Origin of the sequence: Desulfovibrio piger (assembly GCF_900116045.1) — a bacterium.
GTDB classification, from domain to species: domain Bacteria; phylum Desulfobacterota; class Desulfovibrionia; order Desulfovibrionales; family Desulfovibrionaceae; genus Desulfovibrio; species Desulfovibrio piger_A.
Genome location: NZ_LT630450.1, coordinates 2394876 through 2452546, shown reverse-complemented (window position 1 = coordinate 2452546; position 57671 = coordinate 2394876). Strand labels below are relative to the sequence as shown.

Here is a 57671-nt window from a genome sequence, read left to right as displayed (position 1 = left end):
GGTGCCCCAAGCCTGGCGGATCTTTTCACCGTTCATCTTGTGCAGGCCGATGGTGATGATGGACACCAGGATGAAGGGGATGGTGCCGGGCAGGTTGAGCAGGGCGATCTTGGAGGTCACGCCCTCGTAGCCCAGGATGTTGGCCCAGCCCACACTGAACATGGGATCGGTGACGATGGGCTTCAGGTGGAAGGCGGGCACGCGGGTCAGCACCAGCAGCAGGCCGCACAGCACATAGGGCAGCCAGGCCATGGTCTGGCTCATGTGTTCCTTGTACTCGGTGGCGGAGCTGGCTTCGATGGAGCCGGTCCATTCAGCATCCCAGGCATCCTTGTGGTCGAAGTCCCACACGCCGTCGGTCGGCACGCAGAAACCCTTCTGCGTCAGCCAGACCAGGGCGCCGAGGCCCAGCAGGCCGCCGACCATGGAAGGCAGTTCGGGGCCCACCAGCCAGGCCAGGATCAGGTACGGCACCAGGAAGCAGGCAGACGCCATGAGGCAGTACTTCCACGCGCGGAAGCCTTCCATCCAGGACTTGTTCTTGCCGAAGAAGCGGGTCATGAAGCCCAGCATGAAGATGGGCAGGATGATGCCCATGGGGAAATGCATGAGGGTGACATATTCGCCGATGGTCTTGTAGGCCATGGCAGGGTCGGAAAAGTTCATGGCCTGCATGGCCACGGCTTCAATGGATTTGAAGCCCTGCAGCACGGGGGTGCCCACAGCGCCGAAGGTCACGGGCACGCTGTTGAAGGCCAGGCAGATGACGGCCGCACACAGGGGCGGGAAGCCAAGGCCCAGCAGCAGGGGCGCCGCCAGGGCGGCAGGCGTGCCGAAGCCGGCGGCGCCTTCGATGAAGGCGGCGAACATGAAGCCGATGATGATGGCCTGCAGGCGTTTGTCGGGGCTGATCTTCTTCATGCCGGCCTGGATGGTCTCCATGGCGCCGCTGTACTGCAGGGTATAGTAGATCAGCAGCGCGCCGAACACGATGATCAGCACGCCCACAGCCGTGATGGTGCCTTCGATGGAAAGGGCCACCAGGCGCAGCGGATCCTGACCCCAGAAGGCACAGGCCAGCACCACACCGGCGAGCCAGGCGATGGGCATGGCCCGGGTGGAGGGCCAGCGCAGGCCGGCCATGAGGATCAGGGCAATCAGGATCGGGATGAAGGCAAGAAATGCCAGAAGACCGATGGACATGAGACCTCCTCTGCAAGTGTCCATGTTGAACATGACCGGCCGCATATTTTCGCACCACACGCAGCCGTGACCTTCCCAAAACCGGCGGCATGAGACATGCCGCATGACGGTCGTGACCTTGCCGCACGGCCGCGGGCCCACCGGCGCTCCGTCAGGTTCGCCAGGAAAAGGCCGCGACATGCGGCGTTTTCGGACAGACGGCGGCCTTCCTCAAAACCGCCCGGAGACCCGGTGTCTGCCCAAAAATCCCTCCTGTCCCCTGCTGCCGGGGCGCCCTGGGCAGCACCCGGCCCGGCACGAGGCCGGCCCTTCATGCCGGGCCCGGACAGGTCAGGCCCGCATGGAAGGCGGCGGCGCGCCGCAAGGCACGCCGCCGCTCGTTTTTCGTTAGTTTTTCAGGTTTTCGGCCACCAGTTCCGCGATGTGCGAGACCTTGACCTTCATGCCCTGCTTTTCCACACCACCACGCAGCTGCATGACGCAGCCGGGGCAGTCCATGACCACGCGGGAGGCACCGGTCGCTTCGATGTTCTTCAGCTTCTTGGCCAGCAGCGTGCCGGAGATTTCCGGGAACTTCATGGAGTAGGTGCCACCGAAACCGCAGCACACGTCTTCTTCGGCGCACGGCACATAGGTGGCCGCATCGGCGATGAGGTCACGCGGGGCCTTGGTCACGCCCAGGCCGCGGCAGATGTGGCAGGAGGCGTGGTAGGTCACCTTTTCACCGCTGTTGTTGAAGTCCTTCTCGGTCAGGCCGAGGACGTCATGCACGAAGGAGCTGTAGTCCGTCACCTTGTCGGCGAAGAGCTGCACGCGGGCGGCGTCGGCCTTGCCTTCCAGGATCTGGGGGTACGAATGCTTCAGATGGGAAGCGCAGCTGGCGCACAGGGTGATGATGGCGTCATACTTGCTGGCGTCGAAGGCGTCCAGGTTCTGCTTGGCCACGTCCACGGAGGTCTTGCGCTGGCCCATCATTTCCAGGGGCAGGCCGCAGCAGGTCTGGGACATGGGATATTCCACGGCCACGCCGCGGGCGCCCAGCACCTTGACGCAGGCTTCCAGCTGTTCGGGGTAGACGAAGTCCTGGGCGCAGCCGCCGAAGATGGCCACGCGGTAGCGCGGGGTGGCCACGCGCGGAGCGATCTTGGCCCAGCGGTCACGGAAGGCCTCGTTGGCGATGGCGGGCAGGGCCTTGAAGCCGTGCTTGCCAAGGAACATGGCCGGCAGGTGGCGCTGGAACTGGGTGCCGCCGGTGAAGGGCTTCTGGGCGTACTTGGCGAACTTGAGCAGGCTGTGGAACATCTTGCGGTTCTTCATCACGGCGGCCAGCAGGGTGCCTTCCACACCACCGCCCTGCTCTTCGGTCAGGCGGGAGCGGATCTCGCGGATCAGGCGGGGCAGGTCGATGCCGCCGGCGCAGACGTTCTTGCAGGATTCGCAGCCCACGCAGTTCTGGCACAGCACCTTGGCCTTGTCCTTGCCGTGGAAGAAGTAGGTCAGGATCAGGCCGATGGCGCCGATGTAGATGTAGCCCATCTTGTGGCCGCCCACCAGGCGGAACACGGGACAGACGTTGGCGCAGGCGCCGCAGCGCACGCAGCGGAAGATCTGGGAGAACAGCGGATCGCGGGCGATCTCGGTACGGCCGTTGTCCAGGAAGACCACATGCATGATCTTCTTGTTGTCCTCACAGACGCGGCATTCGCCGGCACCGGCCATGAAGGTGACGTACGCGGTCAGGCGCTGGGCCGTGGCGTTACGGGGCAGCACCTGCAGGGCGGTCAGGGCCACTTCCAGGTTGGGGATCAGCTTGTCCAGGCCGGCGATGGCCACATGGACGCGCGGCAGGGTGGTGACCATGCGGGCGTTGCCTTCGTTGGTCACGGTGCTGACGGCGCCCATCTCGGCCACGGCGAAGTTGCAGCCGGAGATGCCCATGTCACCGTTGATGAACTTGCGGCGCAGCTGCACGCGGGCCACTTTCACCAGGCGCTGGATGTCTTCGGCATCCTGCTTGACGCCGGTCTCCTTGGTGAAGTCGTCGGCCACCTGATAGCGGGACAGGTGGATGGCGGGCATGACCATGTGCGAGGGACCTTCGTGGCGCAGCTGGATGATCCATTCGCCAAGGTCGGTCTCGTCCACGATGAACCCTTCCTTTTCCAGGTAGGGGTTCAGCTGGATTTCTTCAGCGGTCATGGACTTGGACTTGATGATGCGCTTGACGTTGTTCTCGCGGGCGATGCTGGCGATGATGCGGTTGGCATCCTCGGCGGTGGCGGCGCGATGCACGTGCACGCCGCGTTCCTCGGCCACACGGCGGAACTGTTCGTACAGTTCTTCCATGTGCTTGCAGGCATCGTCCTTGGCATCGGCGATCTGCTTGATCAGGCCGCGTTCGTCCACTTCCTTGAACACAGCTTCACGGTTGGCGCGGTAGGCCACGGCGAAGGTGTCGAGGGTACGGCGCAGGAAGCTGTCCTCAAGGGCGGAATCAATATCCTTGCGGTAATCCGAAAGGCTTTTGGGTGCAGTGTGGCTCATGGCTTAGTCCTCCAGAAGAATGATATGCAATTCCAGCGGGCCATGAACGCCCACGGCGGCCACGCGCTCGATATCGGCGGTACGGCTGGGGCCGCTGATCAGGGTCGTGTAGTTGCCGCCCTTGGGGTTGGCCATGAGCAGCTCGCGCATGCGGTCGGCGATCTCGGGCAGGGTGCGCACCAGCTTGGACTTGGCCAGCAGCAGCACATGGATCTCGCTGATCATGCCGGCCAGACGGGCATCTTCGTTATCGGTGTTCACCAGACAGGTGGCACTGGAAGACACGCCCATCTCGGCGGCGGTCAGACCCACGTCGATACCGGCCAGATGGTTGCGCAGACCGTCACGGATGCACAGGAAGCCCTTTTCGTTGCAGGCGGCTTCCAGGGTGGCAAAGTCTTCGTCGTTCAGGACAGGGGCGGCCACGATGCGCTGCACGCGGGTGGGCACGCCGTTGGGGCCGTTGGGGCCTTTTTCCACGTCCTCGTCCGCCATCAGTTCGCACGGGGCTTTGTTTTCACACACGTCCACCACGTACTGCAGCGCGGCGGCCATGTTGGGCAGCTCCTGCACCACGGCGTTGACGGCCGTGGCCTTGGCGGTGAAGTCCTGAACAAGATCCTGCATTTCTTCAGGGGCCATTGATGTCTCCTTATAATGAATGCCGTCCCCTATTTGAGGGTCTCGGCATAGATCTGGATAGTGTGTTTGACCTGCACGGGGTCATTGTTGTGCGAAAGCACGTCCTCCAGCTGCATCATGCAGGCAGGGCAGCCGGCGGCCACCACATGGGCGCCCGTGGCCACCACGTTGTCACGCTTGCGCTGGCCGATGACACGCGACAGGTCATAGTGGAAGAGGTTGAAGGAACCGCCGCAGCCGCAGCAACGGTCGGCTTCCTTCATCTCCACCAGCTTGTAGTTGGGGTTGGCCTTGATGATGGTGCGCGGTTCCTCGGAAAGGCCCAGGGCCTTCTTGAGGTGGCAGGAATCGTGGTAGGTCACGGTCTTGGCGCCGGGCAGGCTTTCCACGGCTTCGACCTTGAGCACCTTCACCAGGAATTCGTTGATGTCCATGGTGATGGCGGCCAGGGCCTCGGCCTGGTGCTGTTCCACGCTGCCCAGGCGGGCGGCGTAACGGGGCCACAGTTCCTTGATGGTGGAGGTACAGGAGGAACAGGCCGTCAGCACATAGTCGAAGCTGCTCTCGCCAAAGGCGGCCAGGCTCTTGGCCATCTGCTTCACCATGCCTTCGGCGTCGCCGGAGGACAGGGCCGGGATGCCGCAGCAGGCGAAGCTGCTGGGCATGTAGATGGCCACGTTATGGTGGTGCAGCACCTTGATGCAGGCTTCGGACACATCCACATACAGCTTGTCCCCCATGCAGCCGGGGAAGAAGGCCACCTTCAGACCGCCCATGACGCGGGGCTCGTCCAGGTTGCCGTAGATGGCGTGCAGGGGCTTGAGGGCCAGGGAACGGATGTGGCGGTCGCCCAGCATGAAGTTGAGCATGGGGGCGCAGGCCGTGTTCTGGGTGTCCTTGTTGCTGCGGAAGATGACGCGCTGCATGGGCGCGCCCACCCGCATGGCAAAATTGAACAGGCCGGGATACGGCAGCAGGGCACGGAACACCATCTTTTTGACCGGATGCAGGCCAATATAGGTGTTCACGATCTCGCGGGCCTCCATGAAGATGTCCATGATCTTCACGCCGGAGGGGCAGTTGGCCTCGCAGGAGCCGCACAGCAGGCAGCGGCCCAGCTTGTCGGCCACGGCCTCGGGGTCGGCGATCATCTCATGGGCAAGATTGTCCACCAGGGCCAGCTTGCCGCGGGCCACGTCGGCTTCCATCATGGTGGCGCCGAACATGGGGCAGACAGCCTGGCACATGCCGCACTTCATGCAGGCGATGATGCGGTCGTCAAGCGTCATCAGACGCTTTGCCAGTTTTTTCAGGTCGCTCATGGCGTGTCTCCCTAAATGCCCACCAGCTTGGTGGGATTGAGCAGACCCTTGGGATCCAGAGCGCGGCGCAGGCGCTGCGAGAAGAGGATGGTGCCGCGGGAGGTTTCCTTTTCCAGCCACCGGGCCTTGGCGGTGCCGATGCCGTGTTCGCCGGACAGGGTGCCGTGCAGGCTGATGGCCACGTCGAACATTTCGTCGACGGCGGCTTCCACGCGGGCGAATTCTTCCTTGTCGCGCTTGTCGCACAGGAAGGTGGGATGCAGGTTGCCGTCACCGGCATGACCGAAGGTGCCCACTTCGACATTGTACTTCTTGGCGATGTCGTTGACGGCCTTCATCATGGCAGGGATCTGGGAGCGCGGCACGGTGGCGTCTTCCAGCACGGTGGTGGGCTTGCAGCGGGCCAGCACGGGCAGGGCCTGGCGGCGGGCTTCCCACAGCTTGAACTTTTCGGCAGCGTCCTTGGCCACATGCACGGCCACGGCGCCGGTCTGCTGCAGCACGCGTTCCACCACCACGGCTTCGTCAGCCACCTGAGCGGGATGGCCGTCCACCTCGATGAGCAGGATGGCCGCAGCGTCACGGGGCAGGCCGGCCTTGGTGTAGTCGTCCACGCGCACGATGGTGTTGTTGTCCAGGAATTCCAGCGTACAGGGCACCACGTGGGCGGCGATGATGCCGGCCACGGCTTCGGCGGCCTTCTGCATGTCGTCGAACACGGCCATCAGGGCCTTGGAGGCCTTCGGCGGGGGCACCAGCTTGAGCACGGCCTGGGAGATGACGCCCAGGGTGCCTTCGGACTGCAGCATCATGCCGGCCAGGTTGTAGCCGGTGACGCATTTGACGGTGCGGGAACCGGTCTTGACCAGTTCGCCGGTGGCGTCAAAGAATTCCAGGCCCATCAGATAGTCCTTGGTGACGCCGTATTTCAGGCCGCGCAGACCGCCGGCGTTCTCGGCGATGTTGCCGGCCAGGGTGGATACGGCCTGAGACCCCGGATCCGGGGGGTAGAAAAGGTTCTTCTGGGCAACAGCGGCGGCGAAGTCGGCCGTGACCACGCCGGGTTCCACCACGGCGTACAGGTCGTCGGAGTTGATCTCAAGGATGCGGTTCAGACCGTTGGTCAGGATGACCACGCTTTCCTTGCTGTCAGGGATGGTGCCGCCGGACAGGTTGGTGCCGGCGCCGCGCACGGTCATGGGGATGCCGTAATCATAGAGTTTCTTCACGCAGATGCCGAGCTGCTCGGTGGTGGTGGGACGCAGCGCGAAAGCGGGCACCACGGGGGGCAGCACCGCGGAATCATAGGAATAACTCTGGCGGTCAGCTTCGGAGCTGAACACGTTTTCCTTGCCGAGGAGATCTTCAAATTCTTTGATAAGCGCCTGGCTTGCCATAAGGGCCTCCTGTTACTCATGAAATATGCTCATCAACCCGGGCTCCCGACCGGGCCTGCACCCAATCTACCCGGAACACGAAAAAAAGAGCACGCAGCAAGGCCTGCTCCGACGGACAGGTTGATCCGGGCCGAATGAATTTTTTTAGCAAGAATTTCTTTTTTTGAAAAGGTAAAACTGCTCCCCAATCTGATGTTGCAAAGAAAAAAAGGGATCTCCCTCTTCTTGTATTTTTAAAAATATTTTATAAAATATATTTTTCGACTATCAGGCTCCTTTTACTAAGGAAAAATGTACAAAAAAGAAGGCAACACAGATGATACAATCAAATTTTTCCAAAGAAAAAACACACAAGAGAGAAAGAAACCATATGCAACAGTCTCTGCATTGTACACATTACGGCAGTTGTTTTCCTGTCCACCTATCTTCAAGATAAGGAATCAAAACAAAAAAAATTTTTTTATATCCTGTCCAGAGGCTCCCGGCAACACTTTTTCAGCGCCCCCTGTGGCCGCCGGGATTGTCTATTTTTTCTCATCCGCCAGATGCATAATATATTCAAAGGCTTCCGCGCTTACCGGCTGGACGGAGAGCCGACTGCCCCGGCGCATGAGTTCCATGCCTGCCAGGGCGGCGTGCCCGGCCAGCTCCTTGCGGCTCAGGGCGGGCAGGGCTTTGTGCAGGCGCACGTCCACCATCTCCCAGATGGGCTTTTCCGGCGTGGCCCGGGGGTCGAAATGATTGTTCTCGGGGTCCTGCGCCGTATGGTCGGGATAGGCCTCGCGCACCACCTCCACCACGCCCACGATGGAGGGGTCCGCACCGCTGTGGTAGAAAAAGCCCAGGTCGCCCTTTTTCATGGCTTTCATGAAATTGCGGGCCTGATAATTGCGCACGCCGTCCCAGGACGTGGTCTGTCCGGGCGCGGCTTCCAGATCCTGCCAGGAATAGCAGCCCGGCTCGCTCTTGAACAACCAGTAGTTCATGATGCCTCCTTTTTTATCAGGATATATTCTTAAAAAGAAAGTGGCAAGGGCAGCGGCGGAAGGCATCCTGCCTGCGATGCACTCCATGCGCCGATCTGCCGGCCCCCTGCCCTCCCGTCCCCCTGCTCCCCCAAAAACAACGGCGGCCCCGAAGGACCGCCGTGACAGGGGCATGGCAGGCGGGACGCCGCTCCGTGCCGGAGGACGGGGGCGCCCTGCCCGCTATGCCATATCTTCCGTAAGGATCATGTGGCGCGCGGCCGCGGTCTCGTCCAGGCGGCGCACGGGCATCTTCACCGGGGCATCCAGCAGCTGCTGGGGATCGGACTTGCCCAGGGCCACGATCTCGCGCAGGGCCTCGATGTAGGCATCCAGGGTCTGCTTGCTCTCGGTCTCCGTGGGCTCGGCCATGAGGCATTCATGGACGATGAGCGGGAAGTAGACCGTGGGCGCGTGGAAGCCGCGGTCCAGCAGGGCCTTGGCGATGTCCAGGGCGCGCAGGCCTTCGGGCGCGGAGGCCACGAACTCGTGGGCGCAGATGCGGTCGAAGGGCACGTCCAGCACGCCTTCCAGCTTTTTGCGCAGATAGTTGGCATTGAGGCTGGCGAACTCGGCCGCGCGGGTCAGGCCCTCGGCGCCCAGGCGCATCATGTAGGCCAGGGCCTTCAGCACCACGCCGAAGCTGCCATAGAAGGGGCCGATATGGCCGATGCTCTGCGGCAGGTCGTAGTCCAGCGCATAGCTGCCGTCCTCGGCCTTGCGCACACGCGGCGCGGGCAGGAAGGGCAGCAGGCGCTCGCCCACGCCCACGGGACCGCAGCCGGGGCCGCCGCCGCCGTGGGGCGTGCCCAGGGTCTTGTGGACGTTGAGGTGCACCACGTCGAAGCCCACGTCGCCCACGCGCATCTTGCCCAGGATGGCGTTCATGTTGGCGCCGTCGTAATACAGCAGGGCGTCCTCGCGGCGCAGCACTTCCACGATGCGGGGCAGGTGCAGCTCCAGCAGGCCCAGGGTGTTGGGGTTGGTCATCATCAGACCGGCCACCTGGTCGGGATATTTGGCCAGGGCCTCTTCGAGGGCGGCGGGGTCCACCATGCCGTCACGCGAGGGCACGTTGACGATCTCGAAGCCCGCCAGCACGGCCGAGGCGGGGTTGGTGCCGTGGGCCGAGTCGGGGATGAGCATCTTGGTGCGCTTGCGGCCCCTGGCCTTGTGGTAGGCGGCGATGAGCTTGACGCCGGTGTATTCGCCGTTGGCCCCGGCCATGGGCTGGAAGGTGAAGGCCTTCATGCCCGTGACCTCGCACAGCCACTGTTCGGCGTCATACAGGCATTGCAGGGCGCCCTGGGCCAGCTCGCCGGAAAGCTGGGCCAGCAGGGGATGCATGCGGGCAAAGCCCGGCAGGGAGGCCACGTATTCCGTGAACTTGGGGTTGTACTTCATGGTGCAGGAGCCAAGGGGATAGAAATTGGCATCCACACTGTAGTTGAGCTTGGACAGGTTGGTGAAGTGGCGCACCACGTCCAGTTCGGAGCATTGGGGCAGGCGCGGCGCGCTCTTGCGCAGCAGGGCTTCGGGCAGCATCTGCACGGCGCGGGGCGCGTCATCGTCCACAGGCAGGGCCAGACCGGGAGCGCGGCGGCCTTCTACGGATTCGGCAAAAATGGTTTTCACAGCAGACCTCCCAGCTTTTCGACCATGGCATCCACCTGAGCGCGCGTGTTGCATTCGGTGCAGGCCAGCAAGAGCACATCATCCATGCCCGCATAGGCACGGCCCACAGGATACCCGGCGGCCACGCCCTGGCGCAGCAGGGCCTGCACCACCTCCTCGGCGGGACGCGGCAGGCGCAGGGCCACTTCGTTGCCGAAGGGCGCGTCATTGAGCCGGGAAACACCGGGCAGGGCCGTGAGCTTTTCCACCGCGTAGCGGGCCAGGGCCATGCCGTGCTCGGCCACGCGGGCCAGGCCGTCCGGGCCCACCAGCGAAAGATACATGAGCGCGCGCAGGGCGCACAGGGACTGGTTGGAGCAGATGTTGGACGTGGCCTTGGCGCGGCGGATGTGCTGTTCGCGGGCCTGCAGGGTGAGCACGTAACCGGTGCGGCCTTCCAGATCCGTGGTGCGGCCCACGATACGGCCGGGGAACTGGCGGATATGCTCCTTGCGGCAGGTCATGATGCCCAGATAGGGGCCGCCGAAGCTCAGGGGCTGGCCCAGGCTCTGGCCTTCGGCCACGGCGATGTCGGCCCCCATCTCGCCGGGGGTCTTGAGCACGGACTGCATGACCGGATAGACGGAGATGACGCCCAGGGCCTTGCAGGCGCGGGCATGGGCGAAGAGCTCGCTGAAGTCGGCCACGGCGCCGAAGAAATTGGGGTTCTGCACCAGCACGGCGGCGCAGGTGGCGTCCACGGCGGCCTTGAGGCCCTCCATGTCGCTCAGGCCGTCCTTGTGGGGCACGGTCACCAGGCTGACGTCCAGGCTGGAGGAATAGGTCTCCAGCATGGCCCGCCAGGCGGGATTGATGCACTGGTCCACCACCAGCTTTTTGCGGCGGGTGGTGCGCACGGCCATCATGCAGGCTTCGAACAGGGCCGTGCCGCCGTCATAGACGGAGGCATTGGCGCAGTCCATGTCCAGCAGGCGGCTCACCGCGGTCTGGTATTCGAAGATGGCCTGCAGGGTGCCCTGCGAGCATTCGGCCTGGTAGGGCGTGTAGGAGGTGTAGAACTCGCTGCGGCCGGAAAGGGCATCCACGGCGCGGGGCACGTAATGGGCATAGAAGCCCGCGCCCAGGAAGGAGACGGCGGGCGAGACGTTGGCGGCGGCCAGGTCCTCGAAGTGGCGGCACACGGCAAATTCGCTCTGCCCCTTGGGCAAATCGAAATGTTTGGGACGCATGTCAGGCGGGATGTCCGCAAAAAGGTCATCAAGGCTGCGCACACCCACGACGGAGAGCATTTCCTGCACTTCGTCCGGCGTATGGGGAATGAATGGCATAGGGGAGCTCCTTGCAGCGAAGGCTGCCGTGCTGGTGGAAAAAAGGCGGCAGGACGCAGGGCCCTGCCGCTCCACGGACTAGTGCTGCTCGTTCTTGCAGTGTTCTTCGTAGGCCGCGGCGTCCATCAGGCCTTCGGGCTGGGCGGACAGCTTCACGCGCACGATCCAGCCGGCGCCGTAAGGATCGCTGTTCATGACTTCGGGAGTGTTCTCCAGCTCGGTGTTCACGGCCACCACCGTGCCGCTGACGGGCGAGATCAGGTCGCTGGCCGCCTTCACGGATTCCACGGCGCCGAACTCGCTGCCGGCGGTCAGTTCGTCACCTTCGGCGGGCATGTCCACATAGGTGATGTCCCCCAGGGATTCCTGGGCGAAATGGGTGATGCCGAGGACAGCTTCGTCACCGCTGACTTTGGCCCATTCGTGGGACGCACTGTACAGGAGGTCTTCGGGATTGCTCATGGTCTTCTCCTTGGTCCGGGGCGATGCGCTGTCCCGGAAGTTGATGTCAGCCTCTGTGGCGGGGAAGGGGACCCCGGCCCCGCCCTCCGCGCGGCGGCACCGGGAGCTCTCCTGCCCTGCCGGGATCTTTCCTTGAAATATGGTTCCGGGGGACCGCCCCCGCCTGTCCGGCCGCCGGGGCAGCCCCGGCCAGACCGCCGTCCGCCCTCTCGCGGAAGGGGCGGGGACGATGTCCGCAGCGGCCGCCGGACGTCGCGGGGCAGGGTCCCGCGCCGGCCCTAGGCCAGCTTCTTGCGGGCCGTGCCGTCCTTGTAGAAGGGCGCCTCGGTGGGCGTGGCCCTGAGCCGGCTGCGCGAGGCCTGCACCAGATAGGCGGCGGCATCGGCCTTGTCGGCATCGGCCCAGGCAAAGGCCACCACATGGCCCAGCGAGGGCGCGAACGAACCGCTGGTGACCACGCCCGCCGGGGTGCCGTCTTCCAGCAGGAGGGCGTCGCCGTTGCGGGCGGCGCGGCGGCCTTCGATGCTCAGGGCCAGCAGTTTCTGGCGTACTTCCTGCGCGCCCTCACGGCCCACATACGGGGCGGTGCTGGTCAGCATGCGGCCCATGCCCGCCTCGGCCGGGGTGTGGTTCTCGTCCAGCTCGTGGCCGTACAGGGGCAAACCGGCTTCCAGGCGCAGGGTGTCGCGCGCGCCGAGGCCCACGGGCTTGACCCGCTCGTCGGCCAGCAGGGCTTCCCACAGGGCCTGGGTCCGGCCGGCGGGCACATAGAGCTCGAAGCCCAGCTCACCGGTATAACCGGTGCGGCTCACCAGCAGCTCGCAGTCCTGCCAGGCTTCGCTGCGGAAGCCGAAATAGGGCATGTCGCGCAGGCTGCGGCCCAGCAGTTTCTCCAGCACATCCACGGCTTCGGGGCCCTGCAGGTCGATCTTGCCGGTCTGTTCCGAGATGTCGGTCAGGGCCACGCTTTCGGGCAGGCGGGCACGCAGGGTGGCAAAGTCCCCGGCGGCGCAGGCGGCGTTGACCACCACCATGAAGTCGTCCGGCCCGAAGCGGTAGACGATGCAGTCATCCAGCACGGTCCCCTTTTCCGTCAGCAGGAAGCCATAGCGGCAGCGGCCCGGGGCCAGCGTGGCCAGGTTGTGGCTCACGGCGGCGGCCAGCGCGGCGTCGGCACCGGCGCCCCGGATGCGGAACTCGCCCATATGGCAGATATCGAACAGGCCGGCATGCTGGCGGGTATGCTGGTGTTCCACGAGGATGCCCTCATACTGGATGGGCATCAGCCAGCCCGCGAAAGGCGCCATCTTGGCGCCGTGGGCCACATGCCAGTCCGTGAGCGGGGTCTTGAGTTCGGCCACGGTTCCTTCCTCCTTTCCGGCGCGGCTCCGCCGGATGACGGGCGGCACGGCCGGGACAGGACCCGGCCGGCCTGATGTTGCAGCAGAGGCCCCGGCCCTCCCCGGATCGTGCGGGACCCGGTCCCGGGACGCCGGAGGACGGGGCCTACAATGTCGTGAAAAAATGCTCCATGCGCTGCGGCTCGCACTGGGAAAAATATTCCTGCCAGGGCACCCCCTTCAGGGCCCCCGCCAGCGCGGCGCTCCGGCAGGGCACCCCGCGCAGGCGCCCTTCCAGCCCGGAGAGGTCCGCGGCGGCGAAGAAATCCCCGCAGATGCGGCAGTCCCGGACGATGCCGTCCCGCACGTCCAGGCGCCAGTCCACCAGCCCCCAGGGAAAGCGCTCGCGCCGCTGCAGGGTGAAGGGCGGCGAGGCGCCGTAATTCCAGTCCCAGCTGCGGTACTTGCGTTCCGCCAGTTCTTCCGCGGCCTGCAGCACCTCCGGCTCCAGCTGCCCTGCCCCGTCGGCGCAGCGGCGCAGCAGGGCGGCCCGCAGGCCTTCCATGCTGCTGCCCGGCGTCCAGAACTCGGAGATGTTGGCCACCCGCGAACGCACCGAGGCGATGCCCTTGGAGCGGATCTTGTCCGGGTCCACATGCAGGGCCTGCACCAGCTCGCCAAAATCCAGCGATACCAGCAGCGTGCCGTGGTGCAGGATGCGCCCCTGCCGCAGGGACTGCGCGCTGCCCGAGATCTTGCGGCCCCCGGCCTCCAGATCGTTGCGCCCGGAAAGGGAGGCCCGCACGCCGAGCTCGGCCAGGGCCTCGCAGACAGGGCGCAGATAACGCGCGAAGTCCACGGTCTTGCGGCCGTGCGCGTTCTCCATGAACGAAAAATTGAGGTTGCCCAGGTCATGGTAGACCGCGCCGCCGCCGGTCATGCGCCGTACCACGGGCAGGCCGCGCCGCCGGACGAAGTCGCTGTCGATCTCGTCCAGCGTCACCTGATGGCGCCCCACGATGACGCTGGGGGCGTTCTGCCAGAGCAGGAACAGGCCGGGATGGTCCGCGGGCAGCCATTGCAGCAGGCATTCTTCAAGAGCGAGGTTGAACGCAGGATCCGTGGACGTGAGGGAAAGGGACTGCATGGGACGCTCCTGAAAAAAGACCGCCGGCGATGCCGGGTCCGGTAGGCAAAATAGCACAGCCACCGGGGGCGAACAAGAAATATCTCAAAAAATGGTTTGTGAAATACGGCATGAATGCGCCCGGGCGCGGCACGGGCGGGCGCAGCCGCCGGCCGTCCCTCCTCCTGCCGGGACACTGCAGGAGCATAGCCTGCTGCGGCAAAAAAGGGAACGCCACCTCCCCCCGCGCCCGGAAGAAAACGGACATTCCAGAAGGCGGCCCGCATGACAGGCGGCAAGGCCGGCGCTGCTGCGCCACGTGCCGGAGCAAGGGAGGAAAAAAGGGCGCACTCCCCCGGCAGGGGAGGCATGGAACGCAGTCGCCGTTTCCGGCGCCGTGCACTGCATCCATTTTTTCTGTTCATGTCATGCGATACCAATGCCGGAATAACGATACAGGATACGGAAAGGCCATTTCATATCATTCTGTACTGTCATAAAAAATTGTTCCATCAATCATGTGAAATGATTTTTTTATGAAATTTTTTTTGTTATTTCGCAATTTTCATCTACCGATTACAGAAATTCATCTGTATTGACGGACGTACCTCCCCCATCATCCCTGTCCTTCCCGCTGTCCGGCCCCGCTTCTTCCGTCCATGCAGGACCTGGCCTGCGTCTTCCGCAGGCAGGAGACGGATTGCGCCGGCGAAGGGATCGACGAGGCGTCGTACTGGCCTTCCGCAGGCAGGGGGACGGCGCCGGGCGCAAAAAAAGCGGGGAAGAGGACAGCGTCCCCTCCCCCGCCGTGGCGGCGATCAGCTCCTGCGGCCTAATGACAGCGGATGCCCGTCAGCAGATGGGCCATCTTTTCCTTCTTGGTACGCAGGTAGGATTCGTTCTCGGGGCAGGCTTCGATCTCGATGGGCACACGTTCCACGATCTCCATGCCGTAACCGGACAGGCCCACGATCTTCTTGGGGTTGTTGGTCAGCAGGCGGATCTTGGTGATGCCGAGGTCCACGAGGATCTGGGCGCCGGTGCCGTAGTCGCGCAGATCGTCGGGGAAGCCCAGCTTGCGGTTGGCTTCCACGGTGTCGTAGCCCTGATCCTGCAGGGCATAGGCGCGGATCTTGTTGGCCAGGCCGATGCCGCGGCCTTCCTGGCGCATGTAGAGCAGCACGCCGCGGCCTTCCTTTTCGATCTGGCGCAGGGCGGCGGCCAGCTGGCCGCGGCAGTCGCAGCGCAGGGAGCCCAGGGCGTCACCGGTGAGGCACTGGCTGTGCACGCGCACCAGCACGGGCTCGGGCGTGGTGATGTCGCCCTTGACCAGGGCCAGGTGGGTGCCGGGCTCGCGGTCGCTCTCGTAGGCGTAGACCGTGAAGTCGCCGTACAGGCTGGGCAGGTGGGCCTTGGCATCGCACCGGACGGACACCTGGCCGCGACGCATGCGGTAGCAGATGAGGTCGCGCACGGAGGCGATCTTCAGGCCGTGTTCGGCGGCAAAGACCTCCAGGTCGGGCATGCGGGCCATGGTGCCGTCGTCCTTCATGATCTCGCAGATGACGGCGGCGGGCTTGAGACCGGCCAGGCGGGCCAGGTCCACGCTGCCTTCGGTCTGGCCGGCGCGGGCCAGCACGCCGTCGGTGCGGGCACGCAGGGGGAAGACATGGCCGGGGGACACCAGGTCGTCGGGACGGGCGCCGTCGGCCACGGCGGCCTTGATGGTGGTGGCGCGGTCGGCGGCGGAGATGCCGGTGCTGATGCCTTCGCGGGCCTCGATGGACACCGTGAAGTTGGTGCCGAAACGGGAGCCGTTATGCTTGGCCATGAGGGGCAGTTGCAGCTTGTCGGCCATTTCGCCGGACATGGGCAGGCAGATGAGGCCACGGCCGAACTTGGCCATGAAATTGATGGCTTCAGGGGTCACGAATTCGGCGGCCATGGTGAGGTCGCCTTCGTTCTCCCTGTCCTCATCGTCCACAAGAATGATCATTTTGCCCTGCCGGATCTCGGCAATGGCTTCTTCAGTGCTGCACAGAGGCATGTCAATTCCTTGGCTTGTGCCGTACGGGACGGCGTTATGTTCAGTTGTGCCTAAAGGTAGGGCCGCTCCGCCATCCTGTCAACGGGGGCGCGCTTCCGGGCCGGGCATCGCCACCGCACGGCGGGCGCGCGGTCAGGGCCCCGGCGGCCCCGTGCCCGCGGCCGTCGGCTAGGCCCCGTCGCGGGGCAGGTCGCGCAGGGGCTGGCCCAGCAAAAAGGGCAGCTGGGCCTCCGCCAGCGCGCCGCGCTCCACACAGAGGCGGCGGAAGGCGGCGTCGTAACGTTCCATGGCCGCGGCGGCCTCGCGGTCGCCCGTATCCAGCAGGACGAAATACCGGCGCACGTCGCAGGCCTCCTCATGGGCCTGCGCCAGCTCCTCCCACAGACGGCGCCGCGCTTCGGGCAGGGGCAGCAGGGCGATGGCCGCCCGGCGGTCCAGGGCCGGAACCTCCCGCAGCAGGGCCTCCAGCGGCCGGGTATCCGCGCAGAACAGCACGCCGCACTGCACGGGACGCCGGTCATAGATGGTGCAGCCCGTGCCGGGCGCATAGGCCAGGCATTGCCAGGGGTGCGGGGCGCGTCCCGTCCCGGCCAGCTTGAGCATCTCGTTCCCCAGCTGGGCCAGGCCGCCGCCCATGCCGTCCTGGCGGGCCCACTGGCCGCGGCGCAGGCAGACCAGCATCTCCGGTCTCAGGGCGCCCGAGGACAGCAAGGGGGCATCGTCCCGCAGCAGGCCGGGCCCGCCCAGTTCACAGCAGCGGCCGCAACGGCGGCAGACAGGCGTGCTATCCGGCATGGCTGCCCTCCTCCTTCTCATGCCGGGCGCGGGCGGCGCGGTTGTCCTCGAAGCGCTGCCCGAAGCGGCGGGTGAGCCAGCGCGAGAAGTCTTCCATATAGGCGTAATACACGGGCGTGATGTACAGGGTCACCAGCTGGGAGAAGCACAGGCCGCCCACCACAGCCAGGCCCAGGGGTCGGCGGGCCTCGGCGCCGGCCCCCATGCCGATAGCGATGGGCAGGGCGCCCATGAGGGCCGCCATGGTGGTCATCATGATGGGACGGAAACGCACATGGCAGCCTTCGGTGATGGCATCCAGCGGCGTGCGCGAGGGGTCATGGCGCTGGGCTTCCAGAGCGAAGTCCAGCATCATGATGGCGTTCTTCTTCACGATGCCCAGCAGCATGATGACGCCCACGAAGCCGTAAAGGTCCAGCGGCTGGCCGAATATCCAGAGGGTGAACAGGGCCCCGAAGCCCGCCGACGGCAGACCGGAAAGGATGGTCAGCGGATGGATGAAGCTCTCGTAGAGGATGCCCAGCACCAGATAGATGACCACGATGGCCAGCAGGAGCAGCCAGCCCATGCCCTTGAGCGAATCCTGGAAGGCCTGGGCCGTGCCCTGGGACTTGGCGCTCACCGAGTCGGGCAACAGCGGCAGGCTGACGCGCTCCACGGCGGCCACGCCCTCGCTCAGGGCCACGCCGGGACGCAGGTTGTAGGAGATGGTCACGGCCGGGAACTGGCCGTCGTGGTTCACGGCGATGGGGCCCACGCCGGGGCTCATCCTGGCCACGGTGGACAGGGGCACCAGCTCGCCGCCGGACGAACGCACATAGAGGCGCGTCAGGGCATCGGGGTTGCGCTGGAAGTCCTTGCGCACCTCCACGAAGACCGTGTAGTCGTTGGTGGGCGCGTAGATGGTGGAGACCTCGCGCGAGCCGTAGGCCGTCTGCAGGGCCAGCTCGATCTGTCCGGCGCTGATGCCCAGGGCCGAGGCGCGGTTGCGGTCGATGGTCACGCGGATCTCGGGGTTCTTGAGCTGGAGGTCGCTGTTGACGTCCTGGATCTCGGGCATCTGGCGCAGGGCGGCCTCCACCTTCTGGGCGCAGTCGAACAGCTCCTGCATGTTGGTGCCGGTGAGGGTGTACTGGTACAGGGCCTTGGTGGAGCGCCCGCCGATATTGATGGCCGGCGGCACGCGCAGGAAGACCTGCATGGCCGGCGAAGTATTGAGCTCGCGGCGCAGGCGCTGCACCACGGTCCCGATGTCCGGCCGCTCGCCGTGGGGCTTGAGGTGGATCATGAGCGTGCCGTTGTTCATGCTCTGGCTGCTGCCCACGATGCCCACCACGGAATTGAAGCGGTCCACGTGCGGATTGTCGCGCAGCACCTCGTCCAGCTTGTGCTGCGCTTCCACCATGCCCTCGAAGGAGATGCCCTGCTCCGCCTCGGTGGTGGCCACCACAAAGCCCATGTCCTCGCTGGGCAAAAAGCCCTTGGGCACGATGACGCCCAGCCAGACGGTGGCCAGCAGCAGCAGGAGCGAACAGACCAGCGTGGTGCGGCGATGCCGCAGCACCACATCCAGGGAGCGGGCGTATTTGTCGGCCAGCCATTCAAAGGCGCGCTCCAGCTTGCCGTAGATGCCCTCATAGCCCACGCGGTGCTTGCTGCCCGAATGGCGCAGGAAATAGGCGCAGAGCATGGGCGTCAGGGTCAGGGAGACCACGCCCGAGAACAGGATGGCCGTGATGATGACCACGGCGAACTCGTAGAACAGGCGGCCCACGATGCCGCCCATGAACAGCACCGGGATGAAGACCGCCGCCAGGGAGATGGTCATGGAAAGGATGGTGAAGCCGATCTCGCCCGAACCGTCATAGGCCGCCGTGAGCGGGTCCTTGCCCATCTCCTGGTGGCGGACGATGTTCTCCAGCATGACGATGGCGTCGTCCACCACGAAGCCCACGGCCAGGGTGAGGGCCATGAGCGAAAGGTTGTCCAGGCTGAAGCCCATGGCCAGCATCACCGAGAAGGTGGAGATGACCGACATGGGCAGGGCCAGGCTGGGGATGATGGTGGCCGGCAGGTTGCGCAGAAACAGGAAGATGACCAGCACCACCAGGAAGACCGTCAGCACCAGGGTGAACTTCACCTCGGCCACGGACTCGCGGATGGATTCCGAGCGGTCATAGAAGATCTCCAGATTGACCGAAGGCGGCAGCTGGCGGACAAGGCCGGGCAGCAGGGCCTTGATGTCGTCCACCACCTGCACGGTATTGGCGCCGGGCTGGCGTTCCACGGCCAGCATGATGCAGGGCTTGCCGTTATCGGCCCAGGAAAGCTGCTTGTCCTGCTCCACGCTGTCCACCACTTCGCCGATGTCCGAAAGGCGCACCGGCGCGCCGTTGCGATAGGCCGCCACCACGTCCCGGAAGGCCTCGGCGTTCTCCAGCTGGCCCGAGGCCTTGATGGCGCTGGCGCGCCGCTCCCCTTCCAGCGAGCCCGTGGGCAGCTTGCTGTTGGCGCCGCTCACGGCATCGGCCACCTCGTCGATGCCCAGCCCGCGGCTGGCCAGGGCGTCGGGGTCCACGCGCACGCGCACGGCGTATTTCTTCTGCCCGTAGATGACCACCTGGGCCACACCCCTGACCATGGAAAGCCGCTGCCCCACCAGGGTATCGGCATATTCGTTGAGCTCGTACAGCGGCAGGGTGGGAGAGCCCACGCGCAGGTAGAGGATGGGATAGTCCGCCGGGTTGACCTTGCGGAAGCTGGGGTCGTTGGTCATGTTGGTGGGCAGACGGCGCTGGGCCAGGCCGATGGCGGCCTGCACGTCCAGGGCCGCGGCGTCGATATCGCGGTCCAGGGCGAACTGGATGGTGATGCGTGTCCGGCCCGTGGCATTGACGGACGAGATGGAGTCGATGCCCGCGATGGTGAAGAATTCCTTTTCCAGCGGCGTGGCCACGGAAGCGGCCATGGTCTCCGGGTCGGCGCCGGAAAGGTCGGCACTCACCTGGATGGTGGGAAAGTCCACGTTGGGCAACTGGTTGACCGGCAGGTTCACATAGCTGGCAGCCCCGAAAAAGAGCATGCCCAGCATGATGAGCGCCGTGGCCACGGGTCGGCGGATGAAGAGGGCAGCGATATTCATGCCTTGCAGCATACCTGCCCGTCCCGCAGGACACAAGCGGGCGGGCCCGGGGCCAGCCCCCCGCCCTGTTGCGCCTGCAACGGTATTTTATCCGCGATTCAAGGGGATTACCCCCGGAAACAGCCCGGAAATTTTTTCCGCTAAAAACAGCCCGTCTGGCGCAGGAAGAGAAAGGCCCCCAGCCCGATGCACAGCGCCCCGATGACCGTGCGCAAAAACGGGGCCGAAACCCGCCGGGCCATGGCGATGCCGCCCAGCAGGCCCGCCACCTGCACGGCGCACAGGGCGGGCAGCAGCAGCCAGTCCACATGGCCGCCCAGCATGTTGCCCACGCTGCCGGAAAACGAGGTGGCGATCTGGTAGGGCATGGACAGGGCCACGGCATGGATGGGGGAATACCCCACCAGCACCATCCAGGGGATGGAGGCCACAGGCCCCCCCGCACCGGTGAGCCCGGCCATGAAGCCCGTGGCGCCGCCGATGACCGCCCGGCCCTTCCAGCCCAGCCAGAAGGGGCTGCCCGCGCGTCCCGCCCTGGGCGGGCGCAGGGTGCAGGCACCGGCGAAGATGATGATGACCGCCAGGATCATGACCAGCGGCCCGGCATCGATACGGGCATTGACCAGCGCACCGGGCGCGGCGCAGACGAGGCTGCCCAGGGCGAAGGGCACGGCCTCGCGGAAACGGTAGTGCCCGCTCCTGTGATAGAGCCATGTGCCCACGAAACCCGTGCCGATGAAGGAGGCCAGCGCCGTCCCCATGGCCGTATGCGGCTCCAGGCCGCTCATGAGGATGAGCACCGGCGGCACCAGGATGCCGCCCACTCCGGCCAGCCCCACAAGAAAGCCCACCAGCAGGCATACCAGCAAAACAACGATCATCATGACCCCCGGATGTGGAAAAGCCGGTGCGGCACCCTGGCCGCACCAGATATGCCTTATCCCCCTTTTGGGCCCTGCTGGCAAGGCGCCGTGCCGATGTTGCGCGGATGCGTCCCCGGCCTTCCCAAAAGGCAAAAACATGTTGCATCGGCGCATCATAGAGACCTAACAGATTATTTTTACCGATAAAGCCCCTTCATCTCCTCCGGCCGGCGCCATATCCCGGCCCACGCTCTCGCGGCAGGGCACGCCGCTCCCGGCGATCCGGCCAGGGCCATGAAAAAAGGCAGGGCCGCGCCCTGCCTGCATGGCTGCGGGAAAGACCGTCCTCCGCCCCGCGGGGCTGGGGCCCGGGCAGCCGGATCACCGCCATTCCGGGCCCTCCATGAGCCCGCAGGAACTCATGGCCGTGAACAGCACGATGCCCGCGGCCGTGGAAAGGTTGATGCTGCGCACGCTGTCCTTGCGCATGGGGATGCGCACCCTGTACGGGGAGCGCTTCAGGATCTCCGGCGGCAGGCCGCGCGTCTCGGGCCCGAAGACCAGGCAGTCGTCCGGCGCGAAGGCGAAATGCTGCAAGGGCTCCCCGCCCCGGGCCGAGGTCAGCACGCAGCGCGGCGGGGTGCCGCCGTTCTCCGCCGTGGCGGCGGCCAGCCAGCTGTCCCAGTCCGGCCAGACATCCATGCGCACATGCGGCCAGTAGTCCAGCCCGGCGCGCTTGAGGTAGCGGTCCTCCAGCTTGAAGCCCAGCGGCTCGATGAGGTTGAGATGGATGCCCGCAGAGGCGCACAGGCGCGCGATGTTGCCGGTATTGGGCGGGATCTCCGGCTCGAACAAGACGATTTTCATAGGATGGCGTCCCTTGTTGATGGCGACGGTAAACAACCGGGGATGAGGAAGAGCATTGCGGGGAAGGCCCCTGGCCCACCGCAGCGACCGGATGGCGTTCCTCCGGCCGTGCCCGCTGGCAGCGCAGGAGCGTCACGGACACCGGCAGCGGGGATGCGGGGCCCCTGAAAAAACGCAGGGCCGTGCCCGCTGGCGCTCCCCCCGGGACATCAGCACGCGGAGGCCCCTCCCCCCGGACAAGCGGCGGCCCCGGGGGGCCGGACAGACCGCCTAGCTGGCTGCCGCCACCTGCCCGGCAATGCCCGGCACGGCCTGGCAGCGCACGCGCATGTCGCGCGAGGCCCGGCCGCTGTCGTCCAGCACGGCGAAAAGGTCGGCCTCCACCACCTCCACCCGGGCACCGGCCGCATCGTGGGCGGCCAGACGCTCTTCCAGCAGAGCCACGGCGCGCTCCTTCACGGTCTCCAGCGTGGCCGCACGCGGCAATTTCTCTTCCAGGTCCAGCGAGGGCACGCGCAGCAGGGCCCGGCCGCTGTCGGCGTAGACTTCCAGACCGGCGGTGGGCAGGGTCAGGGCCGCGCCCACGGCATTGGCCACCGGCGCATGGGGCGGGCAGTCCACGGGCAGGGCCAGCCGCCCGGCCAGGCGCTCGCGCAGGCGTCCCGCAGGGCCGCCCACCAGCCAGACCCGTTGCGGCGCGATGTCGCGCAGCCCGCGCAGGGCCGCCAGCGTATAGACAGGACGGGCGTTGACGCCGTCCACCAGCTCGCGCACGGCCGCCGCCACCTGATCGAGGGCATCGGCCACGGCCCGGGCCGCCAGGTCCCCGGGCGCCATGCCGTGTTCCCGGGCCAGGGCCGCCACCGCGCGCAGGGAGGCCGCCGCATCCCCGGAAAGACTGCGGGGACGCTCCCGGTCACAGACGTTGAGGGCATCCAGCAGCGTGGGGAGCGTGCCGCCGAAAGCCACGGCCGGGCCTTCGCGCAGGGGGCCCGTATGCACGCGGGCCTCCGCGCCCTGCCCGTCCACGCGCAGCAAGGAATCCCCGCCCACACCGATGGACAGGGAGGCCAGCGAGCGCACCAGCGTCCGGCGGCCGCGCACGCTCATGCCGTCGCGGTCCACCACCGGCGAGCCCTGGGCGAACAGGGCCACGTCCGTGGTGGTGCCGCCCACGTCCAGCAGCACGGAACAGGCATCCTCCGCCACGGCGGGGCACAGGGCCAGGATGCCCATGACGCTGGCCGCCGGGCCGGACAGCACCGACTGCACAGGTTCCTGCCGGGCCAGGGCCGCCGGGACGGCGCCGCCGTCGGCCTTGAGCAGGCGCAGGGGGGCCCGGATGCCCGCCTCCCGCAGGCTCTGCTCCACGGCGGTCAGAAAGCCGTCCACGATGCGGGCCACGGCGGCATTGTAATAGGCCGTGGCGATGCGGCGCGGGAAATTGAGCTCGCCGGACAGGCTGTGCCCGCAGACAGGCACGAGCCCGGCGGCACGCACCACCTCGGCCATGCCCAGCTCGTGCGCGGCGTTGCGGGGCGAAAACTTGCCCACACAGGCCACGGCCCGCACGCCCTTCTTTTTCCAGGCGGCGCAGGCGTCGGCCAGGGGACGGGCATCCAGCGGCGTCACCTCCACGCCGCGATGGTCCAGACCGCCGGGCAGGATGCAGACGTCGTCCCCGATGGCGAAGCGGGCGGGCGCCAGTCCCGGTCCGGCGCTCAGGGCCAGGGCCACGCGATCGGCCCGGCCCTGCACCAGGGCGTTGACGGCCAGGGTGGTGCCCACGGTCACACGCTCCACGCTGCGCAGGCGCGCCGGGCCCTCGGGGCCGAATCTTTCTTCCAGAGCCTTTTCCAGAGCGGCCAGTGCCGCGCGTACGGAAAAGGGCAGGTCTTCGTGGCGGGTGGGCGCCTTGGCCCCGGCCAGGATGCCTTCCGGCCCGCAAAGCACGGCATCGGTGTGCGTGCCGCCCGCATCGATCCCCAGAAACGTCTGCGCTGTCATGCTGCCTCCACAGGCATCGCTGCCTGAAATGTTTGTCTGCTGGGTTGTAAACTTTCGGCCCGGCACTGACAAGCAAGCCCGGCCGCTGCCCTGCGGGATTCTCCGGGCCGACGGACGACGGACGGGGTCCGTCCCTTGCCTGCCGCCGCGTGCCCGCGACAGGCCGGGACAGCGCGACCTCGCACCATCTTTGCGGCGTCCTGCATATCGCCGGAACAGCGCAGCCGCCGCGGACGGGCCTCCCCGGCCGTCCCGCCGGGAGGCACATGGGGGGCCTCCCTGTTCCCGGTCACGGGGGCAGGCCCGCCCCTGCGCCGCGCCGTCCTCCCCCTGGCCCTTTCCCGTTGCGGGAACCGCATCTTCCTGCCTGCGGACGCTTGCCATACGCGGCGCTTTCCAGTAAATTTTTGCTCTTCGGACAGGCCCCGCCCCGTGCGGAAGATCCGGCCTGACCAAATCGCGGAATAATTTTTGAGGAATGTATCATGCAAACGACCGATTTCATCTGGTTTGACGGCAAAATGGTCCCCTGGGCCGATGCCCAGGTTCACGTTCTCACCCATGCCCTGCATTACGGCAGCGCCGTTTTTGAAGGCATCCGCGCCTATGCCTGTGCCGACGGCACCTCCGCCGTCTTCCGCCTGAAGGAGCACAGCCAGCGCCTGCTCAATTCCGCGAAGATCCTGCGTCTGAACATTCCCTACACCGTCGACGAGATCAGCCAGGCCATCCTGGACACCCTGAAGGCCAACAAGCTGAAGGAAGGCTACATCCGTCCCCTGTCCTTCGTGGGTGACGGCGAAATGGGCGTCTACCCCGGCAACAACAAGGTGCGCACCATCATCGCCGCCTGGCCCTGGGGCGCCTATCTCGGCCCCGAAGCCCTGGAAATGGGCATCCGCGTCAAGACCAGTTCCTTCGCCCGCATGCACGTCAACACCCTGATGAGCAAGGCCAAGGCCGCCGGCAACTACGTGAACTCCATCCTGGCCAAGATCGAAGCCAAGGAAGACGGGTATGACGAAGCCGTGATGCTGGATACCAACGGTTTCGTTTCCGAAGCCACCGGCGAGAACATCTTCATCGTGCGCGACGGCATCGTCAAAACCACGCCCTGGACCTCCATCCTGGGCGGCATCACCCGTGATTCCATCATGAAGGTGGCCCGTGACCTGGGCTACACCGTGGAAGAACAGCAGTTCACCCGCGACGAGCTCTATATCGCCGACGAAGCCTTCTTCACGGGCACCGCCGCCGAGCTGACCCCCATCCGCGAAGTGGACAACCGCGTCATCGGCGCCGGCCATGCCGGTCCCGTGACCAAGCACCTCCAGAAGGAATTCTTCCGCGTGGTCAAGGGCGAGAACCCCGCCTACGCCGACTGGCTGAGCCACTACACGTTCTAGCACTCCCTTCCGGCGCGCCTGTATCCTTTCGGGGGGACAGGCGCGCCCTGCCGTTTTTTCATGAAGCACCTCTCCCTCGCCGCCAAATACCGCCCCCAGACCTTTGCCCAGGTCGCCGGACAGGACATGGTCAAGGCCGTGCTCTCCCGTGCCGCCGCCGAAGACCGGGTCGCTGCCGCCTATCTGCTCAGCGGTACGCGCGGCGTGGGCAAGACCACCATCGCCCGCATCTTCGCCAAGGCCCTCAACTGCCGCCATGCGCCGGGCCCCGAGCCCTGCAACCAGTGCGACCAGTGCCGCAAGATCACCCAGGGCAGCCATGTGGACGTCACCGAGATCGACGGCGCTTCCAACAACAGCGTGGAAGATGCCCGCGCCCTGCGCGAGAACATCGGCTACGCGCCCATGGAGGGCCGCTACAAGGTCTTCATCATCGACGAAGCCCACATGCTCTCGCGCAGCGCCTTCAATGCCCTGCTCAAGACCCTGGAGGAGCCGCCCGCGCGCGTGGTCTTCATCTTCGCCACCACCGAGGCGCACAAATTTCCCGTCACCATCGTCAGCCGCTGCCAGCATTTCGTCTTCCGCCATCTGGGCGAGGACGCCCTGGTGCAGCACCTTTCCCAGGTCCTGAACAGGGAGAACGTCCCCTTCGAGGAAGGCGCCGTGCGCCTCATCGCGCGCCGGGCCGCGGGCAGCGTGCGCGACAGCATGTCCCTGCTGGACCAGACCCTGGCCCTGGGCGGTGACCATCTCACCAGCGCCGTGGCCCGCGAAGTGCTGGGACTGGCCGGACAGGAACTGTTCGCCGACCTTTTCGACGCCCTCCACGCCCGGGACTGCGCGGCCGTCTCGCAGCTGTGCGCCGGCCTGTTCCGCCAGGGAGTGGACATCGGCTTTTTCGTGCGCGAGCTGGCCGGGCATCTGCGGGACCTGTTCCTGCTGCGGCAGGGAGGCGAGGCCGTGGCGCCCAGCCTGGGCCTGCCCGGCGAGGAGCTCCTCTTCTGGCAGGGCCTGGCCCCGCGTTTTTCCGCCGGGCACCTGCACGCCGCCTGGCAGATGGTCCTGGACGCCCAGCGCGGCATCGTGCAGAATCCCGAGCCGGCAGCGGCCCTGGAGCTCTTGCTGCTCAACCTGGCCCTGCTGCCGCAGCTGCTGCCCCTGGAGCGCATGGACAGCCTCCCGGCGCCGGCCGCGCCCGTACAGGGGCATCCCGGCCATGACAGGCAGGACGGCAGCGCCCCGCCGCCCCGGGACATGGACCATGCCGCGCCCCTCAGGGCCCCGGCGGCCCGCGCCCGTGAACACGGGACCCCGGCGGAGAAGAGCGCCGCTGCCGGCAGCGGCGAGCCCGCTCCCGAGCCCGCGCCCTCCCGGAGCCCCGGAAATGGCGTGCGGCCCCAGCGGGAGACGCCCGCCCGCCGGAGCGCGGCCCGTCCCGCACGGGTGGCGGAAGCCGCCGCCCCGGAAGCCGCCCGGCCCCAGGCCCCGGAACATGTGGGCCCCAGCGAAACGGACATGATCGAAGCGGACGACATCCCGGCCGCCGCACCGGTGACGCCCGCGGGACCCGCCCGGTCCGCGGCCCCGGCCGCTCCTGTGGCCCCGCCCGCACCGGCGACGGCTCCCGTGCCGACCGCTGTCCCGGCCCCGGAGGCACCTCCGGCAGCCCCCGCGGCTGCGGAAGGCTTCCGGCCCGACTGGCAGGCCTTTTGCGATTTTTGCGCCCGGCGGCTGGAAAACGGCGAGGCCGCGCCCCAGCTCCATCTGCTGCGCCAGCTGCGCGCCAGCTGGGATCCGGACTGCCTGCGCCTGACCCCGCGGGCCGAGACCCTGCTGCACCAGACCGAGAAGCAGCGGCCCCAGCTGGAACAGGCCCTGGCGGCCTGGGGAGCCGGGCATCTGCGCCTGGAATTCGTGGCCCCGCGCCAGGCCCGTACCGAAGCGGAACTGATCGAGGAATTCAGGAACAGGCCCGAGATGCAGGCCTGCCTCCGTCTGCTCGACGCCACTATCGAACATTGCACCGAATCCAACCAAGGAGATACCCATGCGTAACATGAACGATATCCTGCGCCAGGCGCAGGTCATGCAGAACAAGCTGTCCAAGCTGCAGAACGAGCTCAACGAGCGCACCTACGAAGCCAGCAGCGGCGGCGGCATGGTCAAGGCCGTGGTCTCCGGCAAGCAGGAACTGCGCGGCCTCACCATCGATCCCAAGGCCCTGGAGGGCGGCGACGTGGAGATGCTGCAGGACCTCATCATGGCCGCCGTCAATGAAGCCGGCCGCATCGCCCGCGAGACGCTGGACCGCGAGATGAGCGCCATCTCCGGCGGCATCCGCCTGCCCGGCGTGTTCTAGGCCATGCACAGCCAGATTCCCGAACCACTGCGCGCCCTGGTGGAACAGCTGGCGCGCCTGCCCGGGCTTGGTCCCAAGTCGGCCATGCGCGTGGCCATGACCCTGCTCAAATGGCCCGAGGCCGAGACCCGGCGCCTGGGCAAGGGCATCCACGACCTGCGGGACAATCTGCACCTGTGTTCGCGCTGCGGCGGCCTTTCGGCCACCGACCCCTGTGCCGTCTGCAAGGACGAGAACCGCGCCCGGGACACGCTCTGCCTGGTCAACGAATGGGACAGCATGCTGACCCTGGACGAAGGCGGCTTCTATCACGGCCAGTACATGATCCTCGGCGGCCTGCTGGCCCCGCTGGCCAACATGGACAGCGACAGCCTCGACCTCGACCGCCTCATCTCCCGGCTGGAAGAGGGCGAAGTGCACGAGCTCATCCTGGCCCTGGGGGCCACCATCGATGCGGAGAACACGGCGTCGTTCATCAGGAACCTCGTCCGCAAGCGTTTCCCGCACATCCGGGTGTCGCGCCTGGCCCAGGGCATCCCCCTGGGCGCGGAGGTCAAATACATGGACCGGGAGACCCTGCGCCAGTCCCTGCAATACCGGCAGGACATCTAGGCGTCCCGGCATGTTCCCGACGGGAAAGGGAGCCTTGCCCAAGGCGCCCTTTCTTTTTTTCATGCCCGGGACAGCGGCTGCCCTGCGCCGTCCCTGTCCCGGCCGGGGATCTCCCCGCAGGAGCGGCCGCGTGCCGCTCTTCCCCTTCCCGCAGATCCCGGGAAGGTGTCTTCCTCACGCCGTCATGGCCGCATGACCGGCGGCTGCCGTTCCGGGGGGCGCGGCAGGCCGCAGGACATGCCGTTGTGCGGCGCGCCCCGTGAACTTTCGCCTCACAGCCCCCTCCGGTCATACCGGCGACCCGGACGCCACCCCGGCGCGGGATACGTCGGGCCCGGTCCGACCGGCGCAAAAGGAGAACGTTCATGGAAGCACTTTTCGGTCATCCCATCCTGCAGTCCCTGCTGGCCGGCATCCTTTCCTGGATCTCGGTCAGCCTGGGGGCCAGTGCCATCTTCCTGCGCCGCGAGTTTTCCCGTCTGTCCATGGACTGCATGCTGGGGGCCGCCGGCGGCATGATGCTGGGCGCGGCCTTCCTGGGCCTGCTGGAACCGGCGGCGGCGATGGCCTCGCACATGGGCCGCTGGAACTTCGTGCCCATCGTCTGCGGCCTCATGGCCGGCGCGGCCTTCCTCATGGGCCTCGACCATCTCCTGCCCCACCTGCATATCCGCCAGAAGCAGCAGGAAGGCCTGTCCACCAGCTGGCGGCGCAGCGTCCTGCTGGTCACGGCCATGGCCCTGCACCACATCCCCGAAGGCCTGACCATGGGTGTGGGCTACGGCGCCGTGGCCGCGGGCAGCACCCTGCCCTCGGGCGTGTCCCTGGAAATGAGCTCCGCCTTCATGGTCACCGGCACCACCCTGCTCCAGAACCTGCCCGAAGGGCTCGTGGTGGCCACGGCCCTGCGCGCCGAAGGCTTCTCGGCCAAAAAATCCTGGCTGTGCGGCATCTTTTCCGGCTGTACCGCGCCCATCGGCGCCATCCTCGGGGCTGTCGCCTCCCAGGTGGCGGGCAGCCTGCTGCCCTTCGCCCTGGCCGCGGCCGCGGGCGCCATGGTCTATGTGGTCATCGAGGAGGTCATCCCCGAAGCCAACGCCTCCGGCAACGGCAACGCCGCCACGGTGGCCTGCATCGGCGGCCTTTGCCTGGTCATGAGCTTCTCCAGCCTGGTGGGCTAGCTTTTCTGCCGCGGATACCCGCGACGCCCTTTCCCGGCGGACAGGGCTCCCGGGCTCCGGCAAAAGGAAAGGGCGCGGCTCCCTGGAGCCGCGCCCTTCGTGCATCAATCATCTGCCCCGGGCAGTCACGCCCGGCAGCGGGATCCCGGGCTAGGGATGGTTTTCGAACTTGTTCAGCAGGGGTTCCGCGCCGTTGTGGCAGGGGGTGCAGTCCATGACGCCCTTGGCCCAGTTGGCGTCGTTGCCCTTGGTCTGGTGGCATTCGCCACAGCCGCTCACGGCGGGCTGCACGGCAAAGGTGCCCTTGTAGTTCTTGCCCTGCTCGATCTTGGCGTTGAAGATCTCCACGGCCTTGAAGGACACGTCGGCGGTCAGGCGGCCGCAACGTTCGCTGCGGGCCTTGCTGGTGGCTTCGATCTTGTGGGCGGCACACCACTTGGACACGGAGATGTGGCAGAGCACGGAACCGGAAGCGTTGCTGGGCAGGTCGCCCTTGACGCCCTGGGCCAGCTCGCCGGGGTTGTAGATGGGCAGTTTGGTCACTTCGTACCAGCGGTACAGCTCATTGACCATGGGGGTGCGTTCCTTGCGGCCCCAGAACAGGGCAAAGGCCGCGGCAGCGCCGTACAGGGCGCCGCAGATGGTGCCCCAGTCGGAGATGCCGCCCTTGTTGGCTTCCAGCATGCTGAAGGGGAACTGGTTGTACGGGGCGCCGTATTTTTCGCCCAGCACGCCGATGATGCTGTAGAAGGCGCCGTAACCACAGGCATAGCCCTTGTACCAGTAGCCTTCATAGGCCACCTTGGCGCATTCCTTGGGGTCCAGCTTGTGGGGCTTCCACCCGAACTCGCCATTGACCTGTTCGAAACGTTTGGCCGGCGCCGCCGCACGGGCGATGCTGCCGCCGGTGCCCACCAGGGCCGCCACAGCCCCGCCCACGGCCAGGCCACCAAGGCCACACAGGCAATTGCGTCTGCTGTTGTCCATATATCCTCCTTCTTCGGCGCATCGCGCCCTCTTACGATAGTCGTTACTTTTTTCACTACATTTTTCCGGCAGGGAACGCAAGACCAGCCGCACGAAACAGGACTCCTTTCCGGCTTTCCCGGCCGGGCCCCGGCTCCCCGGGGCAGCCCCTGCCGCCGGCACCGGACGGCTTTCCTTTCCCGGCGGCAGGCCGCTGCCCTCCGTGTCCCCCTCCTGCCTGTGTGCCGTGCCCGGGCCGGGACCGCAGAAAAAATTTTCCGTTTGCCACTGGACGAGCACGCAGAAAGACTTACTTAGAGGACGCAAGCGAAAGAGACGCCGCTACGGCGTTCAGCGATACAGTTTTTATTTCTCCGAGGAGGATCCACATATGTCCAAAATCATCGGCATCGACCTTGGGACCACCAACTCCTGTGTCTACGTCATGGAAGGCAAGGACCCCAAGTGCATCACCAATCCTGAGGGCGGCCGCACCACTCCCTCCGTGGTGGCTTTCACCGACAAGGAACGCCTGGTGGGCGAGATCGCCAAACGTCAGGCCGTGACCAACCCCAAGCGCACCATCTTCGCCATCAAGCGTCTGATGGGCCGCAAGTACGCCTCTCCTGAAGTGGACCGCTGGAAGGAGCATTCGCCCTACACCATCACCACCGCCGCCAACAACGACGCCGGTGTGGAAGTGGACGGCCGCACCTACACCGCCCCCGAAATCTCGGCCATGATCCTGGCCAAGCTGAAGGCCGACGCCGAAGCCTACCTGGGCGAGCCCGTGACCGAAGCCGTCATCACCGTGCCCGCCTACTTCAACGACGCCCAGCGCCAGGCCACCAAGGATGCCGGCCGCATCGCCGGGCTGGAAGTGAAGCGTATCATCAACGAACCCACGGCCGCCTCCCTGGCCTACGGTTTCGACAAGAAGGCCAACGAAAAGATCGCCGTGTTCGACCTGGGCGGCGGCACCTTCGATATCTCCATCCTGGAAGTGGGCGACAACGTGGTGGAAGTGCTCGCCACCAACGGTGATACCTTCCTGGGCGGCGAAGACTTCGACCAGCGCGTCATCAACTACCTGGTGGAAGAATTCAAGAAGGAGAACGGCATCGACCTGTCCAAGGACAGCATGGCCCTGCAGCGCCTGAAAGAAGCCGCTGAAAAGACCAAGAAGGACCTCTCCACCTCCATGGAGGCGGAAGTGAACCTGCCCTTCATCACCGCCGACCAGACCGGTCCCAAGCACCTGGTGGTCAAGCTCTCCCGCGCCAAACTGGAAGCCCTGGTCAGCGATCTGGTGGACCGCACCATCGCTCCCTGCCAGAAGGCCCTGGCCGACGCCGGTCTTTCCGCCGGCCAGATCGACGAAGTCATCCTGGTGGGCGGCATGACCCGTATGCCCCTGGTGCAGAAGAAGGTGGGCGAGTTCTTCGGCAAGGATCCCAACCGTTCCGTGAACCCCGACGAGGTGGTGGCCATGGGCGCCGCCATCCAGGGCGGCATCCTGGCCGGTGACGTGAAGGACGTGCTGCTGCTGGACGTGACGCCCCTGTCCCTGGGCATCGAGACCATGGGCGGCGTGTTCACCAAGCTGATCGACCGCAACACCACCATCCCCACCCGCAAGAGCAACGTGTTCACCACGGCCGCCGACAACCAGCCCTCCGTGTCCATCCATGTGCTGCAGGGCGAACGTCCCATGGCGGCCGACAACATGACCCTGGCCCGCTTCGACCTGACCGGCATCCCGCCGGCACCCCGTGGCGTGCCGCAGATCGAAGTGACCTTCGATATCGACGCCAACGGCATCGTCAACGTGTCCGCCAAGGATATGGGCACCGGCAAGGAACAGTCCATCAAGATCCAGTCCTCTTCCGGCCTGTCCGAAGAAGACATCCAGCGCCTGGTGCGTGAAGCCGAAGCCCATGCCAGCGAGGACAAGAAGAAACAGGAGACCATCGAGGCCCGCAACCACGCCGACAGCCTGATCTACGGCACCGAAAAGTCCCTGAACGACCTGGGCGACAAGGTGGACGCCGCTGTGAAGAGCGACGTGGAAGGCAAGATCGCCACCCTGCGCAAGGCCATGGAAGGCGATGACGCCGCCGCCATCAAGGCCGCTACCGAAGAGCTGGCCAAGGCTTCCCACAAGCTGGCCGAACAGCTCTACCAGCAGCAGGCCCCCAACGGCGGTGCCCAGCAGCAGCCCGGTGCGGGCGCCAATCCCGGCGCCGGTGCCGCCCAGGGCAACAACAACGATGATGTGGTGGACGCCGACTTCACCGAAGTGAAGAAATAATCCCCGCACGCAAGGCATCTCAGGGACGGTCCTCCGGGGCCGTCCCTTTTTTCATGCCCGGCCCCCCTTTCGTTCCTGCGGCAGGGATGCTAGGGTGGAGGCAACCAAGGAGCGCCTATGCGAACACATCCCGCTTTTGTCAGGCTCCTGCATGTCCTGGCTCTGATCCTGCTCTCCGGCCTCTTCGTCCTGGGCACAGGCTGTGTGCATAACAATGACCCCTGGTATGACGACCCGCCTCCGCCGCGCCACCACCGGCAGCCGCCTCCGCCGCATAACAGGGTCCAGCCCAACAAGCCCGCGCCCCCGGCCCATGTGGCTCCCCGCCCGGAACCGCGCCACGGGGACAACAAGCCCGTGCCGGTCCATGACCGCCGCGACGACAGGCGGAATCCTTCCCCGCGCCGCTGATGTCCTTTGCGGAAGCTCCCCGGAGCTTCCGCATTTTTCGTTTCCGGCCGCATCCGGGCACAGAGCCTGCCCCGGCACAGCTGCGCACACGGCCCGCGCGGGCCCTGCGCGCACCGCCCGCCACCGGGGGGAAAGACTTTGGCAGGACAAAGATATTTCCTGCCATGACGCATCTTTACAAAATTTTTTTTTTGCTGCATAACGTTCTGGATCCGCAAAGGTTCCCCCCTTCCGGCAAACCGGAAGCCTGCCATATTTGTGCCTCCCACAGGCACAGCCGCGACGCGCTCCGCTCCAATCCAATCCTTGGGCGCGTCGCGTTTTTTTGTCCCCGCCCTGCCCGCACGCCACCTTCCCGCCCCTTGCGCCACGCCGCAGAGCGGGCTATGATTCCAGACTTGCCCGGGAACGCCGCTCCTGCCCGTCCCGTGCCCGGCGGCATGTCCGGCATGCCGTCTGCCTGAGGCATGCCTTCACCGGCCATCCGGTCCCGGCCCGTCCCGCGCCCTGGAAACGCGCCCCCTTTCAGCCCTGTACTGCCATGAAAAACAGCTGCTCGTCCCGCGTTTTTCTTCCGCTCCTGCTGCTCCTGGTCCTGGCGCTCAGCGCCTGCCAGTTCCCCGCCGCCCCCAGCAAGGCCCCGGCTCCCAAGCCCGCCACCCCCACGGGGCCCCACATCGCCCTGGCCCTGCCCAGCAGCGGCCCCTATGCCGGCGTTGCCGCCAAGATCCGCAACGGCGCCGAGATCGCCCTGCGCGAACTCCAGGCCGGCGGCCTGCTGGCACAGCTGCATGTGGTGGATACCAGCAAGCCCGACTGGAACGCCCAGATCGCGGCCCTGCCCCCCAGCTGCATCATGGTGGGCGGCCCCCTGCAGGCCCCCATCTTCAAGCAGCTCCAGACGTCCGGCATGCTGGAAAAGCGTGTCTTCTTCGCCTTCATGCCCAGCCTGCTGCCCGGTGATGAAGGCGTGCGGGCCTGGCGCTTCTTCCCCAGCCCCCAGGACCAGATCGACCGTCTGGTGGGCTTCGTCACCGAAGACCTGGGCCTGCGCACCTTCGGCGCCTTCTATCCCACGGACAATTACGGCCCCCGCATGACCGGCCTGCTGGACCAGAAGCTGGCCGGCATGGGCATCACCCTGCATTCGGCCAGCTACACGCCGGGCCAGTCCAGCACCTGGAGCGGCCAGGCCGCCACGCTCATCAATCCCACGGCGCAGGAGAACATCACCGCGCCCATCCCCCAGACGCCGTTCGAAGCGCTCTTCCTGCCCGACTCCTGGAAGAACATGAACCTGCTGACCACCAGCCTGATGTACAACGGCGAGGACCGTCTCGTGCTGCTGGGCACCACCCTGTGGGAACAGGGCTTGGACGGCAAGACCGTGGCCGAGCCCGACCGCTATGCCCTGGCCGTCTTCCCCGCCGCCTGGGACCCCACGCAGGCCCCCGCCGCCCTGCGCGCTCCCGGCACCGATTTCTGGGTGGCCCTGGGCTACGACTTCGTGCGCTTCGCCGTGCGCATGGCCTTTGACAGCCGTCCCCCGGCGGCCACGGTCAACGCCCAGGCCGCCGGCATGAAGCTCCAGTGGGCCATGGCGCCCCTTTCCTGGGACGACAAGGGCATCGCCCACCAGAAACTGCATCTGTTCCAGCCCGGCGCCAACGGCATGGAGCCGCTGGACCTGGCCCGCTTCCGCAACATGCGCGAAGCCATCCTGCAACGGGCCGCCCTGCGCATGCAGGGGCTGCCCACCGTGGACGAACAGGGCAATTCCCTCATCCCGGGCCTGCCCGGCATGTCTGCCGGCCCCGCCGTGCTCAACACGCCCGCGTCCACGTCCCCGACGCCCGGTGTGGCGCCCCTGTCCACCACGCCCCAGCCGTCGTACAAGCTGCGCCTTTCGCCGGCCACCACCGGCACAACCCGTACCGCCCGATAACGGTGCCCCTCAAGGTAGATCCCATGTCCGAAAACAAGAATATCAGCCAGGACGTCGTGGCCCACATGGCCCGGCTGTCCCGCCTTGCCGTCAGTGACGAGGAAAAGGCCCTCTTTGCCCGCCAGTTCGGCGACATCCTCGCCTATATGGATGTGCTGGCCCAGGTGGATACCAGCGCCGTGGAACCTCTTTACAGCCCCGTGAGCCATGCCACCCCCATGCGCGACGACCGGCCCGAACGCAAGCGCCGCCGCGAGGACGTGCTGGGCAACGCTCCCGAACATGATGAAGACTATTTCATCGTGCCGCGCATCGTCTAAAGGAGACGCATCATGAACGAGATCTGCTCGCTGAACCTGACCGCGCTGGCCGATGCCCTGCAAAAGAAGGAGATCGGTGCCGAAGAAGCCACCCGCGCCTGCCTCGACCGCATCGCCGCCACTGAAGAACGCGTGGGCGCCCTGCTCCATGTGGATGCCGAAGGCGCCCTGGCCAGCGCCCGCCGGCTGGACGCCCAGGGCCCCGACGCCTCCCGGCCCCTCTGGGGCGTGCCCGTCACCGTCAAGGACGCCCTTTCCACCCTGGGGATGCCCACCACCGCCGGTTCCCGCATCCTCGAAGGCTACATGCCCGTGTACGATGCCTTTGCCGTGCAGCGCCTGCGTGAAGCCGGCGCCGTGATCCTGGGCAAGAACAACCTCGACGAGTTCGCCATGGGCTCCACCACGGAGAATTCCGCCTACAAGACCACGCACAACCCCTGGGATCTCCAGCGCGTGCCCGGCGGCTCCAGCGGCGGTTCCGCCGCGTCCGTGGCCGCCTGCCAGTGCTTCGCCTCCCTGGGCTCCGATACCGGCGGCTCCATCCGCCAGCCCGCCAGCCTTTGCGGCTGCACGGGCATCAAGCCCACCTACGGCCGCGTGTCCCGTTACGGCCTCATCGCCTACGGCTCCTCCCTGGACCAGATCGGTCCCCTGGGCCGCAGCGTGGCCGACTGCGCCCGCGTGCTGGGCGTCATCGCCGGTCATGACCAGCGCGACGCCACCTGCGATCCCCGCCCCGTGGACGACTATGCCGCCGCTGCCGCCGCGCCGTCCCTCAAGGGCGCCCGCCTGGGCCTGCCCAGGGAATTCTATGCCGACGGCCTGGCGCCCGAAGTGCGCGCCGTGTGCGAAAACGCCATCGAAACGGCCCGCGCCGCAGGTGCCGAGATCGTGGAGGTGAGCCTGCCGCATACCCACGCGGCCATCGCCACCTACTACATCATCGCCATGGCCGAGGCGAGCTCCAACCTGGCCCGCTTCGACGGTGTGCGCTACGGCCACCGTGCCGCCGATGTCCGGCAGCTGGCCGAGCTCTATGTGCGCTCGCGCAGCGAAGGCTTCGGCCAGGAAGTCAAGCGCCGCATCCTGCTGGGCACCTATGTGCTCTCCTCCGGCTATTACGACGCCTACTTCCGCAAGGCCGCCCAGGTCCGCCGCCTCATCCGTGACGAATACCTGGCCGCCCTCGAGCAGTGCGACGCCCTGCTGGCCCCCGTCTCCCCCGTCACGGCCTGGGAACTGGGCTGCCACAGCGCCGATCCGCTGCAGATGTACCTCATGGACGCCTACACCCTGTCCCTGAACCTGGCCGGTCTGCCCGGCCTGTCCCTGCCCGTGGGCATGGCCGCCGAAAGCAATATGCCCGTGGGCATGCAGCTCATCGGCAAGGCCTTTGACGAGGCCGGCCTCTTCCGCCTGGGCGCCGGTCTCGAAGCCGCCCTGCCCGGCATCGGACTGGCGCGGCTTTAGGGCGGATCGGCCAAGGCATTTTCTGCCGCGCACGGCAAGCAGGATGCCCTTTTCCCGAGGCTGCCCGGCAGTCGAAAGATGACCGGACTTCTTTCCTGGGCGGTGGTTTCTGAGAACCACCGCCCTTGCTGTCTCTTCGCTGGTCAGCCGGAAACAATCCTCCTTCGGGGAAAGCACTGCCGCGACAAGCCGTTGCCCTGTTCGTGCAGCGCACGTTCCCCCGGACAGCCCGGATGGCGGAAGCAACTTTTTCCCTGAAGGGCCTCATCGGCCTGCCGGAAGCCGAAGAATGCCTTGCCCCTGCCATAGGGCGCAGGAGACGATACGGCCCTGATCCCGGATCCAGACGGAAAAGCACGCCCGCAACGCCCGGGGCATCATTCAGGGAAAGCCGTTATCCCCGGGTCAGCCGCACAAAAAAAGAGAACGTCCGAAGACGTTCTCTTTTTTTGTGCATTGATGCAGCGGGGCGGCAACGGGGACTGTCTCCCAAGCCCGTTTCAGCCGTGCCCTGTCCGCTCCCCGCGACCCGGGCACGACCTCCCCGCGCATGTCCTGCTTCTCCAGACGGGGACCGGCAGCCGGCGATCAGGCCGCCGTCCCTCCCGCCACTGCCATCCTCCCCGGTAAAGCGCGTCGGGGAGGGGATGGGGGTCAGGGGGAAGGGGGAAACCCTTGCGCGCCAGCCAAGGGGGCTCCCTCCCCCCCTGCGAACACCCGGACAACAGCCATCTATACCTTGAAGAACCGCAGCCGCAGCGCGTTGCTGACCACGGAGAAGGAGGACAGGGCCATGGCGGTGCCGGCGATCATGGGCGAGAGCATGGGCCCGCCGAAGACGTGCAGCAGACCGGCGGCCACGGGCAGGCCCAGCAGGTTGTAGCCGAAGGCCCAGCCCAGGTTCTGGCGGATGTTGCGCATGGTGGCGCGGGAAAGGGCCAGGGCGGTGAGCACGGCCTCCATGCCCCCGCGCATGAGCACGATGTCCCCGGCCTCGGCGCTCACGTCCACACCGCTGCCCACGGCCATGCCCACGTCGGCCACGGCCAGGGCCGGGGCGTCATTGATGCCGTCGCCCACCATGGCCACCAGCAGGCCCCCGGCCTGGAGCTGGCGGATGCGCCCGGCCTTTTCGGCGGGCAGCAGTCCGGCGGCCACATCGGCGTCATCCAGACCGGCCTGCCGGGCCACGGCCCGGGCGGTACGCTCGTTGTCACCGGTGAGCATGACCACCCGGATGCCCATCTCGTGCAGGCGGGCCACCACCGCGGCGGATTCGGGGCGCAGGGCATCGGCCAGCGCAAGGATGCCCGCCATCTGGAGGCCGTCCCACTGCCAGCGGGCACTGTCGTCATCACCGGCACCGGCAAGGGCGGCACGGGCCGGAGCCAGCGCCAGCAGCAGCGGCGTCTGCCCGGCCTCGGCCAGGGAAGCCAGCCGTTCCAGCACCGCGGCATCGGGCGTGATGCGGTTCTGTTCCATGAAGGCGGCATTGCCCAGGGCCACGCGCCAGGCCGTGCCGTCCAGCGTCACCACACCGGCGATGCCCAGACCGGGCGCCACGTCCACGGCATCCACCGGGCAGGCGGGACAGCCGCGTTCCTTGCCCGCGGCCACCAGGGCCAGGGCCAGCGGATGCTCGGAGCGGGCCTCCAGCGCGGCGGCCAGGGTGACAAGGGCCTGCTCGTTATGGGCCGCGAGGGGGATCACGCCCGTCAGCACGGGCTTGCCGGTGGTCAGGGTCCCGGTCTTGTCCACGGCGATGGCCCGGACGCGGCCGGCCTGCTCCAGGGCAGCGCCGTTCTTGATGAGCACGCCCAGCTGGGCGCCGCGTCCGGTGCCCACCATGATGGACATGGGCGTGGCCAGGCCCATGGCGCAGGGGCAGGCCATGACCAGCACCGCCACGAAGACCGTGACGGCCACGGTGGCGGGCTCGTCGCTGAAGACCAGCCAGGCCAGACCGGCCAGCGTGGCGATGCCCATGACCGCGGGCACGAAATAAAAGCTCACCCGGTCGGCCAGGCGGGCGATGGGGGCCTTGCTGCCCTGGGCCTCGCGCACCAGCCTGATGATGCGGGCCAGGCGGGTATCCTGCCCCACATGTTCGGCGGTCATGGTCAGGGCGCCTTCACCGTTGACGCTCCCGGCCACCAGGCTGTCGCCGGGGCCCACGGCCACGGGGATGGATTCCCCTGTCAGCAGGGAAAGGTCCACGGCGCTCTTGCCGCCGGCCACGCTGCCGTCCACGGGGATGCGGGCACCGGGCCGGATGACCAGGGTATCACCGGGCATGACCTCGGCCAGGGGGATCTCGCGGCTCTGGCCGTCGGCTTCCAGGCGCAGGGCCGTTTCCGGCGTCAGGCGCAGCAGCGCGCCCATGGCATCCCCGGCCTTGCGCTTGGCCGTGGCCTCCAGGAACTGGCCCAGCTCGATCATGGTCAGCAGCACGGCCACGGATTCATAGTAAAGGTTCATGGCCCGCAGCTGGGGCTCGCTGCCCGCAAGGCCCGCCAGGGTCGTCCACAGGCTGTAGAGCAGGGCCGAGCCCGTGCCCACGGCCACCAGGCTGTCCATGGTGGGGGCCTTGTGGATCAGGGCCAGCAGGCCTTCCCGGTAAAAATGGCGACCCAGCCAGACCACGGGCAGGGTCAGGGCCAGCTGCGCCAGCATGAAGGTGCGGGGCGCGTGGTGCGGGTCGAGCCAGGCGGGCAGGGGCATGCCCAGCATGTGCCCCATGGAGAGGATGAGCAGGGGCACGGCAAAGACCAGCATGGGGCCCAGACGCCCCAGGCGCACGCGCCGGTCTTTTTCGTCCTGCCGGCGTTTTTTCTCGTACTGGACGGCCACGTCCTCTTCCTGTGAGGGCACGGCGCTGAAGCCCATGCCCGCCACACGTTCCATGATCAGGGGCACGGTCTCTTTTTCCGTGCCCGGCTTGAGCCAGATCTGCGCCTTGGCCGTGGCCAGGTTGACCGCGATGCGCTCCACGTTCTCCATGCGCCCCACCACGCGTTCGATGCGCGAGGAGCAGGCGGCGCAATGCATGCCGCCGATATCAAAACGCAAGGGACCTGCCTTTCGCGTTTCCATAAAACCTCCTGTCTGCCGGTGGTCTTGACGCTCCGTTCCGGCAGTATTATTCCTGATGGTGCTCCCATTGAAAATGAAAATCAATATGTGGAAACACAGCAAGGAGTGTCGCATGAAGATCCTCAAAGTCAACGGCATGCGTTGCGGCCACTGCAAAGCCGCCGTGGAAGAAGCCGCCGCCAAGATCCCCGGCGTGAGCAACCCCGTGGTGGACCTGGATGCCAAGGAACTGCGCTACGAAGAAAGCGCGCCGGTCGATGAGGCCGCCCTGCGCAAAGCCATCTTCGACATCGGTTTCGATCCCCAATGATCCGCGTGACCATCCCCTTCTTTCGGGCCGCCCGTGCGGCCCTTTTTTTGTGCCCGCGCCCGGGGCAGGCTGCTCCCACAGGAAATAGTTCATAAAATCACAGGAAGCTAGTCCAATTATTCTGCACGCATATGACAAAAAATCGTGTTCCACTTGCCGAGCTGGCCTAAAAAACGTACTCATAAAAATATCTTGCGCAGGTCAACAGCGCTCGTCAGGAGAGAACATGCGACACACCATCACCGTGGCCGGTGGCGGCAGCTGGGGCACCGCCCTGGCCCATCTGCTGGCTGTCCGGGGGCACAGGACGCGCCTGTGGCTGCGCGATGCCGCCGTGGCCGGGGCCATCAACAGCCGGCACGAGAACCCGCGCTACCTGCCGGGGCTCGCGCTGCATCCCGGCCTGGAGGCCGGGACGGATCCCGGCCTGCTGGGCACGGAGCTCCTCCTGCTGGCCATCCCCTGCCAGCAATTGCGCGGCTGGCTCCACGCCATGCGGCACCACCTGCATGCCGAACCCGTCCTCATCAATGCCGCCAAGGGCCTGGAACGGGGCAGCCTGGCCCCCTGCAGCCGCATCGTGGCGGAAGAGCTGACGGGCAGGCCCTTCCACTACGCCATGCTTTCCGGGCCGTCCTTCGCGGCCGAAGTGGTGCGCGACCAGCCCACGGCCGTGGTGCTGGCCACGGCGGAAGAGGCGCTGGGCTGCCGCCTGCGCGAACTTTTTTCCTGTGCCACCTTCCGCTGCTACTCCAGCACCGATGTGCTGGGCGTGGAGCTGGGCGGCGCGCTGAAGAACGTCATGGCCATCGCGGCCGGCGTCTGCGACGGGCTGGGGCTGGGGCACAACAGCCGGGCGGCCCTGCTGACGCGCGGTCTGGCCGAGATGAGCCGCATCGGCGAGGCCTGCGGGGCGCAGGCGGCCACCTTCATGGGCCTTTCCGGCCTGGGCGATCTGGTGCTGACCTGCACGGGCGACCTTTCCCGCAACCGGCAGGTGGGGCTGCGGCTGGGCCGGGGGGAGAGCCTGGAGCACATCACCTCCAGCCTGGGCATGGTGGCCGAAGGGGTCAAGACCACGGCCGCGGTCCATGACCTGGCCCGCCGGCTGGGCGTGGACACGCCGGTGACCGATGCCGTCCAGGGCCTGCTGCACGGGGGCGAATCCCCCCGGAAGGCGGTCATGCGCCTGATGACGAGGACTTTGCGCCAGGAATGACAAGCAAGCCAAAAAGAGGCTTGCACCGGCCAGGAATGTCGCGTATCTTTTGGCGAATCGTGAAAAAAATTTTTTTCACGAGGATATCCCGCCGGAAGGGCAAACTCGGGCAGATGACGCGCATCCACGTCCATCTGCAATAATTTTGTACTTTTTACCCGGCAGACAATGGGGCGCGTATGACAATACCATCCTACACGGCAAGCGGTTCCTTCATCCTTTTCATCCCGGGCCTGCTGTTCCTGCTGTATGGCGCATGGCAGGCGGTCCGCCAGCGGCAGAACGCCCGCCGGCTCATCCTCTGGGGGGCCGTGCACGACGCGGGCCTCATCTGCATGGCGCTGGGTGCGGCCAATGCCGCCGCCGGCACAGGCGTCTGGCTGTTCGTGGCCTTCCAGCTGCTGGCCCGCGGCCTGAGCTGGAGCGCCCTCAACTCCCTGGCCGGGCCCGCCGCGCCGTCGGCGACCTTCGCGGCCCTGCGCGGGGCCGTCAAACTCCAGCCCGTCAATGGTGCCCTGTTCGCCCTCGGCCTCATGGCCAGCGTGGGCGGTTCGCCCTTCCTCATCCCGGAAGGGCGTCTTTTCATCACCCAGGGCATCCTGGCCTCCTCCCTGCCCCTGCACTGCGGCCTGTTCTGCACCGTGCTGGCGGCCGTCACGGCCACGGTGCTCATCGGCCTGCATGTGGATGCCCTGCGCCAGTGTTTCCTGCAGCCCTGCAACGCCGCCTGTGGTGACGAGGCCCGCGGCAGCTGCCGTTCCGATGCCCTGACCCTGGTGCTGGGCGTGCTGGTGGCCCTCATGGGCCTGGCCCGCGTCCCCATGCTGGACGTGGCCGCCGGCTGGGCCGGCCTGCAGGTGGCCCACGCCGGCGTGCACCCCGCCTTCTGGATCTACTTTGCCGGAGCCTTCGCCTGTGGCGCGGCTGCCTGCCTGAAATGCCGCTGGATGCCCTACATCGGCGTGCTGGCCTGCGCCGCCGCCCTGGCCGCCGTCCTGACGCTGGAGGCGCCCGCGCCCGTGGCCCTGCTCTTCCTGGTGATGATCGGCTTCATCGCCTTCATCGTCTCGGTGTATTCCCTGGGCTACATGGCCCACGCCCACCGGCAGGGGTGGTACTGGTTCTTCCTGCTGCTGACCTTCGCCTCCCTGGCCGGCATCGTTTCCACGCCCGACATGGCCGCCATGTACGGCTACTGGGAACTGATGACCTTCGCCTCCTACTTCCTGGTGGTGCACGAGGCCGACCGCGTGGCCTTTGACGCGGGCTTCAAATATTATCTGATGTGCGCGGGCGGCGCCCTGCTGATGCTGCCCGGCATGCTGCTGCTGGGCAACGGCGGCCTGGGCCTTGCCGATGTCCGCATCCAGAGCGCCCTGCTCTCGCCCCATGTGCTGAACATGGCCGCCCTGCTCTGCCTCATCGGTTTCGGCGTCAAGGCCGGTCTGGTGCCCCTGCACTCCTGGCTGCCCGACGCCCATCCCGCCGCGCCCTCCTCGGTGTCCGGTCCCCTGTCCGGCATCATCACCAAGATGGGCATGTTCGGCATCGTGGTCCTGCTGCTGGGCCAGACCAACGGCGGGCTCTTTGCCGGCGACTATGTCTTCGGCCTGTCCTGGTTCGGCTCCGTCCTGACCTTCATGGGCGCGGCCACCCTGATCTTCGGCGAGCTCATGGCCCTGAGGCAGGACGACATCAAGCGCATGCTGGCCTATTCGACCCTGGGCCAGCTGGGCGAGATCGCCCTGGTGCTGGGCATGGGCACCTGGCTGGCCACGGCCGGTGCGCTCTCGCACATGCTCAGCCATGCGGTCATGAAAGACCTGCTCTTCCTCGGCGCCGGCGCCCTCATCCTGCGGGCCGGCAGCCGCAAGCTCGCCGACCTGCGCGGCCTTGGCCAGTGCATGCCCTGGACCGTGAGCTGCATGGCCGTGGGCCTTGTCTGCATCATGGGCCTGCCGCCGTTCACCGCCTTCTTCAGCAAATACCTGATGATCCAGTCCGCCATCCACGCCGGGCATCCCGCGCTGGCGGCCCTGATCCTCGTCGGCTCCCTGGTGGGCGCCATCTACTATGTGCGCATCCTCAAGACCCTGGTCTTCGAGGAACGCCCCGCCGACCTGCCCGTGCTGGAAGAGGCCCCGTGGTCCATCCGCGGCGCCCTCATGGCCCTGGCCGCCCTCAGCCTGCTGCTGGGCCTGGCCCCCTGGGCCCCGCTCACGCTGGTCATCCCCGTGGCCTCGGCCTGCTTCGCCCCGGCCGCCACGGATCCCGTGGTGCTCCAGTCCGTCATGGCGCCCTGGCCCGTCTATGTGGCCGTGCCCGTGTTCGGGGCCCTGCTGCCGGCCTTCTTCCGCCGCAACCCCGTCTGGGCCGCCCGCTCCAGCGCCTTCGTGCTGCTGCTGACCGCCGTCCTGGTCATCTTCCTGGGCCGCGACCTGGATACCCTGAGCTACTGCTTCGCCCTCATCGTGCCGCTCATCGGCGCCCTGAACGTCTTCTACGCCCAGGGCTACATGTCCCACAGCCACACCCAGTGGCGCTTCTACTGCGCCTTCACCGCCATGTGCGGCGGTCTGGTGGGCATGTCCGCCAGCACCTACCTCTTCCAGTTCTTCCTGTTCTGGGAGATCATGAGCTCGTGGACGCTCTACATGGCCATCGCCCACGAAGGCGACAAGGCATCGCTGCGCGAAGCCTTCAAGTACTTCTTCTTCAACGTGCTGGGCGCCGGCTTCATCTTTGTGGGCGTCTGTGTGCTCGGCCCGGCCACGCCCTTCACCTCCGGGGCCATGCAGTACCTGACCCAGCTCTTCCTGCTGCCCGGCTGGGTGGTCTGGGGCGGCACCGCCCTGCTGGCCATCGGCTTCGTCATGAAGGCCGCCCAGCTGCCCTTCCGCATCGACTGGCAGATGCATCCGGCCCTGGCCCCCACGCCCGTGTCCGGCTACATATCCTCGGTGCTGCTGAAGAGCTCCATCCTGGGCCTCATCAAGCTCTTCATGCTCATGGGCGGCAGCCTGGCCATGATCGGCGTCAGCGCCGCCTGGCCCAATGAACTCATCCAGACCGTGGTCATGTGGATAGGCGGCATCACCATCGTCATGGCCGCCACCCAGGCCCTGCTGGTCAACAACGTGAAGCTGGTCTTCATCTACTCCACCGTGAGCCAGATCGGCTACATGGTGCTGGCCGTGGCCGCCGGCGGCGCCCTGGGCTACGCGGGCGGCATGCTGCATGTGGTCAACCACGTGTTCTTCAAGGACCTGCTCTTCCTCGTCTGCGGCGCCGTGATGTTCGCCACCCACGCCGACAGCCTGGACGACCTGGGCGGCATCGGCCGCAAGATGCCCTTCACCCTGTGCATGTTCGCCATCGCCGGCCTGTCCGTGGTCGGTGTGCCGCCCACCAGCGGCTTCTCGTCCAAGTGGATCATCTACCATGCCCTGATGCAGGCGGGCCAGCCCTTCCTGGCCCTGCTCTCCCTGGTGGGCAGCGTGCTGACCCTGGCCTACATCGCCAAGTTCCTGCACGCGGCCTTCCTGGGCCAGCCTTCCAGCCGTCTGGACCATGTGCAGGAAGCCCCGCTGACCATGCGCGTGCCCATGGCCATCCTGGCCATCGGCTGCATCATCACCGGCATCTTCCCCGGCCTCATGCTCTGGCCCATCAACGCCATCCTGGGCGACTACAACGCCGGCAGCCTGGTGGTGGGCCTTTCGGGCCTGCAGGAAGGCCCCGGTGCCTGGAACGCCACCGGCCTGTGCGTGATGATGGCCATCGCCGCCGCCGCGGGCTGGTACTTCGTGCGCCGCTTCGTGGTGCTGCGTGAAGTGGACGTGCATACCTGCGGCCTGCCCACCGAGGTGGCCACCAGCCGCATGGCGCCCTCGGGCATCTACGGCGGGCTGGTTCGCCGCCTGGCCTGGTTCCCGGGCAATACCAGCGTAGACAACAAGAGCTAGGAAGGAGAAACCGAGATGACCGACATCATTCTTGGTGTGCTGCACATGTGCCTTTTCCCCGGCGGCCTGTTCGCGCTGGCTGTGGGGCTGTTGTTCAAGGGCCTTGACCGCCGCGTCGAGGCCCGCCTGCAGCGCCGCGTGGGCCCGCCGCTGGTCCAGCCCCTGCTGGATATCGCCAAACTGCTGACCAAGGAGACCCTGATCCCCAAAACGGCCGTGCGCAGCGTCTTTCTGGCCGCGCCCGTGGTGGGCTTTGCGGGCATGGCCGTCTGCGCGGCCTTCATCCCCGTGCCCGGCGTGTTCGACGGCCTGTACAACATGGGCGACCTGCTGGTGCTCTTCTACCTGCTGCCCATCCCGGCCATCGCCATCATGCTGGGCGGCTCGGCCTCCAGCTCGCCTTTCGGCGCCATAGGCTTCTCGCGCGAGATGCTCATGATGCTGGCCTACGAGACCCCCCTGCTCATGATCCTGCTGGCCGTGGCCATGCTGGTGGGCAAGGCCACCGGCACCGGTGCCGAGTTCTCGCTGCTGGCCATCGTGGACTGGCAGCAGGGCGCCGGCTCCCTGGGCTTCAATCCGGTCATGATCCCGGCCCTGCTGGCCTACCTGATCTTCCTGCCCGGCACCATGGGCGTGCCGCCCTTCGACATCCCCGAAGCCGAGACCGAAGTGCTGGAAGGCCCCCTGCTGGAATACGGCGGCCCCCTGCTGGCCCTGTTCCAGATCGGCTCCGCCCTCAAGACCTTCGTGGTCCTGGGCCTGGGCGTGGCCCTGTTCTTCCCCGGCACCATCTCCGACTTCTGGATCGTCAACCTGATCTGGTTCGTCTTCAAGTGCCTGGTGCTGATGCTGCTGTCCCTGACCCTGGTCAAGTCCGCCACCGGGCGTTTCCGCATCGACCAGGCGTTCCGCTTTTATGTGAAGGTCCCCACCGCCCTGGCTCTGGTGAGCCTGGTGCTGGTGTGGGCGCTGTAAGGAGGTCGGGCATGAGTCTGGACAACATGCTCAAAAAACTGTCGGTGCGCTCGCCGTGGCTCTTCCGCATCAACGCGGGCTCCTGCAACGGCTGTGACGTGGAACTGGCCACCACGGCCTGCATCCCCCGCTACGACGTGGAACGCCTGGGGTGCCGGTACTGCGGCAGCCCCCGCCATGCCGACATCGTGCTCATCACCGGCCCGCTGACCACCCGTGTGCGCGACCGCGTGCTCGCGGTCTGGAACGAGATCCCCGAGCCCAAGATCACCGTGGCCGTGGGCATCTGCCCCATCTCCGGCGGCGTGTTCCGCGAGGGCTACTCCATCGAGGGCCCCATCTCGCGCTACATCCCCGTGGATGTGAACGTGCCCGGCTGTCCGCCCCGCCCCCAGGCCATCCTGGAAGGCGTGGTGCTGGCACGGAAGATGTGGCTCAAAAAGCTGGGCATCGAGGAATAAATGGACAGGGGGAAGCTTTTGCAACGGCTGGCCGTCCGGCTGGGGCTGCGTGACGCCGCGCCCGCCGGCGGTGACTCCCCCGCTGCCGAGACAACATCCGGGGAACAGCCCTGCCGGCGCTGCGGCATCTGCCACCACGTCTGCGGCCTGATCCCCCGTACGCCCAAAGGCCCGCGCCCGGGTCTGGAGGAATGATTATGGCGGGTTTTCTGAAGATTCTGTTCCGCAATCTGCTGCAAGGCCCCAGCACGGATCCCTTCCCGCTGGGTGAAACTTTCACGCCCGAGCGCTTGCGGGGCCGGGTGAAGATCGACCCCGATCTGTGCATGGGCTGCGGCGTGTGCCGTCATGTCTGTGCTGCCGGGGCCATCAACATCCGCCAGAAACCGGACAACAGCGGCTACACCATCACGGTCTGGCAGGATTCCTGCTGTCTGTGCGCCTCCTGCCGCCAGTACTGCCCCACCGGGGCCATGGGCATCATCAACGACTGGCATTCCGCCCATCTGGACTCGGAGAAATTCGGCCGCGTGGAGCAGCAGACCATCAATTACGAACCCTGCTCGCACTGCGGTACCCTCATGCGGCCCCTGCCGCTCAAACTGGCGAAAAAACTCTACGCCGGCAACAGCGAGATCGACCCCGACCTGATCCGCCACCTGTGCCCCAAGTGCCGCCAGATCGAGGACGCCAAGCGCAGCCTCTGCCGTCTGCCCGAACCGCCCAAGGCCATGGAGCCCGCCCAGACCCCTGCTTCTGCCGCGCCCACCACGGATTAGCCGTCTTTACGAGGATTGAACATGCAAGAGATTCTGCAAGGCAATGCCGCGCTCATGGAGGCTCTTGGAGCCCTCTGCACCCGCGACACGGCCATACACCACAGCACCGACGCCTACGGCAACGCCTTCCACTGGTTCCGCCTGGACCATCCCCGCTTCATGAGCCAGGCCGCCACCGCCCTGCAGGCCGCCCATGCCCGCCTGTGCATGATCACGGCATACAACCTGAAACAGCTGGGCGAACAGCAGCAGGAACTGTGCTACCACTTCGAGCTGCAGGGCGTGGTCTACAACATCACCGCCACCCTGACCGCCGAGCACAACACCGTGCCTTCCATCACGCCCCTGTTCGCCAATGCCGACTGGCATGAGCGCGAGATGATGGAACTGTACGGCATCCGTGTGGCCAACCAGCCCAACCCCCGCCGCCTCTTCCTCGACGAGGAGCTGGACGCAGGCATCCTCAACGAGGCCGTGCCGCTGTCCATCATGATGAACGGGGCCTGTACCACGGACCTCTGGGAACGCATCCTGAAAGAAAAGGAAGGGGAACGCGCATGAGCAAGCTCACCACTTTCCACATGCCGCTGGGCCCCGTGCACGTGGCCCTTGAGGAGCCCGTGTACTTCAACCTCACCGTGGAAGGCGAGACCATCCGCAAGGTGGAACTGACCTCCGGTCATGTGCACCGCGGCATGGAAGCCCTGGCCACCCAGCGCAACCTCATCAAGAACGTCACCCTCACCGAGCGTGTCTGCTCGCTGTGTTCCAACAGCCACAGCTTCACCTACAGCATGGCCGTGGAAAACGTGCTGGGCATGGAGATCCCCGCCCGCGCCCGTTATCTGCGCGTGCTGGCCGAAGAGATCAAGCGCGTGGCCTCGCATCTGTTCAACACCGCCATCCAGGCCCACATCATCGGCTTCAAGTCCCTGTTCATGCACGTCATGGAAGTGCGCGAGATGATGCAGGACGTGAAGGAGACCGTGTACGGCAACCGCATGAACCTGGCCTCCAACTGCATCGGCGGCGTCAAGTGCGACGTGCCCCCGGACATGCTCAAATACATCCTGGGCATGATCGACAAGGTGGAGCCCGCCGTGGACGAGATCCGCGAGATCTACGCCACCAATTCCATGGTCCTGGGCCGTACCAGGGGCCTGGGCCTGCTGCCCAGGGAAGACGCCCTGCGCCTGGGCGTGGTGGGCCCCGTGGCGCGCGGTTCCGGCATCGCCACCGACGTGCGCAAGGATTCGCCCTATGCGGCCTATCCCGACCTGGAGTTCAAAAGCATCACCCATGACGGCTGCTGCATCCACTCCCGCACCATGGTGCGCCTGGACGAGATCTTCGAATCCTTCAAGCTCATCCGCCAGTGCTGCGAACGCATGCCCGAAGGCCCCCACTGCGTGCCCATGCGCCAGATCCACACGGCCGAGGCCTGCGCCCGCAGCGAAGCGCCCCGCGGCGAGGTCTTCTACTACATCCGTACCAACGGCACGGACATCCCGGCCCGCCTCAAGTGGCGCGTGCCCTCGTACATGAACTGGGAGGCCCTGGGCGTCATGATGCGCGACTGCGCCGTGGCCGATGTGGCCCTGATCACCAACAGTATCGACCCCTGCGTCTCCTGCACGGAGCGCTAGGCCGGAAACGGGGATGCACGAAGCCAGCCTTGTCCAGGGCCTGCTCAAGATCGCCCTGAAAACGGTGGAAGAGCACAATGCGGCCCACCCGGAACAGCGGGTGCGGCGCATCCGCAGCATCACCTGCGAGCTGGGCCTCATCTCCTGTGTGGAGCCGCAGACCCTGAAAGGCTGCTTCGAGATCTTTGCCCGGGACGGCATGGCCGACGGCGCGGAACTCATCCTGCGGACCGCCCCCCTGCCCTGCCGCTGCACGGATTGCGGACATACATTCGAGCTGCTCAGACGGCATTTCATCTGCCCCCACTGCGGCAGCGACGCCATACGCTTCACCGGCGGACACGGTCTTGTGATGACCGATCTGGAGGTGGAGCCGGAGGAGAACCATGATTGAGCATATTCAGGTAGTACCCGACAAATGCCGCGCCTGCCGCCGCTGCGAAGTGGCCTGCATCGCCGCGCACCACGGGATGACCTTCAAGGAAGCCATGAAACACCGCGACGTGCTGGTCTCCCGCGTGCAGGTGGTCAAGGCCGAAGGCTTCAAGACCACCGTGCGCTGCCACCAGTGCAACCCCGCCCCCTGCTGCAACATCTGCCCCACCGGCGCCCTGCAGCAGGAGGAGGACGGCCGCATCACCATGCGCGTGCAGCTGTGCGTGGCCTGCAAGATGTGCATCGCCGTCTGCCCGTACGGCACCATCTCGCTGGATACCATCGGCATGCCCGAAGAAGGCGGCGAGACCATGGCCCAGCGCAGCCGCCGTGAAGTGGCCGTGCGCTGCGACATGTGCAAGGCCTGGCGTGAAGAAAACGGCAAAAAGATCACCGCCTGCATGGAAGCCTGCCCCGTGCATGCCCTTTCCATGGTGGAGCCCGACGGCACCGTCATCGAAGCGCCCAAGCCCGAAAAGAAAAAGCCCGCCGACGAATAGCGCGCACGGACCCTGTTCAGGCTGCATGGCAGCCGCGTTTTGACGAGGGGGAAGAGGGAAACCTTTTTGGAAAAAGGTTCTCCCTCTTCCCCCTCGTGCTCCCCCATCTCCCTTCCAAAAACTTTTCTCCGCCCCGGCCTTCTTCCTGCCGCTGGGCACGGGAAAGCCGCGGGCCATCCTGTCCGGGGCATCTCCCGTACAAAAATAGTGGAGCGTCCCCGCTGCCGCGCATCATGCGGCAGCGGGGACGCTCTTTTGCTTTGCTTCAAACAGCCCGGCCACCGGCCCGCCCCGTCGGCGCCGAAGGCGCCGCGATAAAGCGCGCTGGGGAGGGGGGAGTTTGAGGGGGGAACCCCTCTCGCGCCAGCAGCGACCGGATGGCGGCCGCAGGCCGTGCCTGTTGGCGAGGCGGGAGCTTTGCGGGCATCGATGGCAGAGACGAGAGCCCTTCCCCTGCATCAGCGATCTGCACCCGGCCTAGGACTTCCCGGCCATGAAATCGGACCAGCGGGCCAGCAGGGCACGCAGGGCGTTGCCGCGATGGCTGCGGGCGTTCTTCTCGTCGCGGGTGAGCTGGGCGGCACTTTTGCGGATGCTCTCGTCCCAGAACAGAGGGTCGTAGCCAAAGCCGTTCTCGCCCAGGGGCTCTTCGAGGATGCGGCCTTCCCAGGTGCCGCGCACCACCAGCTCGCGGCCGTCGGGGCGCACGGCCACCATGCAGCTCACAAAGCGGCAGGAGCGCCGGGCCGGGGGCACGTCGCGCAGCTCAAAAAGCAGCTTGCGCATGTTGCGCTTGTCCACGCTCTCGCCGGGCAGGCTCTCCCAGTCATTGGAATAGCGGGCGGAATAGACGCCGGGGCCCTTGTCCAGGGCGTCCACTTCCAGGCCGGAGTCGTCGGCCACGGCCACAAGGCCGGTGGCGGCGCACACGGCCCGGGCCTTGATGAGGGCGTTCTCTTCAAAGGTGGTGCCGGTCTCCTCGATCTCGCCGATCTCCGGGAAGGCGGAAAGCCCCACCACCTCGATGCCGAAGTCGGCCATGGGATCGGCCAGCTCGCGGATCTTGCCGGCATTGTGGGTGGCCAGCACCACCCGCAGCTTTTCGTTGTCGTTCATGGGTTCTCCTTGCGCACCGGCAGGTGCGGTCGTTGCAGTGTCGCGATCAGGATGCCGCCGATGATGAGCATGCCGCCCGCCACCTGGGCCGCATTGACGGCCTCGTTGAGGACCATGTGGGCGCCGATGGCGGCGAACGCGGGCATGCTGTAATAAACGATGCCCGCGCGCACGGGCCCGATACGGCTGATGGCGGCCGTCCAGAGGCAGAAGGAACCAAAGGAACAGCCCACCCCGGCATAGAGCACGCCCGTGATGACGGCGGGCTCCCACTGCACGGGCGGCAGCCAGCACATCTCGGCCAGCACGGGCGGCACACAGAACAGCGCCCCCAGCCCGAAGGTGGCGGCACTGAAGCCCAGGACCGAAAGATCCGCGCCCCGGTGGCGCATGAACAGCGAATACAGGCCAAAGCTGGCCGCCCCGCCCAGGGACCAGAGGTCGCCGGGGGCAAAGCGCAGGGCCGCCAGGCGCTCCATGTCGCCGCGGCTGACCAGGATCACGATGCCCGCGGCCACCACCAGCATGCCCAGCAGGCGGCGCGGGGTGATGGCCTCGCCATAGAGCAGGCGCGAGAAGATCAGGATGATGATGGGGGCCGTGGGCGCGATCAGGGCCATGTTCAGGCTCTCGGTGCTCTGTCCGGCCTTGTAGAAAAAGGTGTTCATCAGCGTCACGCCCAGCAGGGACATGAGCACCACGTAGCGCCGGTGACGGCGCAGGGCGGGCCAGTCCTCGCGCAGGTGGCGCCAGGCAAAGGGCAGGATGCTGGCGAAGGCCGTGAACCAGCGCCAGAAGTTGCACTGCCACGGCGGGATCATGTCCGCCACGGCGCGCGCCACCACGAAGTTCCCCGACCAGATGACCACGGCCAGCAGGGCCAGCAGGTAGCCTGATGTGTTCTGTTTCATGCTTTTCCCGGCGCCGCCGTCCTCCTGCGCTCTCATAGCAGGTTGCCCCGCAAATGGCAAAAGCGGGACGGGGCAGTCTTTCCTTTTCCCCGCAAACCGGCTATCTTGGCCGTCACGCCGCGCATGTTGCGCTGTCTCCACTCCCGCACGGGGCTCCCCCGCTGCCCACTTCCACCAAGGTTTGCTCTCATGGCTCAAACGCGCCATCTTGTCCTGGGGCTCATGCCCCGCGGGGCCGATCCCGATACCCACTGGGCGGCCGGGCCCTGGTGTTTCGATACGGAAGAAGACTTTTTTCCCGGCTGGGAGGACAGCTTCGTCTTCGGCCGGGAACCCCTGCGCGATCCCGCCACCCTGGACAGGGCCGTGCTTATGGCCCAGTCCCTGGCCGTGGACAGCATCCCGGCCCTGGGGCGGCACCTGCTGGGCCTGCAACACCGGCGTGCCGTGGAGAATGCTCCCGTGCCCTCCCTGCTGGGCCCGGAAAAGGTCGACCTGCCCGGCGTCTACTGGGAGACCCTGCTGGCCCCCTGGGCCTGCACCGTGGCGCGCCAGCTGGTGGAACGCTGGCTGCGCGTGCGCGCCCTGGTGGAGGACTGGGGCCACCTGCCCCTGCATGTGGAGCTGCTGCCCGAGGACTGCGCTTTTGCCTTTGCCACGGAACATGATTTCGTCATGAGCGGCGCCCTGGGCGCGGACTGGAACACCTGGCTCATGTCCCGCCTGCTGGAGGCCGTCTGGCCCGAACGCTGGACCCGCTCCTACGCCCTGCCCGTCTGCGCGTCCTATGGCCAGCCCATCCCGCCGGAAGACAGCGGCGGCCTGAAACAGCGCCTGCGGGCCTGGGCGCGCTCCTGGGTGCTGCGCCTGCCCTGCCCGCCCCTGCGCGGCATGCGCCTGCATCAGGCCCTGCGCTACTCGCTGGCCCTGCTCCATCCCAGCCGCCAGCCCGACGCCAGCCGCCCCCTGGCCGCCCATTTCGGCAGCGCTGCCACCGGCGTGAAGCACGACCTGCCGCTCGATCCCCTGCCCTTTTTCATCGGCGCCCTGCCCCAGACCCTCGCCGAGCTGGACCATCCCGGCCACATCGCCCCGGCGCGTGTCCCGCGCGTGCGCGTGGCTTCGGTCCGTGCCCACGAGGATACCCGCTACCGCCGGCAGCTGGCCATCTGGCGCGCCCGCGGCCACCGGCTCATGTTCGTCCAGCACGGCGGCAATGTGGGCCAGGTGCGCTGCCTGTGCGAGACGCCCCTCGTGGAATTCAGCCAGCATGCCTTCGGCACCTGGGGCTGGAGCCATTACGATGCCACGGGCGCCGGTACGGGCGGGCAGTTCCTGCCCCTGCCCTATCCCCTGCTGGCCACTATGGCCGACCAGTGGCACGGCGGTGACGACACCCTGCTCTTTGTGGGCGCGGAGATGCCCCTCTACGGCCACCGTCTCGACTCGCGCCCCACGCCCCTGCAATGGCTCCAGTACCGGGAAGACAAACAGTGGTTCCTGGAAGACCTGCCCCGCCGCCTGCACGACAAGATCCTCTACCGTCCCCATTTCGATGCCCCGGGCGCGCTGGACGATGCCCCCTGGCTGTTGCCGCGCTTCCCCCATGTGCGCCTGTGCAGCGGCCCGCTGGAAGCCCGGATGCTCACCTGCGCCCTCATGGTGCTGGACCATCACGGCACCACCCTGCTCCAGGCCCTGGCCGCCAATGTGCCCACCATCGCCTACTGGGACAGATCCATCTGGCCCATGACCGACGAAGCCCTGGCCCGGCTGGACCTGCTGGCCGGGGCCGGCATCTGGCAGCCCTCCGCCGAGGCGGCCGCCGCCAAGGTCCGGGAAGTCTGGGAAAACCCCGCCCGCTGGTGGCAGGAGGAGCGCGTCCAGGCCGCCCGCCGGGCTTTCTGCCGCGAACACGCCTTCGTCGATCCCAAGGGCCCGGATGCCCCCATCGTTTCATTGCTGCAACGTCTGTAAGGAGACCTCCCATGTCCCGCATATCCACCGGCAGCGCCCTGTGCCGCCTGCCGTTGTCCGTCCTGCCCGCCGTCCTGGCCCTGTGCCTGCTGCTGCCCGTGCCCGTCCCGGCGGCCGATGCCGCGGCCAACGCCCCCGCCCCTGCGCAGGCCGCCGAAAGCGGCCCCAGCCCCGAAGAGCGCGCCGCGGATGCCGTGCTGGGCGAAGTCCAGAGCGCCCTGGACAGCAAGGATTACAAGAAGGCCGTCGCCCTGCTCACGCCGCTCACCAAGAGCGGCAATGCCGAGGCCCTGTACATCCTCGGCCGTCTGACCCAGGACGGGCGCGGCGTCAAGAAGAGCCCCCAGCGCGCCGTGACCCTGTTCCGCCAGGCCGCGGACAAGGGCCTGGCCAACGCCCAGAACGCGCTGGCCACCGCCCTGGCCACGGGCGACGGCGTGCGGCGCAATTACGGCGAGGCCGGGCGCTGGTTCCGCAAGGCCGCCGAACAGGGCCTGGCCATGGCCCAGTACAATCTGGGCTATCTCTACGCCCACGGGCGCGGCGTGCGCAAAAGCGAGAACGAGGCCATCGACTGGTACGGCCGTGCCGCCAACCAGGGGCTGGCCGATGCCCAGTATTCCCTGGGCTGGATGTACCTCAACGCCAAGGCCAGCAATCAGGACGACACCAAGGCGGCCCACTGGTTCCAGCGCGCCGCCGAGCAGGACCATCTCAAGGCCCAGAACAATCTGGCCTACATGTACGCCGAAGGCCGCGGCTTTGCCCAGGACAACCTCAAGGCCGTGGAATGGTACACCCGCGCCGCCGAGCGCGGCTATGCCGAGGCCCAGTACAACCTGGGCTTCATGTATGAACAGGGCCGCGGCGTGCCGCAGGACTATGCCAAGGCCGTGGAATGGTACCGCAAGGCCGCTGACCAGAACGAGCCCGCCGCCCAGTACAGCCTGGGCCTCATGTACGACCAGGGCACCGGCGTGCAGCGCAACCTTTCCGAAGCCACCCGCTGGTACCGTCTGGCCGCCAAGAACGGCGACCCCGACGCCAAGGCCTATCTGCGCGCCCAGAACCGCAAGTAAGAGTAAGGGTGATGAGGGGGGAGAGGGAGCCCCTTTTGGAAAAGGGTCCTCCCTCTCCCCCCTCAAACTCCCCCCTCTCCTTCCCTAAAACTTTTATTATGGCCCCTGACGGTCATCAGAGACGCCGAAACCGTGCCGGGCGTCTGTCCCCAGGCAGCACAGAAACGCCCCGTATCAAGCTGATACGGGGCGTTTCTTATGCCCTCCAGAGGAATATATGGACGAAATGTGAGCCTTGCGCCGGGCCGATCCAGCCTTGCGACACCATGCCCGCCATACAGACCGGAAGAAAAGTTTTTTCGGGGTGGGGAAGAGCGCGAGAGGAGGAGGGGCAGTTTTTACCCAAAAACGCCCCTCCCCCTCTCGCATCGCTTTCCCCGGTTCAGACGGGGCAGGCTTTAATCGTCATGCCGGGCGGCACGACCGCAAAAACGTCCCTGCATCTCGTTGAGCCGGTTCACGGCTTCGCGTCCGTCGGCGATGTTGTGCACCAGTATCTCGCTCTGCTGCGAAAAGCGGTTTCCCACCCGCACGGTGTAGCTGTTGAACAGCCAGCTGCTGAACCCCGAAGTGAAGGCCGCGTCTTCCATATCGCGCCATTTGACGCCCACCACGCCCCGGTTCCAGGGCAGGATGCCCCGGTACAGCCAGACGCCCTTGCTGTCGGCGTACAGGTGCACGCTGCGCACCAGCAGTATCCTGTAGGCCATGCACAGCACCAGCAGGGCGCCCACGCCCGTGAAGATCCAGAAAAATTCCGGCATGTAGCGCTGCCCGGCCACGCACAGGGCCACACAGACCAGCAGCATCAGCACCGGCCCGGCCCAGGCCAGCCAGGACTGGCGATAACTGAGCAGGGGCCGTTCACCGGCATCGCTGCCCTCAAGGACATGTTCATCGGACATGCGCGTTCCTCCTTGGCAAAGGACATCGCTGTGAAAGGCTCCGGGAGGGCAGGCACGCCCCGCTGAAAACGCGCCCGGGCGTGCGCCGGGGGCCTTGCCCGCCGGGACAGGCCCCGGCACATCAAACGTCAGATCTCGCTGTCCGGGGCCAGATGCAGCAGACGTTCCAGCTCGGCGGTGGCGGCATCGCTGTCCCGGCCCTGGCGGCGGGCCAGATCGGGCAGATTGTCCACGGCATCGCAGGGGCGCACATACAGCGGCTCGATGTCCTCGGGAGCATAGTCACCGTGACGCGCCAGCAGGCACAGGGCCCCGGTGGAGGCATGGATGCAGGCGGGCAGACAGGTCACGGCGGACAGGGATTCCAGGGGCGCGCAGGCGTCCGCGTTGCGCCGCAGGCCCGTACCGCAGACCAGAGCGGCGTCCGCCGTATCGGCCGTGATGGCCGCCACGGCCTCGGCCGGCGTGCACAGGGACACGCCCTGCAGGGGCTGGGCCGGGATCTCGGGCCCGTAGCTGACGAAGGGCTGGCAGTGGACAAGGTTGCGGCGGGCATGGGTCAGGACCCAGATGTGGCCGCCGTAGAGCATGCCGCGCTGCATGACGGCCGTGGTGGCCAGGGCCTGCATGTAGTCCAGCCCGGCCAGCTGCGCCCGGCCGCAACGGCGCAGGGCCGCCGCCGTGGCCAGGGTCAGGCGGATGCCCGTGAAGGAGCCCGGTCCGCGCACGCAGGCCATGCGGCGCAGATCGCTCCAGCGGATGCCCAGCGACGTGGCCAGCTCGGCCAGCGCCGGGGCCAGGATCTCCGTGGCCCGCTCGCTGCGGTACCATTCCTGCGCGCAAAGGATGTGCTCATCCTCCGTGACCACGATCTGCAACACGCCTTCAGCGGCGTTGAGTATCAGCTCCAGCCCCGTTCCGTGCTGCGCATCCATCCTATCCCTCCTGCACCGGATATTCCGGCAGACGGCATTCCTCGTCCGTGGCCTCCAGCTTGAAGATCACGGGGCGCAGGCCGTCATTGCAGCTGCAGACGGCCACACCGGGGGTGCGTATCCAGTCCCCGTAGTAGAACAGGTCCTTCTCCGCGCCGTGGGCCAGGGCGAACACATACTGGTACATGGCTTTCCAGGCTTCATCGCACAGGCCGTCCGGTTTGGCATAGTCGCCGTAAAAGACCTGTCCCTGCCGCAGCATGGGGCAGGGGCCCAGCCCTTCCGCGCCGTACCGGTCGGCAAGTTCCTTGTCGAATGTCGTTTTGAGGACCGTTATCCTGACTTTTTTCATGCTTCCTCCCCGGGCGCTGTCCCTGTCGCCCCTGCCGGATCAGCGCCCTTCCGTCCCGCCATCGTTCCCGGAAGGCAGGGATTTTTCCGCGGCCGGGGCCGCATCCGGCGTATTGATGATGCGTGTCACGTCGTTGAAGGTGGCAAAGATCATCAGGCTCAGCAGCAGGGCCATGCCCACGCGCATGCCCCATTCCTGGATCTTCTGCGGCACGGGGCGGCGGAAGAGCATCTCGATGAGGCAGAAGAGCATCTGGCCGCCGTCCAGCACGGGCACGG

At 66.7% G+C, this 57671-nt stretch carries 48 protein-coding genes (2 of these 48 cut by a window edge); 23 read left to right on the top strand and 25 right to left on the bottom strand.

Going from position 1 to position 57671, the window contains the following annotated elements:
- The 17 genes from DESPIGER_RS10875 to DESPIGER_RS10795 form a co-directional block, all read right to left on the bottom strand.
- Positions 1-1203, bottom strand: the 5' portion of a protein-coding gene (locus tag DESPIGER_RS10875) for an L-lactate permease (RefSeq protein ID WP_072336743.1). It extends 495 nt beyond the left edge of the window; the window shows 1203 of its 1698 coding nt (coding positions 1-1203); it begins with the start codon at positions 1201-1203; its stop codon lies off the left edge, out of view.
- Between the two features lie 387 nt (positions 1204-1590).
- Positions 1591-3747: an L-lactate dehydrogenase (quinone) large subunit LdhH gene (gene ldhH, locus DESPIGER_RS10870; protein ID WP_072336740.1), complete on the bottom strand. Its 2157-nt coding sequence runs from the start codon at positions 3745-3747 to the stop codon at positions 1591-1593.
- Positions 3748-3750: 3 nt separating this feature from the next.
- A complete protein-coding gene (locus tag DESPIGER_RS10865) occupies positions 3751-4389 on the bottom strand; it encodes a lactate utilization protein (RefSeq protein WP_083575385.1) in 639 nt (212 codons plus the stop codon).
- A gap of 29 nt (positions 4390-4418) precedes the next feature.
- A complete protein-coding gene (locus DESPIGER_RS10860; protein ID WP_072336737.1) occupies positions 4419-5711 on the bottom strand; it encodes a (Fe-S)-binding protein in 1293 nt (430 codons plus the stop codon).
- An 11-nt stretch (positions 5712-5722) separates the two neighbouring features.
- On the bottom strand, positions 5723-7108 hold the full coding sequence (locus DESPIGER_RS10855) for an FAD-binding oxidoreductase (RefSeq protein ID WP_072336733.1): 1386 nt from the start codon (positions 7106-7108) through the stop codon (positions 5723-5725).
- 524 nt (positions 7109-7632) lie between these two features.
- On the bottom strand, positions 7633-8094 hold the full coding sequence (locus tag DESPIGER_RS10850) for an EVE domain-containing protein (protein ID WP_072336730.1): 462 nt from the start codon (positions 8092-8094) through the stop codon (positions 7633-7635).
- Positions 8095-8316: 222 nt separating this feature from the next.
- Positions 8317-9768, bottom strand: a complete 1452-nt coding sequence (gene gcvPB / locus DESPIGER_RS10845; RefSeq protein WP_072336728.1) for an aminomethyl-transferring glycine dehydrogenase subunit GcvPB — start codon at positions 9766-9768, stop codon at positions 8317-8319.
- A complete protein-coding gene (gene gcvPA, locus DESPIGER_RS10840) occupies positions 9765-11096 on the bottom strand; it encodes an aminomethyl-transferring glycine dehydrogenase subunit GcvPA (protein WP_072336725.1) in 1332 nt (443 codons plus the stop codon). The genes gcvPB and gcvPA overlap by 4 nt, the downstream gene beginning before the upstream one ends.
- Before the next feature lie 78 nt (positions 11097-11174).
- Entirely contained in the window at positions 11175-11558 is a 384-nt protein-coding gene (gene gcvH / locus DESPIGER_RS10835) for a glycine cleavage system protein GcvH (RefSeq protein WP_072336722.1), read from the bottom strand.
- A gap of 278 nt (positions 11559-11836) precedes the next feature.
- Positions 11837-12919 (bottom strand): glycine cleavage system aminomethyltransferase GcvT, encoded by a 1083-nt coding sequence (gcvT, locus tag DESPIGER_RS10830; protein ID WP_072336719.1) that lies wholly within the window; start codon positions 12917-12919, stop codon positions 11837-11839.
- 145 nt (positions 12920-13064) lie between these two features.
- On the bottom strand, positions 13065-14045 hold the full coding sequence (locus tag DESPIGER_RS10825; protein WP_072336717.1) for a lipoate--protein ligase: 981 nt from the start codon (positions 14043-14045) through the stop codon (positions 13065-13067).
- A gap of 811 nt (positions 14046-14856) precedes the next feature.
- Positions 14857-16071, bottom strand: a complete 1215-nt coding sequence (locus tag DESPIGER_RS10820; RefSeq protein ID WP_072336714.1) for a bifunctional 3,4-dihydroxy-2-butanone-4-phosphate synthase/GTP cyclohydrolase II — start codon at positions 16069-16071, stop codon at positions 14857-14859.
- A 168-nt stretch (positions 16072-16239) separates the two neighbouring features.
- Positions 16240-16866 carry a hypothetical protein gene (locus DESPIGER_RS10815; protein ID WP_072336711.1) on the bottom strand — a complete coding sequence of 209 codons (627 nt, stop codon included), beginning with the start codon at positions 16864-16866 and terminating at the stop codon, positions 16240-16242.
- The gene (locus DESPIGER_RS10810) at positions 16856-20008 is read right to left on the bottom strand and encodes an efflux RND transporter permease subunit (protein WP_072337731.1); all 3153 of its coding nucleotides are present in this window, start codon (positions 20006-20008) and stop codon (positions 16856-16858) included. Before DESPIGER_RS10810 ends, DESPIGER_RS10815 begins: the two co-directional genes overlap by 11 nt.
- 140 nt (positions 20009-20148) lie before the next feature.
- Positions 20149-20892, bottom strand: a complete 744-nt coding sequence (locus tag DESPIGER_RS10805; protein WP_072336709.1) for a sulfite exporter TauE/SafE family protein — start codon at positions 20890-20892, stop codon at positions 20149-20151.
- 360 nt (positions 20893-21252) lie between these two features.
- A complete protein-coding gene (locus DESPIGER_RS10800) occupies positions 21253-21738 on the bottom strand; it encodes a tRNA (cytidine(34)-2'-O)-methyltransferase (protein WP_072336706.1) in 486 nt (161 codons plus the stop codon).
- 270 nt (positions 21739-22008) lie between these two features.
- Entirely contained in the window at positions 22009-23745 is a 1737-nt protein-coding gene (locus DESPIGER_RS10795; protein ID WP_072336703.1) for a hydantoinase/oxoprolinase family protein, read from the bottom strand.
- 485 nt (positions 23746-24230) lie between these two features.
- On the opposite strand from DESPIGER_RS10795, the gene DESPIGER_RS10790 reads away from it, so the two are divergent.
- The 5 genes from DESPIGER_RS10790 to DESPIGER_RS10770 all read left to right on the top strand — a co-directional run bounded on the left by DESPIGER_RS10790 (position 24231) and on the right by DESPIGER_RS10770 (position 29306).
- Positions 24231-25151, top strand: a complete 921-nt coding sequence (locus tag DESPIGER_RS10790) for a branched-chain amino acid transaminase (RefSeq protein WP_156831696.1) — start codon at positions 24231-24233, stop codon at positions 25149-25151.
- Positions 25152-25211: 60 nt separating this feature from the next.
- Entirely contained in the window at positions 25212-27209 is a 1998-nt protein-coding gene (dnaX, locus tag DESPIGER_RS10785; RefSeq protein ID WP_072336697.1) for a DNA polymerase III subunit gamma/tau, read from the top strand.
- The gene (locus DESPIGER_RS10780) at positions 27202-27513 is read left to right on the top strand and encodes a YbaB/EbfC family nucleoid-associated protein (RefSeq protein ID WP_072336694.1); all 312 of its coding nucleotides are present in this window, start codon (positions 27202-27204) and stop codon (positions 27511-27513) included. The genes dnaX and DESPIGER_RS10780 overlap by 8 nt, the downstream gene beginning before the upstream one ends.
- A 3-nt stretch (positions 27514-27516) precedes the next feature.
- On the top strand, positions 27517-28125 hold the full coding sequence (gene recR / locus DESPIGER_RS10775; RefSeq protein WP_072336691.1) for a recombination mediator RecR: 609 nt from the start codon (positions 27517-27519) through the stop codon (positions 28123-28125).
- A 365-nt stretch (positions 28126-28490) separates the two neighbouring features.
- Positions 28491-29306: a ZIP family metal transporter gene (locus tag DESPIGER_RS10770; RefSeq protein ID WP_072336688.1), complete on the top strand. Its 816-nt coding sequence runs from the start codon at positions 28491-28493 to the stop codon at positions 29304-29306.
- A gap of 150 nt (positions 29307-29456) precedes the next feature.
- Here the strand turns inward: DESPIGER_RS10770 and DESPIGER_RS10765 are convergent, their stop codons facing one another.
- Positions 29457-30293: a split-Soret cytochrome c gene (locus tag DESPIGER_RS10765; protein ID WP_072336684.1), complete on the bottom strand. Its 837-nt coding sequence runs from the start codon at positions 30291-30293 to the stop codon at positions 29457-29459.
- A gap of 370 nt (positions 30294-30663) precedes the next feature.
- Between DESPIGER_RS10765 and dnaK the strand changes: the two genes are divergently transcribed.
- From dnaK to gatA, 5 genes are all read left to right on the top strand, one after another.
- Positions 30664-32583, top strand: a complete 1920-nt coding sequence (gene dnaK, locus DESPIGER_RS10760) for a molecular chaperone DnaK (RefSeq protein ID WP_072336681.1) — start codon at positions 30664-30666, stop codon at positions 32581-32583.
- Between the two features lie 117 nt (positions 32584-32700).
- Entirely contained in the window at positions 32701-32994 is a 294-nt protein-coding gene (locus DESPIGER_RS13000; protein WP_156831695.1) for a hypothetical protein, read from the top strand.
- Positions 32995-33535: 541 nt separating this feature from the next.
- Positions 33536-34939 (top strand): hypothetical protein, encoded by a 1404-nt coding sequence (locus tag DESPIGER_RS10750; protein WP_072336675.1) that lies wholly within the window; start codon positions 33536-33538, stop codon positions 34937-34939.
- 23 nt (positions 34940-34962) lie between these two features.
- The gene (gatC, locus tag DESPIGER_RS10745; protein WP_072336673.1) at positions 34963-35259 is read left to right on the top strand and encodes an Asp-tRNA(Asn)/Glu-tRNA(Gln) amidotransferase subunit GatC; all 297 of its coding nucleotides are present in this window, start codon (positions 34963-34965) and stop codon (positions 35257-35259) included.
- Positions 35260-35271: 12 nt separating this feature from the next.
- Positions 35272-36732 carry an Asp-tRNA(Asn)/Glu-tRNA(Gln) amidotransferase subunit GatA gene (gene gatA / locus DESPIGER_RS10740; RefSeq protein ID WP_072336670.1) on the top strand — a complete coding sequence of 487 codons (1461 nt, stop codon included), beginning with the start codon at positions 35272-35274 and terminating at the stop codon, positions 36730-36732.
- 732 nt (positions 36733-37464) lie between these two features.
- On the opposite strand, the gene DESPIGER_RS10735 is transcribed toward gatA, so the two are convergent.
- Positions 37465-39825 carry a heavy metal translocating P-type ATPase gene (locus tag DESPIGER_RS10735; protein ID WP_072336667.1) on the bottom strand — a complete coding sequence of 787 codons (2361 nt, stop codon included), beginning with the start codon at positions 39823-39825 and terminating at the stop codon, positions 37465-37467.
- Positions 39826-39937: 112 nt separating this feature from the next.
- Here DESPIGER_RS10735 and DESPIGER_RS10730 point away from each other — a divergent pair, with 112 nt between their 5' ends.
- The 11 genes from DESPIGER_RS10730 to DESPIGER_RS10680 all read left to right on the top strand — a co-directional run bounded on the left by DESPIGER_RS10730 (position 39938) and on the right by DESPIGER_RS10680 (position 50118).
- Complete coding sequence (locus DESPIGER_RS10730) at positions 39938-40135, top strand: heavy-metal-associated domain-containing protein (protein WP_072336664.1); 198 nt, start codon at positions 39938-39940, stop codon at positions 40133-40135.
- Between the two features lie 226 nt (positions 40136-40361).
- The gene (locus tag DESPIGER_RS10725) at positions 40362-41354 is read left to right on the top strand and encodes an NAD(P)H-dependent glycerol-3-phosphate dehydrogenase (RefSeq protein ID WP_072336661.1); all 993 of its coding nucleotides are present in this window, start codon (positions 40362-40364) and stop codon (positions 41352-41354) included.
- A gap of 179 nt (positions 41355-41533) precedes the next feature.
- Positions 41534-45319 carry a complex I subunit 5 family protein gene (locus tag DESPIGER_RS10720; protein ID WP_072336658.1) on the top strand — a complete coding sequence of 1262 codons (3786 nt, stop codon included), beginning with the start codon at positions 41534-41536 and terminating at the stop codon, positions 45317-45319.
- Between the two features lie 15 nt (positions 45320-45334).
- The gene (locus DESPIGER_RS10715; RefSeq protein ID WP_072336654.1) at positions 45335-46297 is read left to right on the top strand and encodes a respiratory chain complex I subunit 1 family protein; all 963 of its coding nucleotides are present in this window, start codon (positions 45335-45337) and stop codon (positions 46295-46297) included.
- Positions 46298-46308: 11 nt separating this feature from the next.
- Positions 46309-46758: an NADH-quinone oxidoreductase subunit B family protein gene (locus DESPIGER_RS10710; RefSeq protein WP_006007884.1), complete on the top strand. Its 450-nt coding sequence runs from the start codon at positions 46309-46311 to the stop codon at positions 46756-46758.
- Positions 46759-46953, top strand: a complete 195-nt coding sequence (locus tag DESPIGER_RS10705) for a hypothetical protein (protein ID WP_072336651.1) — start codon at positions 46759-46761, stop codon at positions 46951-46953.
- Between the two features lie 2 nt (positions 46954-46955).
- On the top strand, positions 46956-47537 hold the full coding sequence (locus DESPIGER_RS10700; RefSeq protein WP_072336648.1) for a 4Fe-4S binding protein: 582 nt from the start codon (positions 46956-46958) through the stop codon (positions 47535-47537).
- Between the two features lie 21 nt (positions 47538-47558).
- Positions 47559-48098, top strand: coding sequence for an NADH-quinone oxidoreductase subunit C (locus DESPIGER_RS10695; RefSeq protein ID WP_072336645.1), 540 nt, complete (start codon positions 47559-47561; stop codon positions 48096-48098).
- Complete coding sequence (locus DESPIGER_RS10690; protein ID WP_072336642.1) at positions 48095-49183, top strand: nickel-dependent hydrogenase large subunit; 1089 nt, start codon at positions 48095-48097, stop codon at positions 49181-49183. Before DESPIGER_RS10695 ends, DESPIGER_RS10690 begins: the two co-directional genes overlap by 4 nt.
- 13 nt (positions 49184-49196) lie before the next feature.
- Positions 49197-49577, top strand: a complete 381-nt coding sequence (locus tag DESPIGER_RS10685; RefSeq protein ID WP_072336639.1) for a hydrogenase maturation nickel metallochaperone HypA — start codon at positions 49197-49199, stop codon at positions 49575-49577.
- Entirely contained in the window at positions 49570-50118 is a 549-nt protein-coding gene (locus tag DESPIGER_RS10680) for a 4Fe-4S dicluster domain-containing protein (RefSeq protein ID WP_072336636.1), read from the top strand. Before DESPIGER_RS10685 ends, DESPIGER_RS10680 begins: the two co-directional genes overlap by 8 nt.
- A 477-nt stretch (positions 50119-50595) precedes the next feature.
- Here the strand turns inward: DESPIGER_RS10680 and rdgB are convergent, their stop codons facing one another.
- Positions 50596-51234, bottom strand: a complete 639-nt coding sequence (gene rdgB / locus DESPIGER_RS10675; RefSeq protein ID WP_072336633.1) for an RdgB/HAM1 family non-canonical purine NTP pyrophosphatase — start codon at positions 51232-51234, stop codon at positions 50596-50598.
- Positions 51231-52145, bottom strand: a complete 915-nt coding sequence (locus DESPIGER_RS10670; protein WP_072336630.1) for a DMT family transporter — start codon at positions 52143-52145, stop codon at positions 51231-51233. The genes rdgB and DESPIGER_RS10670 overlap by 4 nt, the downstream gene beginning before the upstream one ends.
- A 189-nt stretch (positions 52146-52334) precedes the next feature.
- On the opposite strand from DESPIGER_RS10670, the gene DESPIGER_RS10665 reads away from it, so the two are divergent.
- Together DESPIGER_RS10665 and DESPIGER_RS10660 are read left to right on the top strand one after the other, a co-directional pair.
- Positions 52335-54122 carry an LIC12162 family transferase gene (locus tag DESPIGER_RS10665; RefSeq protein ID WP_072336627.1) on the top strand — a complete coding sequence of 596 codons (1788 nt, stop codon included), beginning with the start codon at positions 52335-52337 and terminating at the stop codon, positions 54120-54122.
- Positions 54123-54133: 11 nt separating this feature from the next.
- Positions 54134-55201 (top strand): tetratricopeptide repeat protein, encoded by a 1068-nt coding sequence (locus DESPIGER_RS10660; protein ID WP_231927570.1) that lies wholly within the window; start codon positions 54134-54136, stop codon positions 55199-55201.
- 398 nt (positions 55202-55599) lie between these two features.
- Here DESPIGER_RS10660 and DESPIGER_RS10655 read toward each other — a convergent pair whose 3' ends face one another.
- The 4 genes from DESPIGER_RS10655 to rseP form a co-directional block, all read right to left on the bottom strand.
- Positions 55600-56106, bottom strand: coding sequence for a hypothetical protein (locus tag DESPIGER_RS10655; RefSeq protein WP_072336623.1), 507 nt, complete (start codon positions 56104-56106; stop codon positions 55600-55602).
- 128 nt (positions 56107-56234) lie between these two features.
- On the bottom strand, positions 56235-57041 hold the full coding sequence (gene tsaB, locus DESPIGER_RS10650; RefSeq protein WP_072336621.1) for a tRNA (adenosine(37)-N6)-threonylcarbamoyltransferase complex dimerization subunit type 1 TsaB: 807 nt from the start codon (positions 57039-57041) through the stop codon (positions 56235-56237).
- Position 57042: 1 nt separating this feature from the next.
- Positions 57043-57393, bottom strand: a complete 351-nt coding sequence (locus tag DESPIGER_RS10645; protein WP_072336618.1) for a TIGR04076 family protein — start codon at positions 57391-57393, stop codon at positions 57043-57045.
- 39 nt (positions 57394-57432) lie between these two features.
- Positions 57433-57671: the final stretch of an RIP metalloprotease RseP gene (gene rseP, locus DESPIGER_RS10640; protein WP_072336615.1), read on the bottom strand. The gene runs 919 nt beyond the window's last position; the window shows 239 of its 1158 coding nt (coding positions 920-1158); the start codon falls outside the window, past its right edge — the gene reads right to left on this strand; it ends in the stop codon at positions 57433-57435.

Excerpts from the sequence above, each read along its gene's own strand:
- ldhH (WP_072336740.1), bottom strand. The coding sequence starts at position 3,747 with ATGAGCCACACTGCACCCAAAAGCCTTTCGGATTACCGCAAGGATATT.
- DESPIGER_RS10865 (WP_083575385.1), bottom strand. The coding sequence starts at position 4,389 with ATGGCCCCTGAAGAAATGCAGGATCTTGTTCAGGACTTCACCGCCAAG.
- DESPIGER_RS10860 (WP_072336737.1), bottom strand. The coding sequence starts at position 5,711 with ATGAGCGACCTGAAAAAACTGGCAAAGCGTCTGATGACGCTTGACGAC.
- DESPIGER_RS10855 (WP_072336733.1), bottom strand. The coding sequence starts at position 7,108 with ATGGCAAGCCAGGCGCTTATCAAAGAATTTGAAGATCTCCTCGGCAAG.
- DESPIGER_RS10850 (WP_072336730.1), bottom strand. The coding sequence starts at position 8,094 with ATGAACTACTGGTTGTTCAAGAGCGAGCCGGGCTGCTATTCCTGGCAG.
- gcvPA (WP_072336725.1), bottom strand. The coding sequence starts at position 11,096 with ATGCCATTCATTCCCCATACGCCGGACGAAGTGCAGGAAATGCTCTCC.
- gcvH (WP_072336722.1), bottom strand. The coding sequence starts at position 11,558 with ATGAGCAATCCCGAAGACCTCCTGTACAGTGCGTCCCACGAATGGGCC.
- DESPIGER_RS10825 (WP_072336717.1), bottom strand. The coding sequence starts at position 14,045 with ATGCAGTCCCTTTCCCTCACGTCCACGGATCCTGCGTTCAACCTCGCT.
- DESPIGER_RS10820 (WP_072336714.1), bottom strand. The coding sequence starts at position 16,071 with ATGCCTCTGTGCAGCACTGAAGAAGCCATTGCCGAGATCCGGCAGGGC.
- DESPIGER_RS10815 (WP_072336711.1), bottom strand. The coding sequence starts at position 16,866 with ATGCCGGATAGCACGCCTGTCTGCCGCCGTTGCGGCCGCTGCTGTGAA.
- DESPIGER_RS10810 (WP_072337731.1), bottom strand. The coding sequence starts at position 20,008 with ATGAATATCGCTGCCCTCTTCATCCGCCGACCCGTGGCCACGGCGCTC.
- DESPIGER_RS10805 (WP_072336709.1), bottom strand. The coding sequence starts at position 20,892 with ATGATGATCGTTGTTTTGCTGGTATGCCTGCTGGTGGGCTTTCTTGTG.
- DESPIGER_RS10800 (WP_072336706.1), bottom strand. The coding sequence starts at position 21,738 with ATGAAAATCGTCTTGTTCGAGCCGGAGATCCCGCCCAATACCGGCAAC.
- DESPIGER_RS10795 (WP_072336703.1), bottom strand. The coding sequence starts at position 23,745 with ATGACAGCGCAGACGTTTCTGGGGATCGATGCGGGCGGCACGCACACC.
- DESPIGER_RS10790 (WP_156831696.1), top strand. The coding sequence starts at position 24,231 with ATGCAAACGACCGATTTCATCTGGTTTGACGGCAAAATGGTCCCCTGG.
- dnaX (WP_072336697.1), top strand. The coding sequence starts at position 25,212 with ATGAAGCACCTCTCCCTCGCCGCCAAATACCGCCCCCAGACCTTTGCC.
- DESPIGER_RS10780 (WP_072336694.1), top strand. The coding sequence starts at position 27,202 with ATGCGTAACATGAACGATATCCTGCGCCAGGCGCAGGTCATGCAGAAC.
- recR (WP_072336691.1), top strand. The coding sequence starts at position 27,517 with ATGCACAGCCAGATTCCCGAACCACTGCGCGCCCTGGTGGAACAGCTG.
- DESPIGER_RS10770 (WP_072336688.1), top strand. The coding sequence starts at position 28,491 with ATGGAAGCACTTTTCGGTCATCCCATCCTGCAGTCCCTGCTGGCCGGC.
- DESPIGER_RS10765 (WP_072336684.1), bottom strand. The coding sequence starts at position 30,293 with ATGGACAACAGCAGACGCAATTGCCTGTGTGGCCTTGGTGGCCTGGCC.
- dnaK (WP_072336681.1), top strand. The coding sequence starts at position 30,664 with ATGTCCAAAATCATCGGCATCGACCTTGGGACCACCAACTCCTGTGTC.
- DESPIGER_RS13000 (WP_156831695.1), top strand. The coding sequence starts at position 32,701 with ATGCGAACACATCCCGCTTTTGTCAGGCTCCTGCATGTCCTGGCTCTG.
- DESPIGER_RS10750 (WP_072336675.1), top strand. The coding sequence starts at position 33,536 with ATGAAAAACAGCTGCTCGTCCCGCGTTTTTCTTCCGCTCCTGCTGCTC.
- gatC (WP_072336673.1), top strand. The coding sequence starts at position 34,963 with ATGTCCGAAAACAAGAATATCAGCCAGGACGTCGTGGCCCACATGGCC.
- gatA (WP_072336670.1), top strand. The coding sequence starts at position 35,272 with ATGAACGAGATCTGCTCGCTGAACCTGACCGCGCTGGCCGATGCCCTG.
- DESPIGER_RS10735 (WP_072336667.1), bottom strand. The coding sequence starts at position 39,825 with ATGGAAACGCGAAAGGCAGGTCCCTTGCGTTTTGATATCGGCGGCATG.
- DESPIGER_RS10730 (WP_072336664.1), top strand. The coding sequence starts at position 39,938 with ATGAAGATCCTCAAAGTCAACGGCATGCGTTGCGGCCACTGCAAAGCC.
- DESPIGER_RS10725 (WP_072336661.1), top strand. The coding sequence starts at position 40,362 with ATGCGACACACCATCACCGTGGCCGGTGGCGGCAGCTGGGGCACCGCC.
- DESPIGER_RS10720 (WP_072336658.1), top strand. The coding sequence starts at position 41,534 with ATGACAATACCATCCTACACGGCAAGCGGTTCCTTCATCCTTTTCATC.
- DESPIGER_RS10715 (WP_072336654.1), top strand. The coding sequence starts at position 45,335 with ATGACCGACATCATTCTTGGTGTGCTGCACATGTGCCTTTTCCCCGGC.
- DESPIGER_RS10710 (WP_006007884.1), top strand. The coding sequence starts at position 46,309 with ATGAGTCTGGACAACATGCTCAAAAAACTGTCGGTGCGCTCGCCGTGG.
- DESPIGER_RS10705 (WP_072336651.1), top strand. The coding sequence starts at position 46,759 with ATGGACAGGGGGAAGCTTTTGCAACGGCTGGCCGTCCGGCTGGGGCTG.
- DESPIGER_RS10700 (WP_072336648.1), top strand. The coding sequence starts at position 46,956 with ATGGCGGGTTTTCTGAAGATTCTGTTCCGCAATCTGCTGCAAGGCCCC.
- DESPIGER_RS10695 (WP_072336645.1), top strand. The coding sequence starts at position 47,559 with ATGCAAGAGATTCTGCAAGGCAATGCCGCGCTCATGGAGGCTCTTGGA.
- DESPIGER_RS10690 (WP_072336642.1), top strand. The coding sequence starts at position 48,095 with ATGAGCAAGCTCACCACTTTCCACATGCCGCTGGGCCCCGTGCACGTG.
- DESPIGER_RS10685 (WP_072336639.1), top strand. The coding sequence starts at position 49,197 with ATGCACGAAGCCAGCCTTGTCCAGGGCCTGCTCAAGATCGCCCTGAAA.
- DESPIGER_RS10680 (WP_072336636.1), top strand. The coding sequence starts at position 49,570 with ATGATTGAGCATATTCAGGTAGTACCCGACAAATGCCGCGCCTGCCGC.
- rdgB (WP_072336633.1), bottom strand. The coding sequence starts at position 51,234 with ATGAACGACAACGAAAAGCTGCGGGTGGTGCTGGCCACCCACAATGCC.
- DESPIGER_RS10670 (WP_072336630.1), bottom strand. The coding sequence starts at position 52,145 with ATGAAACAGAACACATCAGGCTACCTGCTGGCCCTGCTGGCCGTGGTC.
- DESPIGER_RS10665 (WP_072336627.1), top strand. The coding sequence starts at position 52,335 with ATGGCTCAAACGCGCCATCTTGTCCTGGGGCTCATGCCCCGCGGGGCC.
- DESPIGER_RS10660 (WP_231927570.1), top strand. The coding sequence starts at position 54,134 with ATGTCCCGCATATCCACCGGCAGCGCCCTGTGCCGCCTGCCGTTGTCC.
- DESPIGER_RS10655 (WP_072336623.1), bottom strand. The coding sequence starts at position 56,106 with ATGTCCGATGAACATGTCCTTGAGGGCAGCGATGCCGGTGAACGGCCC.
- tsaB (WP_072336621.1), bottom strand. The coding sequence starts at position 57,041 with ATGGATGCGCAGCACGGAACGGGGCTGGAGCTGATACTCAACGCCGCT.
- DESPIGER_RS10645 (WP_072336618.1), bottom strand. The coding sequence starts at position 57,393 with ATGAAAAAAGTCAGGATAACGGTCCTCAAAACGACATTCGACAAGGAA.